We start from the raw sequence: 49,533 nt of genomic DNA on the forward strand, positions 1-49,533 counted from the left end.
CAAAAAAGTTCGTTTTGCAAAATCAACAGGCGAAGTTATTGATTAATTCGGGAAAGGAGGTCCATCGCTTTGAGTAGATTAAAAGAACAGTACCAGAATGAAATCGTAGACGCTCTGGTAAAGAAATTTGGATATAAAAACATTATGGAAGTGCCGAAGCTTGACAAAGTTGTTCTCAACATGGGTGTAGGCGAAGCAAAAGACAATGCAAAGCTTCTTGAAGCTGCTATTGCTGATATGGAAAAGATCACAGGACAGAAAGCAGTTGTGACAAGAGCTAAAAATTCTGTAGCGAACTTCAAGATCAGAGAAGGTATGCCGATCGGATGTAAAGTTACATTAAGAGGAGAAAAAATGTACGAGTTCGTTGATCGTCTGATCAACCTTGCACTTCCTCGTGTACGTGACTTCAGAGGGGTAAACCCGAACGCATTTGACGGAAGAGGTAACTACGCTCTTGGAATCAAAGAACAGTTGATTTTCCCTGAAATCGAATATGACAAAGTTGACAAAGTTCGCGGTATGGACGTAATCTTCGTTACAACAGCTAAGACAGACGAAGAAGCTCGTGAATTACTGAAACAGTTCAACATGCCATTCGCAAAGTAGTAAAGGAGGAGAATCATGGCAAAGACATCTATGAAAATCAAACAGCAGCGCAAACAGAAATTCTCTACAAGAGAATATAACCGCTGCAAAATCTGCGGTCGTCCGCATGCATATTTAAGAAAATATGGTATTTGCCGTATCTGCTTCCGTGAATTAGCATATAAAGGAGAAATCCCGGGAGTTAAGAAGGCAAGCTGGTAAGCCACAAATCGGCTTTGCAGAATCCCTTTACAGGGATTCGCGAGGCTTGGGGCTGCTCTCCGACAGATGCCGGAGAACTTCCTTGAAAAAGGATATCCGCAGTCAGTAAATTTTAGAATTAGCATTCCACAAGGAGGAAACTGAAAATGACTATGAGTGATCCAATCGCAGATATGCTTACAAGAATCCGTAATGCAAATACTGCAAAACATGATACAGTAGACGTGCCGGCTTCCAAGATGAAAGTCGCAATCGCAGACATCCTTGCAGATGAAGGATATATTGAAAAATACGATCTCGTTGAAGACGGAAACTTCAAGACGATCAGAATTACATTAAAATACGGCGCAGATAAGAACGAAAAGGTTATCACAGGATTAAAGAGAATTTCCAAACCGGGTCTGCGTGTGTACGCTGGAAAAGAAGATCTTCCGAGAGTACTTGGAGGACTTGGAACAGCAGTTATCTCTACCAACCATGGTGTTGTAACAGATAAAAAAGCAAGAGAACTCGGTGTCGGCGGAGAAGTACTCTGCTTCATTTGGTAGGCCGAAAGCAACTGAAAACAGAGCGGCAAAGACCGCTCCGAAAATTTAAGTTTAGGAGGTATACGTTATGTCACGTATCGGAAGACTTCCGGTTGCAATTCCGGAAGGAGTAACTGTTGAAATCGCAGAAAACAACAAAGTGACTGTAACAGGTCCGAAGGGAACTCTCGTGAGAGAACTTCCTGTAGAAATGGAAATCAAAAAAGAAGACAATACAATCGTGGTAACAAGACCGAACGATTTGAAAAAGATGAAATCTTTACATGGTCTTACAAGAACACTGATTTACAACATGGTGATCGGTGTTACAGAAGGATATCAGAAGGTTCTTGAAGTAAACGGTGTAGGTTACAGAGCTGCAAAAGCTGGAAAGAAACTTACATTAAACCTTGGATATTCTCATCCGGTAGAAATGGAAGATCCGGAAGGCATCGAGACAGTTCTGGAAGGACAGAACAAAATCATTGTTAAAGGTATCAGTAAAGAAAAAGTTGGCCAATACGCAGCTGAAATCAGAGATAAGAGAAGACCGGAACCGTACAAGGGCAAAGGTATCAAGTATGCTGATGAAGTAATCAGACGTAAAGTTGGTAAAACTGGTAAGAAATAAGTAAGGAGAGTGTGAAAATGGTTAGCAAAAAATCAAGAAGCGAAGTTCGTTTAAATAAACATAGAAAATTACGCAACCGTTTCAGCGGTACTGCTGAGAGACCACGTCTTGCTGTATTCAGAAGCAACAATCATATGTATGCTCAGATCATCGATGATACAGTTGGAAACACTCTGGTATCAGCTTCCACTCTTCAGAAAGACGTGAAAGCAGAACTGGAAAAGACCAACAATGTTGAAGCAGCAGCATATCTTGGTACGGTAATTGCAAAGAAAGCCCTGGAAAAAGGTATTACTACAGTTGTCTTTGACAGAGGCGGCTTCATATATCAGGGAAAGATCAAAGCATTAGCTGATGCAGCTAGAGAAGCTGGACTGGAATTCTAGAAGTTGAGGAGGAAAACACAGATGAGACGTAATCATATTGATGCTAGTCAGTTAGAATTGAATGAAAAAGTAGTGTCAATCAAACGTGTAACCAAAGTTGTTAAAGGTGGCCGTCACTTCAGATTCACAGCTTTAGTAGTTGTTGGCGACGGAAAAGGACACGTTGGAGCAGGACTGGGTAAAGCAGCAGAAATCCCGGAAGCAATCCGCAAAGGGAAAGAAGATGCAATGAAGAACCTGATCACTGTTGCTCTTAATAACGAAGAAAGCATCACTCACGATATTTATGGAAAATACGGAAGTGCTACAGTGCTTCTGAAGACAGCACCGGAAGGTACCGGAGTTATCGCCGGAGGTCCGGCGCGTGCCGTAATCGAAATGGCAGGTATCAAAAACATCCGTACAAAATCTTTAGGTTCTAACAACAAACAGAACGTTGTTCTCGCTACACTGAATGGTCTTGCAAATGTAAAGACACCGGAAGATGTGGCAAGACTTCGCGGGAAATCTATCGAAGAGATCGTAGGCTAAGGAGGACGGTTCACATGGCAAATTTGAAAATCACATTAGTGAAATCAACAATCGGTGCCATTCCGAAGCATAAAAAGACAGTTGAAGCATTAGGACTGAAGAAGATGCACAAAACAGTTGTGCTTCCGGATAATGCAGCGACAAGAGGCATGGTACAGCAGATTAGACATTTAGTAAAAGTGGAAGAAGAAGCTTAATTGAAAGATAAGGAGGTGTCATAATGGACTTATCAAATTTAAGACCAGCTGATGGTTCAAAACACAGCGATAATTTCAGAAGAGGCCGTGGTCACGGTTCAGGAAATGGTAAGACTGCCGGAAAAGGACACAAAGGTCAGAAAGCTCGTTCCGGAGCACCAAGACCGGGATTTGAAGGTGGACAGATGCCATTATACAGACGTATTCCGAAGAGAGGTTTCACTTGCAGAAACTCTAAGGAAATCGTAGCTGTTAACTTAAGTGTATTGGAAGCATTCGAAAATGATGCAGTTGTATCTGTTGCAACATTAATCGAAAACGGAATTATTAAGAATCCGAAAGACGGAGTAAAGATTCTTGGAAATGGAGAATTAACCAAAAAACTTACAGTTCAGGCTAATGCTTTCAGCGAAAGCGCAAAGGCTAAAATTGAAGCACTTGGTGGAAAAGCAGAGGTGATCTAATTGCTGCAGACAGTCCGTAGGGCATTTCAGATTGAAGAGATCAGAAAAAGACTGTTCTTCACATTTTTGATGCTGATTGTAGTAAGACTCGGCTCTGAGCTGCCTACACCAGGCGTGGATCCGACATATATCCAGGACTTCTTCGCGAGCCAGACCGGTGATGCATTTAACTTTTTTAATGCATTTACCGGCGGTTCTTTCACGCAGATGTCGGTGTTTGCGCTGAGTATTACTCCTTATATTACATCTTCCATTATTGTCCAGCTTATGACCATCGCGATTCCGAAACTGGAAGAGATGCAGAAAGAGGGAGAAGAAGGAAGAAAGAAAATGACAGCTATTACCCGTTATCTTACGGTTGTGCTGGCATTGGTAGAGTCCACAGCTATGGCAGTAGGATTTGGACGTCAGGGACTTCTGATAGAATTCAACTTTGTGAACGCAGCGGTAGTTGTTCTCACATTGACGGCAGGTTCTACTTTACTGATGTGGATCGGTGAGCGTATCACAGAAAATGGTGTCGGAAACGGTATTTCCATCGTTCTTCTTATCAACATCATTTCTCGTGTGCCAAGCGATTTTATTACCTTATATGAGCAGTTTATCAAAGGGAAAAGCCTTGCCACAGGAGGACTTGCAGCTCTGATTATTTTGGCGGTTCTTCTTGTAGTCGTCGTATTTGTCATCGTCCTTCAGGACGCTGTTAGAAAAATTCCGGTACAGTATTCACAGAAAGTGATCGGAAGAAAGACAATGGGCGGCCAGACGACCAGCATCCCTCTCAAGGTAAATACAGCCGGCGTTATCCCGGTTATCTTCGCATCTTCTCTGATGCAGTTTCCGGTTGTCATCGCTGCCTTTCTTGGAAAAGGCAACGGCGACGGAATTGGAAGCGAGATCCTGAAGGGACTGAGTTCCAACAACTGGTGCAACCCATCCCAGATCCAATATTCATGGGGGCTGCTCGTATATATTCTTTTGACAATATTCTTTGCATATTTCTACACGAGTATTACATTCAATCCGATGGAGATTGCAAACAATATGAAAAAGAGCGGCGGGTTCATCCTCGGTATTCGTCCGGGAAGACCTACTGTAGAATATTTGACAAAGATCCTGAACAACATCATTTTTATCGGTGCCTGCGGACTTGTGATCGTGCAGGTTATCCCGTTTTTCTTTAACGGCGTCTTTGGTGCCAATGTATCTTTCGGAGGAACATCCCTGATTATTATCGTGGGTGTTGTTCTTGAGACGATCAAGAAAGTGGAATCTATGATGCTTGTTCGTAATTACAAAGGATTCTTAAATACCTGATGATTTTAGCTCGCGGAAACCTTTTTCGCGAGTTAAAGTTCTATAAAGAGATATTATGGAGGGACACAAAATGAAAGTGATTATGTTAGGTGCTCCGGGTGCAGGAAAAGGCACACAGGCGAAAAAGATCGCAGCAAAGTATGAGATTCCACATATTTCCACAGGAGATATCTTCCGTGCGAATATCAAGGAAGGGACAGAACTTGGAAAGAAAGCAAAAGAGTATATGGATCAGGGCCTGCTTGTACCGGACGAACTCGTTGTAGACCTCGTAGTTGACCGTGTAAAGCAGGATGACTGCAAAAACGGATATGTTCTGGACGGATTCCCGAGAACGATCCCGCAGGCAGAAGCGCTTGATAAAGCCCTTGCTTCTTTTGGAGATAAGATGGACTATGCCATTGACGTGGAAGTACCGGATGAAAACATCGTAAATCGGATGGGCGGAAGAAGAGCCTGTGTCGGGTGCGGAGCTACATATCATCTTGTGTACGCGGCGCCGAAAGTGGAAAATGTCTGCGATACATGTGGGAAAGAGCTGATTCTCAGGGATGACGACAAACCGGAAACAGTTCAGAAACGTCTCAATGTGTACCACGAACAGACACAGCCGCTTATCGATTACTACAAGAATTCAGGTATTTTAAAAGAAGTTGACGGCACTGTAGATATCGATGATGTGTTCCAGGAAATCGTGAAGATTTTAGGAGAATAGAAATGTCCGTTAAGATCAAATCAGCAAGAGAAATTGAATTGATGACAGAAGCGGGGAGAATACTGGAAAAGGTTCATCAGGAGCTTTCCTGTGCGCTTCACGCTGGCATGACGACCGCTGATATTGATAAGCTTGGGGAGGAAGTCATAAGGAGTTACGGCTGCGTACCTTCCTTCCTGGGTTATAACGGCTATCCGGCTTCCATTTGTGTTTCCATCAATGAAGAAGTAGTCCATGGGATTCCAAGCAGAAACAGGATCATAAAAGACGGCGATATAGTCTCCCTTGATGCGGGAGTGATCTGGAAAGGTTATCATTCCGATGCGGCAAGAACCCATGCAGTGGGGGAGATCCCAAAGGAGACGCAGGAACTGATAGCAAGAACGAGAGAAAGTTTTTTTGAAGGAATCAAATATGCCAGGGAAGGAAACCATCTGTATGACATATCGAAAGCCATCGGAGAGTATGCCCGCCGCTTCGGGTATGGAGTGGTGGAAGAGCTGTGCGGACATGGCATCGGTACGAAACTCCACGAAGATCCGCAGATACCCAATTTCGAGATGCCAAGACGAGGCATAAAGCTGAAGGCAGGCATGACGCTTGCAGTTGAGCCGATGATCAATCTGGGTACGGCAAAAGTAAATTGGCTTTCTGATGGATGGACCGTAGTCACAAAAGACGGAAAGCCGTCGGCGCACTACGAAAACACGATTCTGATCACAGACGGGGAACCGAAGATCCTGACATTGTCTGAAGATTCCGATAAAAAGGAGACAACATGTTAAACTACGAGACCGGGGCACTTGTTAAGTCCCTTGCAGGCCACGATCGGGGAAGACTTTATATTATAATAGAAGAGACAGAGGATTCCCTTTTCCTTACGGACGGAAGGCTTCGCCCGATGGAAAAACCGAAAAGAAAAAAGAAAAAGCATGTGCAGGTAATCTTAAAAAAGATTGAGGATGAGGAATTTACGGATGAGAACATCCGGACATTCATAAAAAAATATCAGAGTGAAATCATGTAATTGTGAAGCAGAAGGAGGAGCAACATGTCAAAGGCTGACGTAATTGAAATTGAGGGAACAGTAGTAGAAAAATTGCCAAATGCGATGTTTCAGGTAGAGCTGGAAAATGGCCACCAGGTGCTGGCGCATATCAGCGGAAAACTTCGTATGAATTTTATCAAGATTTTGCCAGGAGACAAGGTAACACTGGAACTTTCTCCGTATGACCTCTCAAAAGGAAGAATTATTTGGAGAGATAAGTAAAAAAATAAAAAAGTTATTGACTTTCAAAGGCGACAGGGCTATAATATTAAATGCCGTTCGTGGGTGTAGTCTGCGCAGCGGCAGTATCCATTGGAAAGTATCCGGAAAAACAGAACGGTAGTGTGTTTTATCCGGGACGGTTTAGCAGGTATGAAAGGAGGATTTGACATGAAGGTTAGATCATCAGTAAAACCGATTTGCGAAAAATGCAAAGTAATTAAAAGAAAAGGCAGTATCAGAATTATCTGCGAGAATCCAAAACACAAACAGCGCCAGGGTTAATTTGGACTGAATGTAGATTGGAATTGAATTAGGCGGCTGATAGCATGACACGCCAGGAAGTGTGTAGTGCTATTTTAAATATACAAGGACACCTGAGACGAGTGCTCCATGTATATTGCTTCTAATACCGGCGGTCATTAACCGAGAGGTTGCCGGAAAGGGCATATTAGCATACCGGATATGCCTGGGCGTAAATGTATTCCGTCAGATACAGACGCCCCAGTTAAAGACAATATGAAACAGAAAACGATTGAAAATGGAGGAAAACAAGAATGGCTCGTATTGCAGGTGTTGATTTACCAAGAGACAAACGTGTTGAAATCGGTCTGACTTACATCTACGGAATCGGAAGAGTAAGCTCCAACCGTATCTTAAAAGATGCAGGAGTAAATCCGGATACAAGATGCAGAGACCTGACAGATGAAGAAGTAAAGAAGATCAGTGCAGTGATCGATGAGACACAGACAGTAGAAGGTGATCTCAGAAGAGAGATCGCTCTGAACATCAAGAGATTACAGGAAATCGGATGCTACAGAGGAATCCGTCACAGAAAAGGACTCCCGGTTCGTGGACAGAAGACAAAGACAAACGCAAGAACAAGAAAAGGTCCGAAGAGAACAGTGGCAAACAAGAAGAAGTAAGATGATAACTTTCCCCGCTTTGGGGATCAGTACAGAAAACAAGAAAGTAGGTTAGTTTAAATGGCAAAGAAAGTTGCAAAGAAAGTAACAAAAAAACGTGTCAAGAAAAACGTTGAACATGGACAGGCACATATCCAGTCATCTTTCAACAATACAATCGTTACATTGACAGATGCTCAGGGAAATGCTTTATCATGGGCAAGTGCCGGCGGTCTGGGATTTAGAGGTTCAAGGAAATCTACTCCATATGCGGCTCAGATGGCAGCAGAAACTGCAGCAAAGGCAGCATTAGTACATGGTCTGAAATCAGTAGACGTTATGGTAAAGGGACCAGGTTCAGGTAGAGAAGCAGCGATCCGTGCACTTCAGGCATGCGGAATCGATGTAACAAGCATCAAAGATGTAACTCCGGTACCGCACAATGGTTGCCGTCCACCAAAACGCAGAAGAGTCTAATTAGGAGGATAAGAGCATGGCAGTAAATAGAGTTCCAGTTCTGAAAAGATGCCGTTCCCTTGGAATGGATCCGATTTATTTAGGAATTGATAAAAAGTCTAAAAGACAGTTAAAAAGAGCAAACAGAAAGATGAGCGAGTATGGTCTTCAGTTACGTGAAAAACAGAAAGCAAAATTCATCTATGGCGTTCTGGAAAAACCATTCCGCAACTACTACAAAAAAGCAAAACAGATGAGCGGTATGACAGGTACAAACCTGATGGTTCTTCTGGAAACAAGACTTGACAATGTAGTGTTCCGTATGGGACTTGCTAGAACAAGACGTGAAGCAAGACAGATTGTAGACCACAAACATGTGCTTGTAAATGGAAAACAGGTTAATATCCCGTCTTACCTTGTAAAAGCCGGAGATGTGATCGAAATCAAAGAAAAGTGCAAAGGTTCTCAGAGATATAAAGATATCCTTGAAGTGACAGGCGGACGTCTTGTACCGGGATGGCTGGAAATCGACACAGAGAATTTAAAAGGAACAGTAAAAGAGCTTCCGACACGCGATGAAATCGATGTACCGGTTGACGAAATGCTGATCGTCGAATTATATTCTAAATAATAACCCGTAAAACGTGCTAATAGCAGGAGGGAACTTATAGTGTTTGATTTTAATAAACCGAATATCGAAATCACAGAAATGTCAGAAGATAAAAGATATGGAAGATTTGTCGTGGAACCGCTCGAAAGAGGATACGGAACGACATTGGGTAACAGCCTCAGAAGAATTATGCTGTCCTCCCTTCCGGGCGCAGCCATAAGCCAGGTAAAGATCGACGGCGTTCTTCATGAATTTAGTTCCATTCCGGGTGTGAAAGAGGATGTAACCGAGATTATCATGAATCTGAAGGCATTAGCTATTAAAAACTCTTCAGAAACAGATGAACCGAAAACAGCTTATATTGAATTTGAAGGAGAAGGTGTTGTAACAGGCGCTGATATCCAGGTTGATTCCGATATTGAGATCATGAATCCGGATCTGGTAATCGCGACACTCAACGGCGGAACAGACAGTAAGCTTTACATGGAACTGACGATCACAAAAGGCCGCGGTTATGTAAGCTCAGAGAAGAACAAGACTGAAGACCTTCCGATTGGAGTCATTCCGATTGATTCCATTTATACACCGGTAGAGCGCGTAAATCTGACTGTTCAGAACACTCGTGTCGGACAGATCACGGACTACGACAAGCTGACTCTGGATGTATACACAAATGGTACATTACTTCCGGATGAGGCGGTAAGCCTTGCTGCGAAAGTACTGAACGAACATCTGAAACTTTTCATCGACCTGTCAGAAGTAGCACAGGCTGCGGAAGTTATGATCGAAAAAGAAGACGATGAAAAAGAGAAAGTGCTTGAAATGAGCATTGATGAACTTGAACTTTCCGTTCGTTCCTACAATTGCTTGAAGAGAGCCGGAATCAATACAGTGGAAGAACTTACAAACAGAACTCCTGAAGATATGATGAAAGTACGTAACCTGGGACGCAAGTCTCTGGAAGAGGTACTTGCAAAATTGAAAGAACTCGGCCTGGAATTAAGCCAGGGCGAGGAGTAAAACGACTGGCCCTGGCGCTGCCGATTGAACTGCTAATGTTCAAGCGGCTTCCAAAATGGGCGAGGAGTAAAACGACTGGCTCTGGCGCTGCCGATTGAACTGCTAATGTTCAAGCGGCTTCCAAAATGGGCGAGGAGAAGGATGATCTGCCGATAAGACCGAAGATGCGCGGTGGAGCATTTGACTAGTAAGACCGAAGATGCATAATCAGATGTAAAAAATTTGGAGGAAACACAAAATGGCAAAATATAGAAAGCTTGGAAGAAGAAGCGATTTAAGAAAAGCTTTACTGAGAAATCAGGTAACAGCTCTTCTGAATAACGGAAGAATCAGAACAACAGAAGCAAAAGCAAAAGAAATCCGTAAAATTGCAGAAGGACTCATCGCTTTAGCTGTAAAAGAAAAAGACAACTTTGAAGAAGTGACAGTAAAAGCAAAAGTTGCTCGCAAAGACGCAGAAGGAAAGCGCGTAAAAGAAGTTGTTGATGGAAAGAAAGTAACTGTTTACGATGAAGTAGAAAAGAAGATTAAAAAAGATCTTCCATCCAGACTTCACGCACGCCGTCAGATGCTCAAAGTACTCTGCCCGGTAAAAGAAGTGACAGACGGAAAGAAGAGATCTGCAAAAGAAGTAGATCTTGTAAATAAAATGTTTACAGAAATCGCTCCGAAGTATGTTGGACGTAACGGTGGTTACACAAGAATCGTTAAGATCGGACAGCGTAAAGGCGATGCTGCAATGGAAGTATTCATTGAATTAGTATAAGAATGATCAAAAGAGATGCTGTAAGGCATCTCTTTTATTTTGCGCAAGAATGCTCATTTTATGATTCTCTGACATAGAACATGATTTTTGTAATATATTCATTCTCATCACGGGAGGTAATGTAATCGTTGATGCAGAACTCATAGGAGTCTGACAGGATTTCCAGGGAATGAGAGCTGCAGTAATCAAGCAATCTCTCATAGGAGTGGCCTATGGAAAGATAATCTCCGATATGGTAGATACTGGCGCAAAGTCCACCGGGAAGACGCCTGATATTGCTGACATGGTCAGTTTTTTCGATAGGCAAGAATGCCTGTGTGGCTTCCGTGAAACGACCTTCTCTAATGTGATCAAAAGGAACAATCACTCCGCATTGAAAAAAGATGGGGAGCTGCTTTTGAAAAGAGTCTGAAAAGCATTTTTTTGTGGCAATACTGATTTCCCTCAGTGTATATGGTTTATCGACGGCCCGAAAAAGAATATATTGTTCTTCGGTCTTTTCTACAATTACCTTGTTCTCTTTTTCTCCGCATGTTCTTGCAGCTTCCATCTGATCGCAGCGGTGCTGTACTCTGCTCCGGATCAGACGAAGTTCATGTATTTTCTGATCGATAACGGTAAGCTGTTTCCGCAAAGCAAGAAGACTGCTGTCAATGGTATAATGCTGCATATGTTCTTTGATCTCACTCAGGGAAAAGCCAATTTTTTTCATGATCAGAATGGTGTCCAGATAGTCGATTTGGCTGGAACTATAGTACCGATATCCGTTGTTGGGATCCACATAGGCAGGGCGGAACAGACCTATCTTATCATAAAAGATCAAAGTCTGTTTTGATATATTCTGATATTTGGATACTTCGCCGATCGTAAATAAATTATTCATAGTGCACCTCTTGACAATATAGTAACTATATCCTTTATTATACCCTTATAAACCAAAATTACAAGGAGGTTTTATTATGCCTGAAAAAAGGCTGACCAAACTAACACATAAACTGACAGATGGATTATCTTTAAAGAGAGTCGTTTTTATCTTGATAGGAGCCATGATCTGTACTTTTGGAATCCACAATATTCATCAGCAAAGTGGCATTACAGAAGGTGGAGTAATCGGAATGATGCTTCTGACAGAGAACTGGCTTGGTCTTTCGCCGGCTCTGATCACACCGATATTGGATATTTCCTGCTACCTTCTTGCTTTTAAGTATCTGGGCGGAAGATTTATCAAAATATCAGTTGTGTCGACGTTGAGCGTTTCTTTGTTTTACAAAATATGGGAGCTTTTCCCTCCGATGCTTCCGGATCTCTCAGATTTTCCTTTAGCTGCAGCGGTAGGAGGCGGAATTTTTGTGGGAATTGGCGTCGGAATCATCGTCCGTCAGGGAGGATCAAGCGGCGGCGACGATGCGCTGGCCCTTACAATTTCACATGTGACGCACTGGCGTCTATCCCGAGCATATCTCTTTACGGATCTCACGGTATTGGGGCTTTCACTGACGTATATTCCATTGAAAAAAATCATTTTTTCAGTTATTACGGTTACGATCTCGTCTTATCTGATTGATCATGTACAAAATTTTGTGTTTGACAAAAAAAGAAGCTCTACCTGCAAGAAGGAAAATATGGTGTCATAACAGATAGGTATAGTACTATATGGCGCTGAGCATTTCATAAAATGCAAAAGAAAAGCCAATCTATTTACACAAAAAAAAGTTAGAAAAAACATGTTCTTTGGAGAAAATGTGGAAAAAAATTATTTTGTTAAAAAATTGACAAAAAGTAATTGACAAATAATTAACGATATTATATACTTATTCCAGTGAAACAAAACGTCTAACTTTTAGGAGGAAAATGATCATGGCGACAAAGAAAAAAGAAGCACCGGCAATTATCGACAATGTCGAAGCATTAGTGGCAAAGATGAAAGCGATGAGAGAAGCTCAGCAGATTTTTGCCACATATACGCAGGAACAGGTTGACAAAATCTTTTTTGAAGCAGCTATGGCAGCAAACAAACAGCGTATTCCACTTGCAAAAATGGCAGTAGAAGAGACAGGTATGGGCGTTGTTGAAGATAAAATCATTAAGAATCACTATGCAGCAGAATATATCTACAATGCATATAAAAATACAAAGACATGTGGAGTTATCGAGGAAGACACAGCCTATGGAATCAAGAAGATCGCAGAGCCGATCGGACTGATTGCCGCAGTTATCCCGACGACAAACCCGACATCCACAGCGATTTTTAAGACGCTGATTGCTCTGAAGACAAGAAATGCGATCATCATCAGTCCGCATCCGCGTGCAAAAGCATCCACAATTGCAGCAGCGAAAGTTGTTCTCGATGCAGCAGTGAAGGCAGGAGCTCCGGAAGGAATCATCGGATGGATCGATGTACCGTCTCTTGAACTTACAAACGAAGTCATGAGAGATTCAGATATTATCCTTGCAACAGGCGGACCGGGAATGGTAAAAGCAGCTTATTCTTCAGGAAAGCCGGCCCTTGGCGTTGGAGCAGGTAATACACCGGTCATCATCGACGATACAGCAGATATCAAAATGGCGGTAAACTCCATCATCCATTCCAAAACATTTGACAATGGTATGATCTGTGCTTCCGAACAGTCCGTAACTGTTCTGGAAGGTGTGTATGAAGAAGTAAAGAAAGAATTCGCATACCGCGGATGCTATTTCTTAAAGAAAGACGAAATCGATAAAGTAAGAAAGACAATCATCATCAATGGAGCGCTGAACGCGAAGATCGTCGGACAGACAGCCTACACAATCGCAAAACTGGCTGGCGTGACAGTTCCGGAAAATACAAAGATCCTTATCGGGGAAGTAGAATCCGTAGATATTTCTGAAGAATTCGCTCACGAAAAACTTTCTCCGGTACTTGCAATGTACAAGGCAAAAACATTTGACGAAGCACTCCAGAAGGCAGAACGTCTCGTGGCAGACGGCGGATATGGACATACATCTTCTCTCTATATCCACACAGCGGAAAAAGAAAAGATGGCAAAACACGCAGAAGCGATGAAGACATGCCGTATTCTCGTAAATACTCCTTCCTCACAGGGCGGTATCGGTGACTTATACAACTTTAAGCTTGCTCCGTCACTGACACTTGGCTGTGGTTCCTGGGGCGGCAACTCTGTTTCTGAAAACGTAGGAGTGAAACACCTGATCAACATCAAGACAGTTGCCGAGAGGAGAGAAAATATGCTTTGGTTCAGAACACCTGAAAAGGTTTACTTTAAAAAAGGATGTATGCCGGTAGCACTTGACGAACTCGGCACAGAAATGCATAAGAAAAAAGCATTCATTGTTACAGACAGTTTCTTATACAAAAACGGTTATGTAAAACCAATCGAAGAAAAACTGGATGAAATGGGAATCCAGCATACATGCTTCTACGAAGTTGCTCCGGATCCGACTTTACAGTGTGCGCTGAAAGGTACAGATCAGATGAAAGCTTTCGAACCGGATACGATCATCGCTCTCGGTGGTGGTTCTGCGATGGACGCTGCAAAGATTATGTGGGTAATGTATGAACATCCGGAAGCAAACTTCGAAGATATGGCTATGGATTTCATGGATATCCGTAAGAGGGTATATAAATTCCCTAAGATGGGCGAGAAAGCTTACTTTGTAGCAATCCCGACATCTTCCGGTACAGGTTCTGAAGTGACACCGTTTGCGATCATTACAGACGCAGATACAGGTGTAAAATGGCCGCTGGCAGATTACGAATTACTTCCGAATATGGCAATCGTGGATGTGGACAACATGATGACTCAGCCAAAGGGTCTGACAAGTGCATCCGGTATCGATGTTATGACACATGCCATCGAAGCATATGTATCTATTATGGCTACAGAATATACAGACGGTCTGGCATTAAAAGCGATCAAGACAGTATTTGACTACTTGCCGGCTGCATATGACAAGGGAGCAGCAGATCCGATTGCCAGAGAAAAGATGGCAAATGCTTCCTGTATGGCAGGTATGGCTTTCGCCAATGCATTCCTGGGACTGAATCACTCCATGGCTCACAAACTGGGTGCATTCCACCATATCCCGCACGGTGTGGCAAACGCTTTGCTTTTAACGAACGTGATCCGTTACAATGCAGCAGAAGTGCCGGTTAAGATGGGAACATTCTCCCAGTATCAGTATCCGCATGCGCAGGCTAGATATGCTGAAGCAGCAAGATTTGCAGGAATCTGCGGAAAAGACGACGCTGAGACAGTAGAATTGTTCTGCGAAAAACTGGAAGAATTAAAGAAAGCAATCGGAATTCCGAAGACGATCAAAGAATGGGGAATCAAGGAAGAAGACTTCCTTGCCACTCTGGATGAGATGGTGGAACAGGCGTTTAATGACCAGTGTACTGGAGCAAACCCGAGATATCCTCTTATGAGCGAGATTAAAGAACTTTACCTGAAATCCTACTATGGAAAATAATATATTCTCAGATTAAGTGTTTTAGGGCGTGGCGGACATATGTCATGCCCTGAAACACTTTTTGTTAAATTGTTTGTTAAATAACTTACTATTGTCTGAGAAATATGGTATAATGGGTTCAAATTAAAAAACAGTTTAAAATGACAGGAGGTATTCTTATGAAGCTGGAAAATGTAATTGTGGAGCGTCCTTATAAAAAAGTATATCGCTGTGAAGAAGGAATCGCGAAAGTATTCGAACCATCTCATCCGAAAGCAGATGTATTTAATGAAGCGCTGAATCAGGCAAGAGTGGAAGCGACAGGCCTGGATATCCCGAAAGTGATAAGCGTAAGTGAGATCGATGGGAAATGGGCTCTTGTTGTTGAATATAAAGAGGGAAAGACGCTGGAAGATCTGATGAATGAACATCCGGAAAATATGGAAACATATATGGATGAGTTTGTAAATCTCCAGATCCAGGTTCAAGAAAAGACATCTCCGCTTTTGAACCAGCTGAAAGATAAGCTTGCACGTCAGATCAACGGACTGAAAGATGTCATTGATGCGACGACAAGATATGAACTCCTGACAAGACTTGACAGTATGCCGACGCATCACAAAGTATGCCACGGCGACTTTAATCCAAGCAATGTCATCGTAAGCGATGATGGAAAATTTTATATTGTTGACTGGGCGCATGTGACACAGGGAAATGCAAGTGCTGACGCGGCCATGACGTATTTGATGTTTGCACTGAAAGACAAAGCTCTGGCCGATACATATCTGGATATATTCTGTAAAAAGAGTGATACGGCCAAACAGTATGTACAGCAGTGGCTTCCGATCATTGCCGCATCTGCGCTGACAAGAAAAGATGCGATGGGAAAAGATTTCCTTATGCAGTGGATCGATATTATCGACTATCAATAAGAAGTCGGAAAGAAAAACTGCCGGGTCCGATAAGCGGATTCCGGCAGTATGTTTTTCTGTCCAGGAAAAGATTATTTCAAGAAAAGACGAGGAAAAAAGCGATGATACGGATGACCGAAGAGAAAGATATCCCTCATGTTATGGAGATTATACATATGGCGCAGGAGCAGTTTTGCAGGATGGGTATCGATCAATGGCAGGATGGATACCCCAATGAAGAAGTGATCCGGAGAGATATGGACAGGCGGGAGAGCTATGTAGCTGAGAAAGAGGAAACAGTCATCGGGACGGCCGCGATCTCTATGGAAAAAGAGGAAAATTATGAGATCATCAAAAATGGAGAATGGCTGACAGGCAACAGGAAAAACTATGCTGTGATCCATCGGATTGCGACACACAACGCATATAAAAGAAACGGGACAGCTGACGCATTTTTGCGATTTGCACAGCAGGCGGCTTTGAAGAAGGGGAAGGAAAGCATTCGTATCGACACCCACCCGGACAACCGGATTATGCAGAACTGGATACGAAAAAACGGATTTGTGTACTGCGGACATATCTTTCTGGATGATGGAGCATTGCGCTATGCATATGAAAAATGTCTATAAACAGAATATATTTATTTTAGAAAAGCTTTAGAATTCCTCCATAGTTTCGACAAATATCCCGTGTTATACTTAATCAGTAAGAACTAGGAAGGGGGACGAATCATGAAAGAAGTAAAAACGCCCAGGAAACCGTTTATCATATATGTGCTGGTCGTGGCGTTCATCATTATTGTTTTAAATGGACTGCTGTTTCCGAATATTATGAATAAACATGTTAAAGAAGTAGATTACGGTACTTTCATGACTATGATAGATGAAAAAGATATCGGTCTTGTGGAAGTAAAAGATACAGAGATCGTATTTACGGACAAGTCGGAAGAGAATGTGTATAAGACAGGGGTAATGAATGATCCTCAGCTCGTGGATCGGCTTCATGAGGCAGATGCAAAATTTCAGAGAAACGTGGAGGAGCAGATGCCGATCTGGCTGTCTCTGATTTTATCCTATGTGGTGCCGATTGCTATCTTTATACTGCTCGGAAGCTGGCTTTCTAAGAAGATGATGTCCAAGATGGGAGGCGGCGCCAACTCCATGGCATTTGGAATGGGGAAAAGCAACGCCAAAATCTATGTGCAGTCGGATTCCGGAATTCATTTTTCCGATGTGGCGGGGGAAGATGAGGCAAAAGAACTGCTGACTGAAATCGTAGACTTTCTCCACAATCCGCAGAGATACCGCGAGATCGGCGCATCCATGCCGAAAGGTGCTCTTCTTGTGGGGCCTCCGGGGACAGGAAAAACATTGCTCGCAAAGGCGGTAGCCGGCGAGGCAAACGTTCCGTTCTTTTCTATCTCCGGATCAGAGTTCGTGGAGATGTTCGTCGGAATGGGTGCCGCCAAAGTAAGAGATCTTTTCAAACAGGCAAACGAAAAAGCGCCGTGTATCGTATTTATCGATGAGATCGATACGATTGGGAAGAAGAGAGACGGACAGATTGGCGGAAATGATGAAAGAGAACAGACCCTGAATCAGCTCCTCACGGAGATGGATGGGTTCGACGGATCCAGGGGAGTCGTGATTCTGGCTGCTACCAACAGGCCTGATTCTCTTGACCCTGCACTTTTGAGACCAGGCCGGTTTGACAGGAGAATACCGGTAGAACTCCCGGATATGGCTGGTCGTGCAGCGATCCTGAGAGTGCATGCAAAGAAGATCAAGATTGCGGACAATGTGGATTTTGATGAGATCGCGAAGATGACGGCAGGTGCATCCGGTGCGGAGCTTGCCAATATTGTCAACGAAGCGGCGCTTCGCGCGGTCAGAGAAAAAAGAAAATTTGCGACGCAGGCTGATATGGAAGCCAGCGTGGAAGTTGTTATCGCCGGATATGAGAAAAAGACAAGAGTTCTGTCGAATAAAGAAAAACTCCAGGTTTCCTACCATGAAGTAGGCCATGCGCTTGTGGCTGCTATGCAGACGCATTCTGCACCGGTACAGAAGATCACGATCATACCGAGGACGAGCGGAGCGCTGGGATATACCCTTCAGGTTGAAGAAAAAGAGCATTTTCTGATGTCCAGGGAAGAGCTGGAAAACAAGATCGCGACCTTTACGGGAGGACGGGCAGCGGAAGAACTGATCTTCCATTCCATCTCAACAGGAGCATCCAACGATATTGAGCAGGCGACAAAGATCGCCAGAGCGATGATCATGCAGTATGGAATGTCGGATGAATTTGACATGGTAGCCCTCCAGAATGTCTCGAACCAGTATCTTGGGGGAGATGCCACACTTGCATGCTCCAATGAGACGGCTACACTTATCGACAGAAAGGTTATTGAGCTTGTAAAAGAACAGCACGCCAAGGCAAAGAAAATATTGGAAGACAATATTATGAAGCTTCACGAGATCGCAAAGTATCTGTATGAGCAGGAGACGATTACGGGAGAAGAGTTCATGGAGATACTGAACCGGAAGCCAGAACAGATCGAAGAAAAACCAGAAGAATAAAAGGACAAGAGAAAACTCTATGCAGAATGTATATCTGCATAGAGTTTTTTGATGAGTTGTTGTGCTGAAAAGAGCTATTTGTCAGAAAAATACATTTCCGCCTACTACGATACCATCGTGCCCTGTGGAAGCAGCCCGAAACTGGTAACAATTGCTCACAGAGGCCAGTCTTTTTCCATTCAAAGCATCTCTGGCAACCTGGTAGCAGAGAGGCTTTGGTCCACGTTCCAGCACGCGGCTCAAGCTTCCGTTCCAAGTCGGAGAAAACTGTCCGCTTTGATAAATAACACCGCTTAATGTGTTCGGATAACGAGGGCTTTCCACACGGTTCATGATGACAGTAGCTACAGCAAGCAAAGCATTGTAGTCTGTGGAGCCAGCTTCGCATTCCAGTATTGCGGCAAAGAGAACAAGATCGCTTGTGTCTGACTGCTGAGGTGGTTTTTGTGTGGTTCCATTATCAGAATTTGGTTTTTGATTGTCTTGATTTGATGTATTGTCTCCAGGATTTTGTGACTGGTTTTTGTTGGAAGAATCGGATTCCCCCGACTGACTGCCTGCCGCGTTGTAGGAGTCCTGCTTGGCTTGCAATGCCTTTTTTGCAGCTTCCTGTGCTGCCTTTGCGGCGGCAAGCTCTTTCGACGAAGCATCCAGTTTTATGCTTGTGGAAGAGATTTTTGTATTCAGTTCTTTTTCTTTGGACACCATTTCCTTTTTCAGGGCATCCAGTTCTTTTTCCTGCTTTCGCAAGGCTTTTTCTTTTTGGTCGATATCGTTTCGCGTTTCCGTGAGACGGTCGAGCATTTTACGGTCATATTCCGTGACTTTTGATACAAAATCCATCCTGTTTAGGAATTCCCCCATGCTGGAAGAAGAAAAAAGGATATCAAAAAAGGAAGTATTTCCGTTTTCGTAAATGAACTGGATTCTTTTTTTCATAGCGCGGTACTGTAACTCTTCGTTCAGCTTTGCGGCGGTAAGATCCAGTTCAGCCTGCTCGGCTGCCTTATTCGTACTTTCAATCTTTTTGGCAAGAGAAGTGATCTCTTTGCTCAGTGAAGATAACTGCTTATTCAGATCCTGCAGTTCGGATTCAAGGCCCTGGGTCTGCTGTTCCAAGTCAGACACTGTATCCTCAGCGTTTGCAAAAACTGGGGTAAGGGTAAGAACAGTGGTACAGGCAAAAGCAGTAAAAGCACGAATCAAGGGTTTGAATGTTGCTTTCATTATACCGAATCCTTTCGTAAAAAAATAAGTGCCACTTAAGTATACTATAAATTGCGCAATTAATCAAATTTTGATAAAATGTAGAAGATATGAGTATATTGGATATGGGTGGCTATAAGAAAGGAACAGATATGGCAAAGATAAAAATGATAGGGCTGGATCTGGATGGAACACTTCTGAATGAAAAGAAATGTCTGTCAGAATACTCCAGAAAAGTACTTGAGAAAGCAATCAGTAAGGGAATCATTGTGCTGGTAGCTACCGGGCGTCCGCTCTATGGCGTCCCGGAATTTATGAGAGAATTTCCCGGAATGCGCTACATTCTTACTGCAAATGGAGCGAGGATACTGAAGCGGGAAAATGGCTTTCATATGATATATGAACATCTGCTTCCCATTGAAGATGCCGAGAAGGTATTGGATGTTCTGGAAGAATATGATACACTAAGAGATGTCTATTATGACGGAATTGGTTATGCAGGCCGGGCCGAGATCGAGAGGATAGAGGAATTCTACCCGAATCCGGCGATGCAGGAGTACATACGGAACACCAGAAACAGGGTGGAAAGTGTGAGGGAGAAGATGAAAGAATTCCCGGGAGGACTGGATAAGATACAGGCAGTTTTTAAACGGATCGATGACAGAGACGAGGCGATGCGAAGACTTAAACGAGAGCCGTCGTTGGCTGTGACAGGTGCACTTTTCAATAATATTGAAGTAAACGCCAAGGGTGTAGATAAAGGAAACGGACTTTTAAAACTGGGAGAAATGCTGGGAATCAAAAGAGAAGAAATCATGGCCTGCGGAGATGGACTCAACGACCTTGCAATGATCCAAAAAGTAGGACTTGGGGTTGCGATGGCAAACGCATCGGAAGAGGTAAAAGAAGCCGCCGATTATGTGACAGCCGGAAACGAAGAAGACGGCGTGGCTAAAGCTATTGAAAAATTTGTTCTGAATGAAAAGGAGGAAAAAGAGTGGATATTATTATAGCGGTTATTTTGGGAATCATCCAGGGAATCACGGAATGGCTCCCGATCAGCAGCACGGGACATCTGCTTTTGGCGGATGAATTCCTGCATATGAATGTGAGCACAGAATTTATGAATATGTTTAAAGTCGTGATTCAGCTGGCATCAGTCATTGCAGTCATTGTACTTTATTTCCATAAGCTGAATCCGTTTTCGCCGAAGAAGACACGAGCTCAGAAGATCCATACAGTTGAGCTGTGGATGAAAGTGGCAGTTGCCTGCATCCCATCGGCGGTGGGGCTTTTTATCGATGATATCGTGGATGAAAAGTTGTCCAATTATATTGTAATTTCTTTGATGCTGATCATCTACGGTATTCTCTTCATCGTCATTGAAAAGCGGAATGCACATATGCAGCCTAGGATTACAAAACTAAAAGAATTGACTTATCTTACGGCATTTGCCATCGGCTGGTTCCAGGTGTTGGCTATGATTCCGGGGACATCCCGTTCCGGTGCAACCATTGTAGGGGCATTGCTGATCGGTGTGGCACGTCCGGTGGCAGCGGAATTTACGTTTTTTCTGGCCATTCCGACGATGTTTGCCGCAAGCGGACTGAAACTGTTCAAGTTTGGCTTCCACTATACATCTATGGAAGTGCTGATCCTCTTGGTAGGATGCGTGGTATCGTTCCTTGTTTCTGTATTTGCCATCAAATTCCTGATGGGATATATCAAGAAACACGATTTTACCGTGTTCGGCTACTACCGGATCATACTCGGTATCGTAGTACTTGGTTATTTCCTGATTTTTGCATAGTAAATATACACAAAGCAGGCGGTTTTTATACAATATAAATGTATAAAAATGCGCTTGCTTTTTTTGCGAAATGTGCTAAAATAGAGAAAGTACAGTTGAATATCACAGAAAAGAAAACGTATTTTTATTCAATCAAAGGTATGGAGGAGAGAATTATGAAGTTGAAAAAAGTGTTAGCAGCTGCTCTTGCAGCGGTATGTGTCATGTCTATGGCGGCATGTGGGTCCAAAGAAGAAAAAGAAGTTTCTGTTGCAAGTCAGGATGACCTGAAAAACCTTACGATCGGGGTGCAGCAGGGAACCACAGGAGATTTGTTATGTTCTGAAATCGTAGAAAAGGACAGCCAGATGAAGCGTTATCCGAAGGGCGCAGCAGCAGTTCAGGCCCTGAAGACGGGAAAATTGGACTGTGTTGTGATTGATACACAGCCGGCCGAAAAATTTGTGGAGAAGAATGATGATCTGAAAATCATAAGCGACTTGTTTGAGGATGAGCAGTATGCGATATGCCTGAAAAAGGGAAATACAGAGCTTCAGGAATCCATGAATCAAGCTTTGGCAGAACTGAAAGAAGAAGGAACTCTGGATAAGATCATCAGCAATTATATCGGGGACGTAGGATCCTACCAGTATGAAAGTCCGGCAGATGCAGATCATTCCAAGGGAGAACTTGTCATGGCAACCAACGCCGAATTTGAACCGTATGAATATCACGATGGAGACAAGATTGTCGGGATTGACGTGGACATTGCGACAGCAATCTGTGACAAGATGGGTTACAGCTTAAAGATCGAAGATATGGAATTTGATTCCATCCTTCCGGCTATCGAAGCTGGAAAAGCTGATTTTGGTGCAGCAGGGATGACAGTGACAGAAGAAAGAAAGAAAAATGTAGACTTTACGGACACTTATGCAAATGCAAGTCAGGTCGTTATCGTAAGAAAATAAACAGCAAAGAAGACAGGACTGCTGATAGAAACCAACAGTCCTGTTTTTTCGGAAGAAAGGTGGAAATATGGAGGGATTCACAAAAGTTTACGGGGCTCTTCTGGCCTCCAATTCGTTTGCGGACCGGTTTTACCAGAACTTTATAGAGGACAACCGATGGCTTACACTTTTGAACGGTCTGAAAGTGACGGTAATTGTCACGCTGGAGGCTCTGCTGATTGGTATTATCATCGGTTTTATTGTAGCGATCATCCGATCCTATCACGATAAGACAGGGAAATTTAAAATACTGAATGTGATTTGTAAAATCTATCTGACGATTATCCGGGGGACTCCGTCCATGATCCAGATCCTTATCATGTATTTGGTCGTATTCGGATCTTCCTCTCTCAATTCGATCATTATCGGTGGAATTGCCTTTGGTATCAATTCCGGTGCATACGTGGCGGAGATCGTACGGTCAGGGATCATGTCTATACCGGAAGGACAGACAGAGGCCGGAAGAAGTTTGGGATTAAGCTATGCGCAGACAATGCGGCTGATCATCATGCCGCAGGCATTTAAAAATGTACTTCCGGCTCTTGTAAACGAAATGATCGTGCTGATCAAGGAGACAGCCATTATCGGATATATCGGAGAACAGGATTTGACGAAGGCAGCCATGATCATCCAGAGTCGTACATTCGATGCTCTGATGCCTCTGGTTGCAGCAGCGGTAATTTATCTTGCCCTGATCAGTTTGCTGACATTCTTTATGAATAAGCTGGAAAGGAGGCTTAGGACTAATGAACGTTAAAGGAGAGACATTGCTCCAGGTAGAAAATCTGGAAAAAGCATTTGGGAAAAACAAAGTCCTCAGAGGAATCACAACAGAGATTCATAAAGGGGAGGTAGTGGTAATTATCGGCCCATCTGGTTCCGGGAAGTCTACATTTCTGCGCTCCTTGAATCTTCTGGAAAAACCGACAGGTGGAAAGATCCGCTTTGAGGGGACGGATATCACAGATCCAAAAGTCAACATTGATATCCACAGACAGAAGATTGGTATGGTATTCCAGCATTTCAATCTGTTCCCGCATAAGACCATCCTGGAAAATATTACCCTTGCTCCGGTAACATTGGGGAAACTAAGTCCGGAGGAGGCAAACAGCAGGGCAAAAGAACTGCTTGAGCGGGTTGGACTTCTCGAGAAAGCGAATACATATCCGGAGCAGCTTTCCGGAGGACAGAAACAGAGGATTGCTATTGTACGGGCACTTGCCATGGATCCGGATGTACTTCTGTTTGATGAGCCGACTTCCGCGCTGGACCCGGAGATGGTGGGGGAAGTTCTTGATTTGATGAAGGAGCTTGCCAAGGATGGAATGACAATGGTTGTCGTTACACATGAAATGGGATTTGCGAGGGAAGTTGGAACGAGAGTCCTGTTTGTAGACGAGGGGGTCATCAAAGAGGAAAACGCTCCAAAACAGTTTTTTGCGGAGCCGAAAGATCCAAGACTGCAGGAATTTTTGAGAAAGGTATTGTAAAATGCAACGTGTTCTCCCTTCCTCTCCGGAAGGGGCTTGAACACGTTGCTTTTTTGTTGCTATACTATAGGACAGAAAGACAAAAAGGAGGAGCTAAATGGGGTTTGAACATGAATTGATCATTCCAAATGAAGGTTTTCCATTTAAGATTTTCCGGTTTGAAGGGATGCACGGTCATTATGTGCGCGAAAAGCATTGGCATCGTTCGATTGAAATTTTCGCTGTATTTGAAGGGAATCTCACTTTTTTTATCAATGAAGAGCAGCACTTGCTGCATCCAGGGGAGTTTATTTTGCTGAATTCCAATGAGGTACACTCTGTCTTGGCACCAAATCCCAACTGTACGATCGTGCTTCAGATCCCACTCAATATGTTCTCCGATTACTGTGAGGAAGATGGATTTTTGCTTTTTACGCACAGCCCGAGGACGCAGGACAAAAAGATCATGGAGCTGATCAGGGAGATGTACAGAGGGATTTCAGAGAGAGATACCGGATATGAGTGGAAAGTAAGAAGCGACTTTTTTTTGCTGATCTATCTTCTTGTGACAAAATACAAAAAAACAGAGATTGGATCGGAGGAGATCCGGCATTATCGGAAATTAAACAGGCTCTCCAGTATTACTGCGTATATTAGGGAAAATTACCAGAAAGAACTGTCGCTGGAAACGGTGGCGGAACATTTTGGCTACTCGCCCTCTTATTTATCCCGAATGTTTCAAAAGTATGCGCTGACCAACTACAAAACATTTCTCCAGAGTGTACGCACAGAGTATGCGTTTCAGGAGCTGGCAAACACAGAGCATACGATATCGGATATCGCCATGAACAGTGGATTTCCAAACAGCAAGTCGCTTTCCAGAGAGTTTCGGAAAAAGTATGGGATTTTGCCGAGTGAATACAGGAAAAGGCAAAAAAGTGCCATAAATTAGCTAAAAAATGGGTCGAAAAGGACAAAAAAGTGATGCTATAATGACCACAAAGATACAGGAGGGCGAAAAGATGAGTTTGGAGAACAATATGCCAAAAGTAAAACTGGGAATTGTGGCAGTAAGCAGAGACTGCTTCCCGGAGAGTTTGTCTGTCACAAGAAGGGAAGCACTTGTGAAAGCATACAAAGAGAAGTATGACATACAGGATATCTATGAATGTCCGGTCTGCATTGTAGAAAGTGAGATCCACATGATGCAGGCGTTGGAAGATATTAAGAAAGCGGGGTGCAATGCGCTTTGTGTCTATCTTGGAAATTTTGGACCGGAGATTTCTGAGACACTTCTGGCAAAACATTTTGATGGCCCGAAGATGTTTATCGCGGCAGCGGAGGAGTCCGGAGACCATCTGCGCCAGGGAAGAGGCGATGCTTACTGCGGCATGTTAAATGCCAGCTACAATCTGGCGCTTCGCAATATCAGAGCTTATATTCCGGAGTATCCCGTGGGAGATGCAGAAGACTGTGCAGATATGATCCATGAGTTTCTGCCGATCGCAAGGGCGGTCATTGCACTTCAGAATCTGAAGATCATAAGTTTTGGCCCAAGACCGCTCAATTTCCTTGCGTGCAATGCACCTGTCAAGCAGCTTTATAATCTCGGTGTAGAAATCGAGGAAAATTCTGAGCTGGATCTTTTTGAGGCATTCAATCGTCATGAAGGAGACGAACGAATTCCGGATATTGTCAAAGAGATGGAAGAAGAATTGGGAAAAGGAAATAAAAAGCCGGAAATTCTTCCTAAACTTGCACAGTATGAGCTGACACTAAAAGACTGGATCCGGGATCATAAAGGGTATCGGGAATATGTGGCCATCGCAGGCAAGTGCTGGCCGGCATTCCAGACACAGTTTGGATTTGTACCGTGCTATGTGAACAGCCGTCTGACAGCACAAGGGATACCTGTATCATGTGAAGTGGATATTTACGGAGCACTGAGCGAGTTTATCGGGACAGTTGTAAGCCAGGATACAGTGACACTTCTGGACATCAACAACACGGTTCCGAAAGATATGTACGAAGCGGAAATCAAAGGGAAATACGATTACACACTGAAAGATACATTCATGGGGTTCCACTGCGGAAATACTGCTTCCGGGAAACTTTCCTTCTGCGAAATGAAATATCAGATGATTATGGCAAGAACACTTCCGGAAGAAGTGACACAAGGGACACTGGAAGGAGATATCGCACCGGGAGATATTACGTTCTACCGACTTCAGAGTACCGCTGACAATAAACTGCGCGCATACATTGCACAAGGAGAAGTCCTTCCGGTAGCTACAAGATCCTTCGGCTCCATCGGCATTTTTGCAATCCCGGAAATGGGACGCTTCTACCGTCACGTACTTATTGAAGGGAACTACCCACACCACGGGGCAGTGGCATTCGGACATTTCGGAAAAGAACTCTACGAAGTATTCCGGTACATCGGAGTTGATACAGAAGAAATAGGATACAACCATCCGAAAGGAGTACGGTATAAAACCGAAAATCCGTTTGCATACTAAACAAATATGTGAAAGAGGGACGGGTTCCTGGAAGCAGGTACACGTCCCCGTTTTATCAGGAGGTAACAATATGTTGTATATTGGAGTGGATCTTGGCACTTCATCTGTCAAACTGCTTTTGATGGACAGCGATGGGCGGATCAGAAATATTGTATCGAGGGAATATCCGATTTCGTTCCCGCATCCAGGCTGGTCGGAGCAGAATCCTGAGGATTGGTACAGAGAAACTCTGGAGGGGATTCGTATTCTGACAGAGGGATTTGACAAAACCCAAATTTCAGGAATCAGTTTTGGCGGGCAGATGCACGGTCTTGTGACGCTGGATGTGGAGGACCATGTTATACGTCCTGCTATTCTCTGGAATGACAGTCGTTCTGTTCAGGAGACAGCGTATCTTAACGAAGTGATCGGGAAAGAAAAACTTTCAGCTTATACGGCCAATATTGCTTTTGCTGGGTTTACGGCGCCGAAGATTCTCTGGATGAGAAATCATGAGCCGGAACTTTTCGGAAGGATCAAAAAGATCATGCTCCCAAAAGATTATCTGTCCTACCGGCTCACAGGAGTATTTGCCAGTGATTACTCGGATGCATCGGGGATGCTTCTGATGGATGTGGAGAACAAATGCTGGTCTGAGGAAATGATGAAAATCTGCGGGATTGAGCGGGGACAGCTGCCGGATCTGTTTGAAAGTTACGATACCATCGGTACGGTAAAAAGCGATGTGGCCAGAGAAATCGGCCTTCCTGAAAATGTCAAGGTAATTGCCGGAGCAGGGGACAATGCGGCGGCAGCCATCGGTACGGGGACAGTCGGAGAGGGACGCTGCAATATCTCTCTTGGAACAAGCGGTACCATCTTTATCTCCAGCCATACGTTCCGCAAGGATACAAACAATGCGCTACATGCCTTTGCGCATGCAGACGGTCATTACCATTTGATGGGGTGCATGTTAAGCGCCGCATCCTGCAATAAATGGTGGATGGAGGACATACTGGATACAAAGGAGTTTTCAAAAGAGCAGGAAGAAATTTTTACACTTGGCGAGAATAGAGTTTTTTACCTTCCATACTTAATGGGGGAGCGTTCTCCGCATAATGATCCTTATGCAAGGGGGACATTTATCGGAATGACGATGGATACAACGCGGAAGGATATGACACAGGCAGTATTGGAAGGGGTGCTTTACGGTCTGCGGGATTCCCTGGAAGTGGCCAGGAGCCTGGGACTTTCCATCGAAAAGACAAAAATCTGCGGCGGTGGAGCAAAAAGCCTGCTGTGGAAAAAAATGGCAGCCAATATTTTGAATGTTAAGGTAGAGATTGCAAAAAACGAGGAGGGACCGGCTCTTGGCGGAGCGATTCTGGCAGCAGTAGGCTGCGGAGAATTTGAAAACGTAGAGCAGGCAGTGAGTAAAATCGTGAAAGTTGTCGAGACGATTGAACCGGAAAAAGAACTCGTGGAAAAATATGAAAAAGGATATCAGAAGTTCCGAAAGATCTATCCGGCTCTTCGCCCGGTATTTCAGGAGCTTGCGAGTTAAAACGAGAAAAGAAGCAATGGTTTCCGCAAAAGGAAGTTGTTGCTTCTTGTTTCTTTTGTACTTTCGTGTTACTGTAAGGAAGGAAAATGGAACAAAAACGAAAAGGAGAAAACGATGAGAGAATCCCTATTATTATTTAATTTTAAAGATAAAAAACAGCTCAAAGGTATCCAGATGACTGCCTTCCTCCTAAAGATGAAAGTGCGTATGATCGAGGAAAAAGATTTTCTCATGCCGCTTGGGTATCTGGCCGGTGTGGAGGGAATAGAGCCTTCCGATACAGTATTTACAGGAATTGCCCCGGAAAAAGAGGTTATGGTATTTGCAGGTGTCTCGGATGCAAAACTTCAGAGAATGCTTGCGGAGATGAGGAAAAACGGGATACGGAAAGTGGACTATAAAGCGGTGCTCACACCGACGAATATCCATTGGAATGTGATGGAACTTTACGAGGAGCTGGCAAAAGAACATACAGCTATGCAAAGAAGAGAAAATGTCCATGAAGACGGACAGCCGGAGGCGTAAAGATGAAGTTTGAAAGAGTTCATAAGGCTTCCTTCCTGAGCCGCCCAAACAGGTTTATTGCCTACGTAAAAGGACTCTGTGAAGATCCGGAACAAACGGAGACCGTCCATGTGAAAAATACTGGCAGATGTGCGGAACTCCTCATACCAGGAGCTGAGGTGTACGTACAAAAGACGGATAATCCGTCCAGAAAAACAAAATGGGATCTGATTGCGGTAAAAAAGGATGGACAGATCATCAATATGGACTCCCAGGTTCCGAACAAGGCAGTCAAAGAATGGCTTGAGGAAGGAAATTTTATTCCTGGCATCACAAAGATACGCCCAGAATACACGTATGGAAGTTCCCGTATCGATCTCTATGTCGAGGCAGAAGAACGCAGGATTTTGATGGAAATAAAAGGAGTCACGCTGAAAGAAGGAAGACTTGCCAAATTTCCCGACGCACCGAGCGAGCGCGCTGTCCGTCATATGGAAGAGCTCATGCATGCTGTGGAAGAAGGATATGAAGCATATGCCTTTTTTGTTATCCAGATGAAAGGTGTGGATCAGATGATGCCCAATGTGGAAACACATCCGGAATTTGCCGATGTGCTGTGCAAAGCAAGGGAAAAGGGCGTGCATCTGGCTGCTTATGATTGTATTGTCTTTGAGGATGAGATACGTATAGACAAGGAAATCCCGGTCGTCCTTCCGGGGGATGAGAAGGGGGGAGAAAAAAATAATGGGGAGGATCCGATCTCGATCCTCAGCAAACTTCCGGATCCGCTGATCCGTTGGTTCCGTGGACATAAGAGAGACCTTCCGTGGAGAAATGAGCCAAGTGCATATCATGTGTGGGTGTCGGAGATCATGCTTCAGCAGACACGGGTTGAGGCAGTAAAGCCATTCTATGCCCGTTTTCTGGAAGCCTTTCCGACAATCCGCGACCTTGCTGAGGCACAGGAGGAAAAGCTGTTGAAATTGTGGGAAGGACTTGGCTATTACAACCGTGTGCGGAACATGCAGAAGGCGGCAAGACAGATCATGGAAATGTACGGCGGGGAGATCCCGGCAGATTATGAAAAAATCATTTCTCTTACCGGGATCGGCAGCTACACGGCCGGAGCCATCAGCTCCTTTGCCTTTGGTATTCCAAAGCCGGCGGTGGACGGAAACGTTCTGAGAGTTTTATCCCGCATTTTGGCCGATGACGCTGACATTGCCAAAGCATCAGTAAAGAAGAGAGCAGAGGAATGGATTGAAGCTGTGATACCGGAAGGAGAAGCCAATGACTTTAACCAGGGTCTTATTGAGCTGGGGGCCATCGTGTGCGTCCCAAACGGGGAGCCAAAGTGCAGCGAGTGTCCGGCAAGAGATTTTTGTCTTGCCCATCAGCATGGTATGGAAATGTCTCTCCCGGTCAAGAAAAAAGCAAAGGCCCGCAGAATCGAGGAAAAGACAATTCTGATCTTTAAGGATGGGGACAATATTGCTCTTTGTAAACGCCCGAAAAAAGGACTGTTGGCAGGACTTTTTGAATTTCCAAATCTGGAAGGATTTAAAACGATGGAAGAAGTGGCGCAGTACAGCCGTCAGATTGGGCTTTCGCCCCTTCGGATCGAGTCTCTGCCGGAGGCAAAACATATTTTCAGTCATGTGGAATGGCATATGAAAGGGTTTGCAGTGAGAGTGGATGAACTGGAAAAGTCTTGTACGGAGGATATGCTTTTTGTACATCCGGAGGAAATTCAGAGGACATACGCTATTCCAGCCGCCTTTGAGACTTACACAAGGGCCGTAAATGTTCTTTTGGGACAGGAAAAATATGAAAAAATAGAGAATACAAATAAATGAGAGAATACATGCCAATTATCAATTAGTCCATTTTGGCCGGAAATGTTACGATAGTAGACAGAGATTTATGATAAGTATACGTGACAACAGGAGGAAGAAAATGGAACTGATAAAAGAGCTGCCGGAAGTATTTGAAGAATTTGCCGAACAGAGGCAGAAAGCATTTCTCGATATCAAAAAACTGAAAGATGCAGGGATCCCGATTGTCGGAGTATTTTGTACCTATTTCCCTCAGGAGATCGCGATGGCTATGGGAGCTGCGACTGTCAGCCTGTGCTCCACATCGGACGAGACGATTCCTGCAGCGGAAAAAGATCTGCCGAAGAATCTTTGCCCTCTGATCAAATCCAGCTATGGATTTGCATCCACCCAGAAATGCCCGTTCTTTTACTTTTCTGATCTCGTAGTTGGGGAGACGACTTGTGACGGAAAGAAAAAAATGTATGAGTATCTGAAGCAGTTTAAAGATGTATTTACGATGGAGCTGCCGAATAGACAGACGGAAGAGGGACTCCGCCTCTGGAAAAAGGAAATTGTGCGTTTTAAAGAGTATCTGGAAGAGAAATTCGATGTGACGATCACAGAAGAGCAGGTAAGGAACGCGGTTCATATCCAGAATGAAGGCAGAAAAGCACTGAAACGTCTCTATGAGACAATGAAGCTTGATCCGGCGCCGATAACAGGAATGGAATTATTCAAAGTATTGTATGGAAGTACATTTAAGGTAGACCGTTCTGTAATTCCGGGCGAGGTAAATGAAATCGTAGACAAGATCGAGAAAGAATATGCAGAAGGAAAGATGCAGGAGAGAAAGCCGCGTATCCTTGTGACAGGATGTCCGATCGGAGGAGCAACAGAGAAAGTGATCAAGGCTATCGAGGATAACGGTGGTATTGTTGTGACATATGAAAACTGTTCCGGTGCAAAATCTATTGATAAGCTGGTGGATGAAGATACGGACGATATCTATGAAGCGATCGCAAAAAGATATCTGAATATCGGGTGCTCCATTATGACACCGAACCCGAATAGGCTTGAGCTTCTCGGAAGGCTGATAGATGAATATCAGGTGGACGGTGTCGTGGAGATGATCCTTCAGGCATGCCATACATACAATGTGGAGACGCTTGGAATCAGAAGATTCGTAAATGAAGAAAAAGGTAAACCGTATATCAGTGTCGAGACAGATTACTCACAGGGAGACATCGGACAGCTCAACACAAGAATCGCAGCTTTTATTGAAATGCTTTAAGCCTATATACAGGAAGAACGAAAAAGGATGAAATCCAGATCACGGATTTCATCCTTTTATTGGCTGACTTGAAAGATCAGCAGCTTTTCGGCTTTCTCTCATATAAACGACCGGATAAAGAATGGTGGCCATACATCCCGCCGCAAGCACATCAACTACGGAATGCTGTTTCAGGAACATAGTAGCCAGAATGATGAATATGCCAAGAGCCAGTGACCCATAGCGAATCCACTTTTTGCTGTAAAGCTGGCTGTTGTGACAGATGGCGACGCAGACTCCGATAGAATTAAACACGTGGATACTCGGAAGTACATTTGTCGGGGTATCGGTCTTGTACAGTGCTTTTACCATATCGACAAAAATATTATCTCTGGCAAAATGTGTCGGGCGGAGATCCTGACCATTTGGAAAAATGGTTGATATGATAAGGAAAATGGTCATCCCCGTAAAAAGAAAAGCCGCCATCTTGTAAAAACCAGATGTATCGTACAAAAAGAACCACAAAAAGGTTACGGCAATGAAAGCAAACCATAAAAGATAAGGAATGATGAAATATTCACAGAATGGAATATAGTCATCCAAAGCAGTATGGATCACATGGTAGTCTTTCGTCACATGCTTTTCAAGATAAAGAAACCATGGCATATAAATAAGAATATAGGAAAGTACCCATATGTGTTTGTATCGATGTAAAAATTGTTTCCAGTTGTTCTTTGCAGTCATGTAAGTCTCCTCAATTACCATTGTAACTTTGTTTTAGTCAATGCTGATCGTTGTCTCAGCCTGTTTCCCGTCGGAGGCAAAAGACTCGGATACTTGCAGTGTGATATCTGATCTGTCGATCAGACGAAAAGAGGTACAGACACGGACGCTGTCCCCTTTCTTGATTTCTTTGGATTCATTTTCCGTCAGCTTTTCATGCGGAACAAGCGTAGATTCCAAAGTAGTGCTGTCCTGCATTGCCTTGAAAGTAACTGCCACCGATGGCACGAGAGGTTCCTCCCCCTTGTTTGTAATAGTATAGTAGACAAGCAGGGAATCCATACCTTCGTAATCTTCCGCGATGTCTGTTTTTTCATAGATGGCAGTAAAATTGTCGGTCACAAGACGCAGCGTATTTTTAGAGCCAAATGTCTCTTTCACTACAAATTTTTGAGCTGCAAATACCCCACCGCCTGCGAGGGCAAGCAGGAGAACAAGGATCAGGATCCGCAGTGCGACGTGGATCTTCTTTGCACAGCAGAGGCAGAAGATCATGAAAACGCCGAAAGCTGCGGTTGCGTAGATCAATATTTTAACGATCAGAGAAGACCCTGGAAGGAATGCACTTCCGGCTGAACCTCCGATAAAAAACAGCGCAGGAAGTAAAAAGGCTGTGATGCTGTTTTTGGCCTGCATGCCAAGAGTGATGATTCCGCCGATAAGCAGGCATACAGCAAGCAGCATAGAGGCGGTTCCGGTCAGATCCTGTGTATGAATAAATGTGACCACATTTCCAGAAGAAAAGGCAACATAGCCAAGGTAAACAGCTCCGAGGAGCGAAAGAATACCTATGAGCAGGCGGAAACCGCGGCAGGACGCTTCTTCGTCATCAAAACTTCCAGGGCCTTCCGTATCGTTTTCTTCTTTTGGCAGTGGAGTGTGATCCTCTTTTATATTCAGCAATGCTTCGTAATTTTCCCGCATTTCTTTCTCGCGTTTTTGACGTATATGTTCCGGAGGAATGTTGGAGTAGACGGTTCCTCCTGGTTCCTTGTCCGCAATAGGTTGTTCCAATGTTTCCGGAATCTCCTGTTCGTCGGAGGATTCGTTATTTTTTGCGGAGGATTTTGCATATTCAAACCTTGCAAGGGTTTCCTGGCTAAATTTTTTTTTGCAGGAATCGCAAAGATAGTAGCCAGGCGTCTTCTTGCTTTCCCGTAGTTCACTGTTGCATTTTGGACACTTCATTTCTATTCTCCCCTTTTCATTCGTATGTCCTTTAAATGACGAAGTTTTGCTGCATGTTTTCGTCATATTAAGATGTGGGGGCAAAAGCAGCTGTAACTGTCGTCATATTTTTTGCTCCTCATATCATCTTAACAGTATATCACATTTCCGTTAAAAGAAATGAAAGATTTTATGAATATTTCAAGATATTATGATTTTCAGCCTCTTTTTTTCCATAGAAACACAAAGATGTCGCTGGAGGAAGATTGGTTCTCCGTCGGTATGTACGGGAAGAGTACGGGTCGTGGTAATTTCTGCCGTCTTACAGCGAAACGTCCGAATTCCACGAAAACGTGTGTGGAGGCCTGCGAAGGCAAAAGGAAGGACAGACAGTAATCTTAAAGGAGAAAATCCGGAGACTACAATAATGTCCAGATATCCATCATTCGGCTTTGCTGCCGGACAGAACTTCAGTCCTCCTCCTTCAAAAGGATGGTTCATGACGGTCACAAACCAACCTTTTCGGAAAACCACGGGATTCTGTCTATCCAGCCGCAGGGTAATATCGGCGGGAATGGTAAGGAAAAGCCGGTGGAGTGCGATGAGAGAGTAGGTAAATTTCCCAAGCCGGATTTTGTTAAGCCATATCTTGAAACGGGATACGACTGCCTCATGACAGATGCCGGCATCAAACCCGATGCCCGAGCTCACAGCAAATCTTCGTTTTTTATTCTGGTAGGAAATACAGCCCACATCCATGTAGGAGTAGTCAGAAGGAGAAAGGATGATTTCAAGTGCCTTGAGCGGATCGGAGGGAATCTTAAAACTCCTTGCAAAGTCATTGCTGGAACCAGTAGGAATATATCCGAGCGTGACTTTGGAGAGATCCCGGATTCCGTTTATCACTTCATTGACAGTTCCATCTCCGCCGAGGACGACAAGGGTATGGTAAGTGTGATCAGAAGTAAGCTTTTCGGTATACTCCCAGGCATGTTTCTGATATTGCGTAAAGAAAACAGTATAGTCAATCTTGCGTTTTTGGAGCTCCGGTTCGATTTGCGCCCAAAGGGAGAGACCTAGACCAGAGCGGGAGTTTGGGTTGACGATGAAATGGTACATAATCCGATCTCCTTTGTTGGTTTCTATCCATCATTATATGAAAAAAGGAGCCGGATATCAAGATTCGATATCCGGCTCCAAAGAGGAAAATTATCTGTCTTGTTTTGGCATTTCCCAAGCATTGTGATCTGTATGGAGGAGCATGTGGGCTTTGTGTGAGAGCGGACGCTCCATGTAATCCGCATACAGTTTCAATACGTCTTGATTTTCATGGGAGAACCGAAGCGGCATATTTCTGTCCAGGAAGTACAGATTCTGTCCGCGTTCGTAAGCCAGCTCTTCTCCATCGTGGATGATCTGGCCTCCGCCTCCGACACATCCGCCAGGGCAAGCCATGACTTCTACAAAGTCATAATGCACTTCTCCGCGTTCGATCTGGGAGATGAGCCGTCTTGTATTTCCAAGGCCACTTACAACAGCCGCTTTTACGACAGCATCGCCAATCTGGATCTCAGCGGATTTCACGCCTTTTCCGTCGTTTCGGACTGCCTGGAATGCATTTGGATCCGGATTTTTTCCGGTTACCAGATAGTAGGCGGAACGAAGTGCAGCCTCCATTACCCCGCCTGTTACGCCGAAAATAACTCCGGCTCCGGTGTATTCTTTCATCAGACGGTCAAATTCGCGGTCTTCCAATGAAGATGCCGGGATATGTGCAGAGCGGATCATACGGGTCAGTTCCCTTGTTGTAAGCACCACATCTGTGTCGTGACCGGCATATTCTTCATAGAACAGCTCCATATTGCTTTCGCCTTTTTTGGCCACACAAGGCATGATAGATACCGTGAAAATATTTTCCGGATCCACACCGATAGACTCTGCGAAATAAGTCTTCATGACAGCGCCAAACATCTGCTGAGGTGATTTGGCGGTCGAAAGCTGAGGCACAAGGTGCGGATACTGGGATTTGATAAAACGGATCCAGCCCGGGCAGCAGGAAGTAAACATCGGGCGTACCTTTGTCTCGCCCTTTGTAAAGCGTTCCAAAAATTCGTTTCCTTCCTCCATGATGGTAAGGTCGGCGGAAAAGCTTGTGTCAAACACATAGTCCACACCAAGTCTGTGGAGTGCGTCTGCGATTTTTCCAACCGTGGCTTCTTCCCTGGAAAGACCAAGTGCCTCGCCCCATGCGGTACGGACTGCCGGAGCGATCTGCGCTACCGTCACTTTTTTCTTGTCTGCGATGGCTTCCCAGACTTTTTCTGTATCGTCCCGTTCACGCAGGGCGCCTACCGGACAGTGAGTAATACACTGGCCACAGAGAGAGCAGTCGGACTGTTCGATCTTGCGTCCTCTGGAGACATTGACGGTGGAGCGTGCCCCTGTTCCCTCGAGATCCCAGATATTCAGACTCTGTACTTTGTCACAGATCTGGATGCAGCGCATACATTTGATACATTTTGCGGAATCCCGGATCAGCGGGAAATCTTTATTCCAAGGCTGGCGTTCAAGCCGTTCCTGGAACGGAAGTTCAAGGATATTCAGATCATTGGCGATTTTCTGAAGAGAACAGTTTCCGCTTCTCACACACGTCGCACATTTGCAGTCGTGCTGGGAGAGGATGAGCTGTACTGTGTTTCTTCTGTCAGCACGCACTTTCGGACTGTTTGTATAGAGGACCATACCTTCCTGCACCGTATTGTTGCAGGATGTTATGAGCTTTTCTTTGCCCTCCATTTCCACCACGCAGACACGGCAGGCAGCAATCTCGTTGATCCCTTTCAGATAACATAATTTAGGAATGGCGATCCCGTTTTGGGATGCCGCCTCCATGATCGTCGTACCTTCCGGCACGGAAATTGGTTTATTGTCAATTGTAAGATTTACCATACTTTTTCGCGACCTCCTTTAAATATTCCAAAACCAAAGTGGTCGCAGCGCAGACAGCGGTTTGCTTCCTGCTTTGCTTCCGGGCATGTCATACAGTTTTCGATACCATCAAAATCGTGGATTCGTTCACATGCCTCGCGTTCAGTAAGCTCGACACGTCCGCAAGGCATACGGTCATCCAGATTCGGTTCCGGAATCTCCACATCACATGCGATTTCATGGTGGAATCCAAGATATTCATCAATATTGGCGGCTACAACTTTGGCAGCAGCAATCGCACGGATCACAGTAGCAGGACCTGTCGCACAGTCTCCGCCTGCAAATACGCCTGGAATGTTGTTGAATCCTCCGAATTTTTCGGCCATGATCTTGCCGCGCTCTACAGGAACGCCGGCCTTTTCAAAATGCTCTGTTTCGATATTCTGCCCAATGGCAACGATCAGCGTAGTACATGGAACAAATTCATCCGGGAGTCCAGATGGTTTTACGCTGGCACGCCCGCCTTTGATGCTGCTGATCATCTGAGGAGTGACATAGATTCCTTTAATATGTCCGTTTTCGTCTGTCTCAATGCGGGATGGCGCTCTCAGAGTGCGGATTTCCACACCTTCGGCTGCTGCGCCCTCAATTTCTGCCGGAAGAGCTGTCATATCAGCGACGCGCCGACGGTACAGAATGCTTACCTTTTTTGCACCAAGGCGGATAGCAGAACGAACTGCATCCATGGATACATTTCCGCCGCCGATGATGGCCACTTCCTGACCCGTCAGATCAGGGTTGATTCCTTTTCCGACATCTCTCAGGAAATGGACAGCGGACATGACACCATCTGCATCTTCGCCTTCGATGCCGAGTTTTTTGTCTGTGCTTGCACCGATAGTGATCAGCACAGCGTCATACTGTGCGCGCAGTTCCTGGATCGTGATGTCTTTTCCGATGCGGAGGCCGTATTTAACTTCCACTCCGGTGGCGAGAATTGCCTCGATATCCTGGTCGAGACGTTCTTTCGGAAGACGGTAATTTGGGATACCATAACGAAGCATACCGCCAAGTCCAGGCAGCATCTCGTATACGGTTACCTGATGACCCATCAGCTGCAGGTAATATGCTGCACTCAGACCGCCCGGACCGCCGCCTACAACGGCAACTTTTTTTCCGGTAGACGGCGCGCAAGGCGGAGGAGGTACTTTCCCCGCATAGTCGGCTGCCATACGTTTTAATCCGCGGATATTGACAGCGTCATCTACCATATTGCGGCGGCATCTGGCCTCGCAAGGATGTTCGCAGATAAATCCGCATGTTGTCGGGAATGGGTTATCCTTTCGGATCAGGCGGATGGCATCCGCATACCTTCCCTCGCGTACAAGGGCGATATATCCCGGGATATCTACGTGTGCAGGACACAGAGCGACACAAGGAACAGGCTGGTTATATGTACAGGTACAACGTCCGTTTTTGATATGTTCCTCATAATCTTCCCGATATCCGATCAATCCCTTATACACCATATTAGCGGCTTCGTATCCAATAGCGCAGTCGGCCGTTTCCATAATAGATAAGGCAGTGCGTTCCATCAGATCCAGAGTTTCCATTGTCGCCTTTCCGTTGAGAACATCTGTAATAAGATGTTTTAACTGAAGCAGGCCAATACGGCATGGCACACATTTTCCGCATGTCTGTGCATGACAAAGTTCAAGAAATGCCCGTGAAATATCAACAGGGCAAAGTCCCGGCGGGCTTGCTTCAATTCTACGCTCCAAGTCTTTGTAAAGCCCCTCGACGACCAGCTGAGCCTTGCTTGGGGTAGGAAGTTCAAGTCTGCTCATATTCTTTTCACCTCACAAATGAATTTACGAACTCGTAGTAAACTAATTGTAACGCATTCGGACACAATACACAACAAAAGTTAAAAAATAAACGATGAAATTGTCGAGTATGTATAAAGGGGTGGGCAAAAAAACAAGTAGAAAAAGATTCAAATACATAGAAAATAATGATAAGTAAAATGATATATCACGATTACTGATTTGCAGAAAGAAGAGAGAAGAGATATAATAAAAACACAAAAGGCAGCGAGCTGTCAATAATAGACAAAAACCTTCTAAAATGCAAAAGCCTTTCAGCGTTCGCTCACTGAAAGGTTTTTTCATGTCTTCATTAATTAAGATATATTATTGGATGACACTGTCCAGGTATTTTCCAAGAGAACGCTCCATATTTCCGGCAAAATCTGTTTTTCCGTTTCTTAAACACCATTCAAACACATTTCCGATGACAAGCATACGGATATCGGTCGAGATTTCTTCCAGTGTAAGAGAGATCTTTATTGTTCCAGCTTTTAATGCTTTTTCGAGGTAAGTAGTTACGGTTACGATCGGATAAGGGCGTTTTGTACGGCTTACCGGATTCAGAGCCTGGTTTTTTGGAGTGTAGTAGTTCGCCATAAATGGGACCCCGAGCTCTTCACAGTATTTAACATAGTTGAGATAAACAAGAATCACGGTGCGTTTTGCATCATCTGCATTTTGGGGTATTTCAGAATAATCAGTGGAAACAGAAGGCTGCTCTTCTATATAGTAAGAAAGAAGATCGTCTTTCGTTTTAAAATGATGGTAAAAACTTCCATTTGAGACACCGGCTTCTTCGCAGATATTTTTGATGGAAAGTGCATCATATCCTTTTTTTTTCAAAATTTCTTTTGCAGCGCGGAAAATACGTTCTTTCGTTTCCTGAGACTTTTGCTGTTGTTTGGACAGTTTCTGCTGTGTGTGTTCAGACATTTCCATACACCCTCCTTTTTCAAAAAACTATAACACAGAAAAACAAGGATTTCAAGAAAAAACAGAGCAAACTCTGTTTTTCGTTGATTGCACGGATACTGCCTATCGATTATAATAAGACAAGAAGTTACCGAGGAAAGGAAATGCAAGATGGATATCATACAAAAAATTACAGACGAACTGCAGGTAAAAAAATGGCAGGTAGATGCTGCTGTAAAACTGATCGATGAAGGCAACACGATACCGTTTATTGCGAGATACAGAAAAGAAGCGACAGGAACGTTAAACGATGAACAGCTGAGAAAGCTTAGCGAGCGACTTGTCTATCTTAGAAATCTGGAAGAGAAGAAAGCGCAGGTTATCGCAAGCATAGAAGAACAAGGCAAGATGACCGAAGAATTGAAAGCACAGATTCTGGCGGCACAGACACAGGTGCTGGTAGATGATCTGTACCGTCCATACAGACCAAAGAGGAGGACAAGGGCTACCATTGCCAAAGAAAAGGGACTGGAGCCTCTCGCATCCATTTTGATGCTTCAGAAATTGAGAGAGCCGGCCGAGAAAGCGGCGGAAGTCTATGTTTCGGATGAAAAAGGGGTTGGGTCTGCGAAGGAAGCTTTGGATGGAGCCAAGGACATTATTGCGGAGATGATTTCCGACGAGGCGGACTACCGAACTCACATCCGAAATCTGACATACAAAAAAGGAAAAGTGATCTCTGCCGCAAAGGATGAAAAGCAGGAATCCGTATACGAAATGTACTATGAGTTTGAGGAACCGGTCTCAAAACTTGCAGGCCACAGAATTCTTGCACTGAACAGAGGGGAAAAAGAAAAGTTTTTGACAGTAAAGATAGAAGCTCCGGAAGAAGAAATCATCCGGTATCTGGAGAAAAAAATACTTCGCGGGGAGAACGAGTTTATAAATCCTCTTTTAAAGGAGACTATTGCAGATAGTTATGGAAGGCTGATCGCTCCGGCCATCGAGCGGGAGATCCGGAATGAACTGACGGAGAAGGCGGAAGACGGAGCTATACAGGTGTTTGGGAAAAATCTTACACAGCTTCTCATGCAGCCGCCTATAGCCGGGCATGTCGTTCTTGGATGGGATCCGGCATTTCGAACGGGATGTAAGCTTGCGGTGGTAGATCCTACCGGAAAAGTGCTTGGGACGACCGTCATCTATCCGACGGCTCCGACGACACCGGCTAAGATCAAGGCGTCAAAAGATCTTCTGAAAAAGATCATCCCGAAATACCATATTACGCTGATTTCCCTTGGAAACGGAACCGCATCCAGAGAGTCAGAACAGTTCATAGTGGAACTTCTGAAGGAAATACCGGAAGAGCATGTCCAGTACGTCATTGTAAATGAAGCCGGCGCATCTGTATATTCCGCAAGTAAACTGGCGGCTGAGGAGTTTCCGAAATTTGATGTAGGTCAAAGAAGTGCCGCTTCCATTGCAAGAAGACTTCAGGATCCGCTGGCCGAACTTGTAAAGATCGATCCGAAATCCATCGGTGTGGGACAATACCAGCATGATATGAATCAGAAGAAGCTGAGCGAAGCTCTTTCCGGCGTCGTGGAGGACTGCGTAAACAGGGTGGGAGTTGACCTGAATACAGCCTCTGCACCGCTTCTTTCCTACATATCCGGAATTTCGGCTTCCATTGCAAAGAACATTGTTGCATACCGCGAAGAAAATGGCCGCTTTACCAACAGAAGACAGCTTTTGAAAGTGCCGAAACTGGGGCCGAAAGCTTTTGAGCAATGTGCCGGATTTATGAGGATCCAGGGAGGAGACGATCCACTGGATGCCACAAGCGTTCATCCGGAATCTTATGAGGTGGCTAAAAAGCTGTTGAAGAGCCAGGGGTTTGCACCGGAAGATCTCAAGACAGGGAAACTTACCGCTCTTTCCGGGCACATCACGGATTACAAGAAAATGGCGCAGGAGCTCGGCACAGGGGAGATCACGCTGCGGGATATCGTAAATGAGCTGGAAAAACCGGGAAGAGACCCGAGAGAGGAAATGCCAAAACCAATCCTAAGGACGGACGTTTTGGAAATGAAAGATCTCAAAGAAGGGATGGTACTAAAAGGAACCGTTCGAAACGTCATTGATTTCGGCGTTTTTGTGGACATTGGCGTGCATCAGGATGGGCTTGTTCACATCTCAGAGATAACAGATAAGAAGTTTATCAAACATCCTCTGGAGGCAGTAAGTGTGGGGGATATTGTGGATGTGAAAGTTTTGAGTGTGGATATGAAAAGAAAGCGGATACAGCTTACCATGAAAGGTATCTGAGAAGTGAATTTTAGAAAAGGTCTTGAAAATATGAACAGCTGGTTTTATAATAGAAGGCAGGAAAAAATTCTTCGGGGTAGGGTGTAAGTCCCAACCGGCGGTAAAAGTCCGCGACCCGCTTCGGCGGCTGATCCGGTGTGATTCCGGAACCGACAGTACAGTCTGGATGAGAGAAGAAAATATGTGAAAGAAGGACGAAAGTGTCTTAATGTTTACAGCCCCGGATATGTTTTGTATCCGGGGTCTTTTGCATGTTTCCCATTCCCTTGCAGGGAGAGAAGAGTTTCTTTTCCAAGAAAGCAATAAAAGGAGAGAAGAAACAATGGACAACACAAGTATGAATGGCACAAGAAATGAAGGAGTCAAAAGAAACAACACTGTAAAAGTAAAGTTTATGGTCGTATCGGCCATGTTGGGGGCGGTATCGGTCATACTGATGCTGTTTGAGTTCCCGCTTCCGTTCGCGCCGGGTTTTTATAAGCTGGACATAAGCGAAGTGCCGGTGCTGATCGGGACGTTTGCTATGGGGCCGTTGGCGGGTGCGGTAACGGAGCTTATCAAGATCCTTCTGAATTTTGTCATCAACGGAACAACGACAGGTGGAGTGGGTGAGTTTGCCAACTTTTTGATCGGATGCAGTTTCTGTGTTCCGGCCGGAATCATCTATCAGAGGATGCGGACGAAAAAGGGGGCGTGCATCGCGCTGGCTTCAGGGACAGTGATCATGACGGTGATCGGCTGTGTGATCAATGCATATATCCTTCTCCCGACTTACGCGGCAGTCTTCGGAATGCCGATAGACTCCCTGATTGCTATGGGAAGCGCAGTAAATCCGGCGATTGACGGGATTTGGACATTTATCCTTTTGGCAGTGATGCCGTTCAATCTTCTGAAAGGAGTAATTGTCTCTGTAATCCTTCTTCTGGTGTATAAGAAGATCAGCCCTATCCTTCACAAAAAGATTGGCTAGAAAAAAGCAGGCCTTCGGCGTCTTTTCCAGATGCCGGAGGCCTGTTCTGGTCTGCCTATTATTTCAAACTGTGTATTGTAACAATTCCCAGGATGCGTTATAATTTCAATATTCGGAAAGATGGAGGTATAGATTGAAAAATGAAAGTTGGATTTGAAGTAAAGATGAGTAAAGAGATTCTCTTTGAATTTCTGATCTATCATACTTATCGGGGAATAAAAGGAATTCTGCTTCTTGCAGTTGGGGTTATCTGTTGGATTGCAGCCATTGTAAGCTTTATCCTCGGACAGACAACGTGGGGCTTGGTTCTTGTATTTATCTTCGTATTCTGTCTTCTGATCATCCCGATCATTTTGTGGTTTAGTGCAAGAGAGCAGATGCAGATGAGCAGCGTTTATCGGATGCCGATACAGTATAGTCTTGAAAAAGATGGTCTGGAAGTAGTAAGCGGCGAAAAGAAGAAACTGTTCTCCTGGAAAGATATGAGCAATGTTTTGATCACACCAAATCTGATCGTTTTGTACAGAGGATCGCAGACAGCATTTATTTTCCCGAAGGAAGACATCGGTATCCAGAAAGATTCTTTTATGAAAATCGTGACGAATGTACTCGGGGAACAAAGAATTGAAGATGCTTCAAAAAGGATTTTGCCATTTCGCTTTTCCAGAAAAAATAAGTAGGAAGGAGACAGTATGGTAAAGGAAACCTTGTCTGAAAAAGAAACATATGAACTTGGGGAAATGCTCGGTAAATCTGCCAAACAAGGCGATGTTTTCACGTTGGAAGGAGACCTTGGCGTTGGAAAGACCGTGTTTACGAAAGGGTTGGCAAAAGGGCTTGGAGTCAAAGAAGATGTGAGCAGCCCGACGTTTACGATTGTCCAGGAATACGAGGATGGACGGCTGCCGTTTTACCATTTTGACGTATATCGGATCGGAGACATTGAAGAGATGGATGAGATCGGATATGAGGATTATATTTACGGGGATGGCGTGTGTCTGATCGAGTGGGCCAATCTGATAGAAGAAATCCTGCCAAAGAAGAGAACGGAAGTACGGATCGAGAAAGATCTGGATAAAGGGTTTGATTACAGGAAAATCACGATAAATAAATTGGAGGAATAGACATGTCAAAAATTATTTTAACAGGCGACAGACCGACAGGACGGCTGCACGTAGGGCATTATGTCGGTTCGCTGAAGAGGAGAGTAGAGCTTCAGAATTCTGGGGAATACGATGATATTTTTATCATGATCGCGGATGCGCAGGCGCTGACAGACAATGCAGACAATCCGGAAAAGGTACGGCAGAATATCATAGAGGTCGCGCTGGATTATCTGGCGTGCGGTCTTGATCCGGAAAAATCCACACTGCTGATCCAGTCTCAGATACCTGAATTGTGCGAGCTTTCTTTTTACTATATGAATCTGGTCACAGTTTCCAGACTCCAGAGAAATCCTACCGTGAAATCGGAAATCCAGATGAGAAATTTCGAGGCAAGTATTCCGGTTGGATTTTTTACCTACCCGATCAGCCAGGCGGCAGATATCACTGCATTTAAGGCTACAACGGTCCCGGTAGGGGAAGATCAGCTCCCGATGCTGGAACAGACAAAGGAGATCGTACGGAAATTTAATTCCGTGTACGGGGACACACTTGTAGAACCAGAGATCCTTCTGCCGAAAAATCAGGCATGTCTAAGGCTCCCTGGAACGGATGGAAAGGCGAAGATGAGCAAATCACTGAATAACTGTATTTATCTTTCCGACAGTGCGGATGAAGTAAAGAAGAAGGTTATGAGCATGTTTACGGATCCGAATCATCTGAAAGTGTCTGATCCTGGACGGGTGGAAGGAAATCCGGTGTTTACTTATCTCGATGCATTCTGTCAGGAACATCATTTTGAGGAATTCCTCCCGGAATATGCAAACCTCGACGAACTGAAAGCGCACTATACAAGAGGCGGACTTGGAGATGTGAAAGTAAAACGCTTCCTGAACGAAGTGATCCAGCAAGAATTGGAACCGATCCGTACAAGAAGAAAAGAGTTTGCAAAAGATATTCCGGCCATCTATGACATCCTCAGAAAGGGAAGCGAGAAGGCTGAGGAAGTGGCAGCCAGAACACTGGCGGAAGTAAAGGCTTCCATGAAGATCAATTATTTTGACGATGAAGAACTGATCCGTTCTCAGTCAGAGCGGTTTAGATAAGAGAGGGACGAAGAAGATGCGTATTTTAGCAATGGATAGTTCCGGACTTACCGCAAGTATCGCGGTGGTGGAGGAAGAACAGATACTCTGTGAGTATACAATGAATTACAAAAAAACGCATTCCCAGACCCTCCTTCCGATGCTGGATGATGCGGTCAGGATGACGGGACTCTCCCTGGATTCCATCGACGCCATTGCGGTGGCAGGAGGACCGGGCTCTTTTACAGGGCTTCGGATCGGGTCTGCCACAGCAAAAGGGCTTGGACTTGCGCTTGATAAGCCGCTTATCCATATCCCGACTGTGGATGCCATGGCATACCGGCTTTACGGTTTCGGCGGATTGATCTGCCCTATTATGGATGCCAGAAGAAACCAGGTGTACACAGGAGTGTACCGTTTCGAGAATTCCTTTGAGATTGTCGAGCGCCAGATGGCAGAAGATATCGTAAAACTTGCCGAACTTTTAAATTCGTATGGGGAAAAGGTTGTATTCCTCGGAGATGGAGTGCCGGTATACAAAGAGAAGATCCGGGAGTGTGTGACAGTCCCGTTTTCTTTTGCGCCGCCTCATTTGAACAGGCAGAGCGCTGCTGCAGTAGGAGCTTTGGGGCTCGTCTACGCAAAAGAAGGAAAACTGGAAAATGCAAGAGACCACCAGCCGGACTACCTGAGAGTATCGCAGGCTGAAAGAGAGCGGATGGAAAGGGAAAAGGGGCGCGAAGAATGATCGTGCGCAGAGCAAGAGAAGAGGACGCAGCGTATATTGCGGAGCTGGAAAAAGAAATCTTTTCAGATGCGTGGAGCGAGGAAGGGATCCTTGAGAGTATGACAAAGGGAAATGCGTGGATTTATGTCGCACATGCAGAAGAAAATTCCCGACTGCTGGCATACGTGATTTTCTATCCGGTGTTGGACGAAGGAGAGATTGCGCGGATTGCCTGCGCGGAAAAAGCGCGGAGACAAGGGGTTTCCAGCCGGATCCTTCAGGTGCTTGAGAAGGAAAGTGCGGAAAAAGGGATTTGGCTTTGGCATTTGGATGTGCGCGAGAGCAACGAAGGCGCGAGGGCCTTTTACATAAGGCACGGGTTTGTGCAGGACGGAATTCGAAAAGCATACTATGATCATCCAAGAGAGGATGCCGTGCTCATGACGCGTAAACTGGAAACCCTTTCCGCTGTACATGGCAAAAATCAGTAGATATAATAAAGGCGTAACAAAGGAAAAAACTCATCGGAGGAGATTGTATGCGCCAGTATCAGTATCATTTGAAAGAAGAAAGAAAAACAGAAAAAATTTTTTGCAACCAGTGCGGAAAAGAAATTATCGTAAAAAATGAAATGCCGCAGGAAGATATCCTTACCGTTGAAAAACGATGGGGATATTTTTCCGAGAAAGACAACGAGGTGCATCGGTTTGATCTGTGCGAATCATGTTATGACAAGCTGATTGCACAGTTTGTGATACCTGTAGAGAAAGAGAACGGGTAATGTCGGTGTAACAGGGCGGCATTTTTTGAAATCTGAAAGTTAGGAGAAGAGAAATGCTGGATGTATGTTTACTGGGTACAGGCGGCATGATGCCGCTTCCGTACAGATGGCTCACATCGCTGATGATGCGGTACAATGGGAGCAGCATCCTGATCGACTGCGGCGAAGGCACACAGATTGCCATTAAGGAAAAAGGATGGAGCTTCAAACCGATTGACGTCATCTGTTTTACCCACTATCACGGGGATCATATAAGCGGACTTCCGGGGCTTTTGCTCACAATGGGAAATGCCGACAGGAAGGAGCCCCTCACTTTGATCGGGCCGAAAGGACTCGAAAGAGTAGTCAATGCTCTGCGTGTTATCGCGCAGGAGCTTCCGTTTGAATTGAAATTTATGGAGATCACAGAGCCGGTACAGACATTCGAGATGGATGGATACCGGCTAAGAGCATTTAAAGTCAATCACAACGTAATCTGCTACGGGTATACTATCGAGATCGACCGAGCAGGAAAATTCGACGTGGAGCGCGCAAGGCAGCAGGAAATACCGCAGCGTCTCTGGAGATTTCTGCAAAAAGGAGAAACCATGGAAGAAGACGGAAAAATTTATACACCGGACATGGTGCTTGGCCCCCCGCGCAAGGGAATCAAGCTTACGTACTGCACAGATACAAGGCCGACGAAATCTATTGCAGAAAATGCAGTCGGATCCGACCTCTTCATCTGCGAAGGCATGTACGGGGAGCCGGATAAAGCAAAAAAAGCGGTAGAATACAAACACATGACATTTTACGAAGCTGCCAGACTTGCGAAAGAGGCAGATGTCCAGGAAATGTGGCTTACACATTACAGCCCGTCTCTGACAAGACCGGAAGAATATATGGATGAGGTGCGGAAGATCTTTCCGGGGGCGAAGGCCGGCAAAGATAGAATGAGTGTAGAACTGTATTTCCCGGAATCATGATCGGAGGTAAAGGTTGAAAATGAATGAAGCAAAAGATATAACGATACTGGCGATAGAAAGTTCCTGTGATGAGACGTCCGCTGCAGTAGTAAGAAACGGAAGGGAAGTCCTGTCAAATGTGATTTCATCCCAGATCGATCTCCATAAACTGTATGGAGGAGTTGTGCCGGAGATTGCATCAAGAAAACATATCGAGAAGATCAATCAAGTCATTGAGGAGGCACTAAAAGAGGCAAAATATACACTGGATGACATCGATGCCATCGCCGTCACTTATGGGCCGGGACTTGTTGGGGCCCTTCTTGTCGGGGTAGCTGAGGCCAAAGCCATCGCCTACGCAAAAAAACTCCCGCTGATCGGTGTACATCATATTGAAGGGCATATTTCAGCCAATTACATTGAAAATAAAGAGCTGGAGCCTCCGTTCTTATGTCTGGTTGTGTCCGGTGGGCATACCCATTTGGTATGTGTGGAAGATTATGGGAAATATCAGATCCTTGGCAAAACAAAAGATGATGCGGCTGGAGAAGCATTCGACAAAGTGGCAAGAGCTATCGGTCTTGGATACCCGGGAGGACCAAAGATTGACAAACTTTCAAAAGAGGGGAATTCGGATGCGATTGCTTTTCCACGCGCGCATGTGGGAGATTCCGTGTACGATTTTAGTTTCAGCGGAGTTAAATCTGCAGTTTTGAATTATATCAATGGATGCAAAATGAAGGGGCAAGAGTATAATACGGCTGATATAGCAGCATCCTTCCAGAAGGCAGTGACAGATGTTCTCGTGGATCATGCCATGAAGGGCGTGGAGAATTATGGACTTAAAAAACTTGCGATTGCAGGAGGTGTGGCATCCAATTCGAGTCTGCGCATGGCGATGAAGCAGGCGTGTGAGGAACGTGAGATCGAATTCTACTACCCATCGCCAATTCTCTGTACAGATAATGCGGCAATGATCGGAGCAGCGGCGTACTATGACTATCTAAACGGGATCAGAAGCGGATGGGATCTGAATGCAGTACCTAATCTGAAACTGGGAGAACGGTAAAGAACAGAGATATCTGGAGAAAAAGGCGGAACAGTCATGAAGAAAAAATGTATAGCGATTATCCTGGCAGCGGGCCAAGGGACAAGGATGGGGACAAAGACAAGAAAGCAATATCTGAAAATCGCAGGAAAACCGATCCTTTATTATGCGGTGGAAGTGTTTGATAAGTCAGAACTGATCGATGAAATCATTCTTGTGACAGGGGCAGGAGAGATAGAGTATGTCCGCGAGACGATTGTGCAGGAGTATGGATTTGAGAAAATATCCAGGATTGTGGAAGGCGGAAAGGAACGCTACGATTCGGTATGGAATGCTTTGAAAACGATAGAACAGTCGGAGGAAGATGACGCGATCGTCTTCATCCATGATGGAGCACGCCCGTTTCCGGATGAGCAGATTTTGGAACGTACATACGAAGAGGCTGTCAAAAAAGGGGCTTGCGTGGCCGGGATGCCTGTAAAAGATACGATTAAGATAGTAGATAAGAACAGAGCGGCAACGGAAACACCGGACAGAAGGACGCTGTGGATCGTGCAGACTCCCCAAGTGTTCCAAAGCAGACTCATTATCGAAGCGTACAGAAAAATGATGAGATCTCCTCATGAAAATGTGACAGATGACGCCATGGCAGTGGAACGGATGACAGGCAATCCTGTATTTCTTGTGGAAGGTTCCTACGAGAATATCAAAGTCACAACACCGGAAGACTTAAAAATTGCCGAAATCTTTGCGGCTTCCCGAAACAAAATCTCAAGGTAGCGACCAAAAAAGAGCGACAGTTTTAGGACATTTGAAAAAAAAAGAAAAAAATCAAAAAAATGTTGACAAGCACATGTGGTTCTGTTAAAATACATATTGTTCGCTGCGCGGACGAAATGAATAGAGTGTATGGAGAGGTATCGAAGTGGTCATAACGAGGCGGTCTTGAAAACCGTTTGTCCGAGAGGGCGCGTGGGTTCGAATCCCACCCTCTCCGTTTTGCTCAAACAAACAGGCTTTGGAGAAATACCCAAGAGGCTGAAGGGGCTCCCCTGGAAAGGGAGTAGGTCGTTAATAGCGGCGCGAGGGTTCAAATCCCTCTTTCTCCGTTTGTTGTTTCGGAAAAGTCGAAAAAACTTGAAAAAGTTCTTGACAAAACGAAATAACAATGATAAAATAACAAAGCTTCAACAAGGAGCGACATCACAAAGCTTGAAAAAAGTC

At 44.7% G+C, this 49,533-nt stretch carries 55 protein-coding genes, 2 tRNA genes and 1 riboswitch (1 of these 58 cut by a window edge); of the genes, 49 read left to right on the forward strand and 8 right to left on the reverse strand.

What is annotated here, in order from left to right; genetic code table 11:
• The 20 genes from rplX to FLB61_RS07210 all read left to right on the forward strand — a co-directional run.
• Positions 1-46, forward strand: partial view of a 50S ribosomal protein L24 gene (gene rplX / locus FLB61_RS07115; protein WP_087201583.1) — the end only. Its footprint begins 266 nt before the window's first position; the window shows 46 of its 312 coding nt (coding positions 267-312); the start codon falls outside the window, past its left edge; the stop codon is at positions 44-46.
• Positions 47-69: 23 nt separating this feature from the next.
• On the forward strand, positions 70-609 hold the full coding sequence (gene rplE, locus FLB61_RS07120) for a 50S ribosomal protein L5 (protein ID WP_221919768.1): 540 nt from the start codon (positions 70-72) through the stop codon (positions 607-609).
• Positions 610-624: 15 nt separating this feature from the next.
• Positions 625-810 carry a type Z 30S ribosomal protein S14 gene (locus FLB61_RS07125; RefSeq protein WP_087201587.1) on the forward strand — a complete coding sequence of 62 codons (186 nt, stop codon included), beginning with the start codon at positions 625-627 and terminating at the stop codon, positions 808-810.
• A gap of 146 nt (positions 811-956) precedes the next feature.
• Positions 957-1,358 (forward strand): 30S ribosomal protein S8, encoded by a 402-nt coding sequence (gene rpsH / locus FLB61_RS07130; protein WP_087201590.1) that lies wholly within the window; start codon positions 957-959, stop codon positions 1,356-1,358.
• 67 nt (positions 1,359-1,425) lie between these two features.
• On the forward strand, positions 1,426-1,968 hold the full coding sequence (rplF, locus tag FLB61_RS07135; RefSeq protein WP_087201592.1) for a 50S ribosomal protein L6: 543 nt from the start codon (positions 1,426-1,428) through the stop codon (positions 1,966-1,968).
• Between the two features lie 17 nt (positions 1,969-1,985).
• A complete protein-coding gene (rplR, locus tag FLB61_RS07140; RefSeq protein ID WP_087201595.1) occupies positions 1,986-2,354 on the forward strand; it encodes a 50S ribosomal protein L18 in 369 nt (122 codons plus the stop codon).
• A 21-nt stretch (positions 2,355-2,375) separates the two neighbouring features.
• The gene (rpsE, locus tag FLB61_RS07145; RefSeq protein WP_087201596.1) at positions 2,376-2,885 is read left to right on the forward strand and encodes a 30S ribosomal protein S5; all 510 of its coding nucleotides are present in this window, start codon (positions 2,376-2,378) and stop codon (positions 2,883-2,885) included.
• Between the two features lie 14 nt (positions 2,886-2,899).
• Positions 2,900-3,082: a 50S ribosomal protein L30 gene (gene rpmD, locus FLB61_RS07150; RefSeq protein ID WP_087201597.1), complete on the forward strand. Its 183-nt coding sequence runs from the start codon at positions 2,900-2,902 to the stop codon at positions 3,080-3,082.
• Positions 3,083-3,105: 23 nt separating this feature from the next.
• Positions 3,106-3,546: a 50S ribosomal protein L15 gene (gene rplO / locus FLB61_RS07155; protein ID WP_087201598.1), complete on the forward strand. Its 441-nt coding sequence runs from the start codon at positions 3,106-3,108 to the stop codon at positions 3,544-3,546.
• Positions 3,547-4,863 (forward strand): preprotein translocase subunit SecY, encoded by a 1,317-nt coding sequence (gene secY / locus FLB61_RS07160; protein ID WP_221919769.1) that lies wholly within the window; start codon positions 3,547-3,549, stop codon positions 4,861-4,863.
• Positions 4,864-4,933: 70 nt separating this feature from the next.
• Entirely contained in the window at positions 4,934-5,578 is a 645-nt protein-coding gene (locus tag FLB61_RS07165) for an adenylate kinase (protein ID WP_087201601.1), read from the forward strand.
• A 2-nt stretch (positions 5,579-5,580) separates the two neighbouring features.
• Entirely contained in the window at positions 5,581-6,363 is a 783-nt protein-coding gene (gene map / locus FLB61_RS07170; RefSeq protein ID WP_087201603.1) for a type I methionyl aminopeptidase, read from the forward strand.
• A complete protein-coding gene (locus FLB61_RS07175; protein ID WP_087209810.1) occupies positions 6,357-6,605 on the forward strand; it encodes a KOW domain-containing RNA-binding protein in 249 nt (82 codons plus the stop codon). Before map ends, FLB61_RS07175 begins: the two co-directional genes overlap by 7 nt.
• A gap of 24 nt (positions 6,606-6,629) precedes the next feature.
• Complete coding sequence (infA, locus tag FLB61_RS07180) at positions 6,630-6,848, forward strand: translation initiation factor IF-1 (protein WP_004607275.1); 219 nt, start codon at positions 6,630-6,632, stop codon at positions 6,846-6,848.
• Positions 6,849-7,016: 168 nt separating this feature from the next.
• The gene (gene rpmJ / locus FLB61_RS07185; RefSeq protein WP_003022746.1) at positions 7,017-7,130 is read left to right on the forward strand and encodes a 50S ribosomal protein L36; all 114 of its coding nucleotides are present in this window, start codon (positions 7,017-7,019) and stop codon (positions 7,128-7,130) included.
• 272 nt (positions 7,131-7,402) lie between these two features.
• Positions 7,403-7,771 carry a 30S ribosomal protein S13 gene (gene rpsM, locus FLB61_RS07190; protein ID WP_087201608.1) on the forward strand — a complete coding sequence of 123 codons (369 nt, stop codon included), beginning with the start codon at positions 7,403-7,405 and terminating at the stop codon, positions 7,769-7,771.
• Between the two features lie 60 nt (positions 7,772-7,831).
• Positions 7,832-8,227: a 30S ribosomal protein S11 gene (rpsK, locus tag FLB61_RS07195; RefSeq protein ID WP_024731877.1), complete on the forward strand. Its 396-nt coding sequence runs from the start codon at positions 7,832-7,834 to the stop codon at positions 8,225-8,227.
• Between the two features lie 16 nt (positions 8,228-8,243).
• Complete coding sequence (gene rpsD, locus FLB61_RS07200; protein ID WP_087201611.1) at positions 8,244-8,837, forward strand: 30S ribosomal protein S4; 594 nt, start codon at positions 8,244-8,246, stop codon at positions 8,835-8,837.
• Between the two features lie 39 nt (positions 8,838-8,876).
• A complete protein-coding gene (locus FLB61_RS07205) occupies positions 8,877-9,836 on the forward strand; it encodes a DNA-directed RNA polymerase subunit alpha (protein WP_087201614.1) in 960 nt (319 codons plus the stop codon).
• A gap of 238 nt (positions 9,837-10,074) precedes the next feature.
• Positions 10,075-10,602 carry a bL17 family ribosomal protein gene (locus FLB61_RS07210; protein ID WP_087201616.1) on the forward strand — a complete coding sequence of 176 codons (528 nt, stop codon included), beginning with the start codon at positions 10,075-10,077 and terminating at the stop codon, positions 10,600-10,602.
• A 58-nt stretch (positions 10,603-10,660) separates the two neighbouring features.
• Here the strand turns inward: FLB61_RS07210 and FLB61_RS07215 are convergent, their stop codons facing one another.
• Positions 10,661-11,485, reverse strand: coding sequence for a MerR family transcriptional regulator (locus FLB61_RS07215; RefSeq protein ID WP_221919770.1), 825 nt, complete (start codon positions 11,483-11,485; stop codon positions 10,661-10,663).
• A gap of 76 nt (positions 11,486-11,561) precedes the next feature.
• On the opposite strand from FLB61_RS07215, the gene FLB61_RS07220 reads away from it, so the two are divergent.
• The 5 genes from FLB61_RS07220 to ftsH all read left to right on the forward strand — a co-directional run bounded on the left by FLB61_RS07220 (position 11,562) and on the right by ftsH (position 18,541).
• A complete protein-coding gene (locus FLB61_RS07220) occupies positions 11,562-12,236 on the forward strand; it encodes a YitT family protein (RefSeq protein WP_087201620.1) in 675 nt (224 codons plus the stop codon).
• 223 nt (positions 12,237-12,459) lie between these two features.
• Positions 12,460-15,072 (forward strand): bifunctional acetaldehyde-CoA/alcohol dehydrogenase, encoded by a 2,613-nt coding sequence (gene adhE / locus FLB61_RS07225; RefSeq protein WP_221919771.1) that lies wholly within the window; start codon positions 12,460-12,462, stop codon positions 15,070-15,072.
• A 158-nt stretch (positions 15,073-15,230) separates the two neighbouring features.
• Positions 15,231-15,983 (forward strand): aminoglycoside phosphotransferase family protein, encoded by a 753-nt coding sequence (locus FLB61_RS07230; protein ID WP_087201624.1) that lies wholly within the window; start codon positions 15,231-15,233, stop codon positions 15,981-15,983.
• A 101-nt stretch (positions 15,984-16,084) separates the two neighbouring features.
• Positions 16,085-16,591, forward strand: a complete 507-nt coding sequence (locus tag FLB61_RS07235; protein ID WP_087201626.1) for a GNAT family N-acetyltransferase — start codon at positions 16,085-16,087, stop codon at positions 16,589-16,591.
• 102 nt (positions 16,592-16,693) lie between these two features.
• Positions 16,694-18,541, forward strand: a complete 1,848-nt coding sequence (gene ftsH / locus FLB61_RS07240; RefSeq protein WP_087209795.1) for an ATP-dependent zinc metalloprotease FtsH — start codon at positions 16,694-16,696, stop codon at positions 18,539-18,541.
• Between the two features lie 81 nt (positions 18,542-18,622).
• Here ftsH and FLB61_RS07245 read toward each other — a convergent pair whose 3' ends face one another.
• Complete coding sequence (locus tag FLB61_RS07245) at positions 18,623-19,768, reverse strand: cell wall hydrolase (RefSeq protein ID WP_087209792.1); 1,146 nt, start codon at positions 19,766-19,768, stop codon at positions 18,623-18,625.
• Positions 19,769-19,899: 131 nt separating this feature from the next.
• Here FLB61_RS07245 and FLB61_RS07250 point away from each other — a divergent pair, with 131 nt between their 5' ends.
• From FLB61_RS07250 to FLB61_RS07300, 11 genes are all read left to right on the forward strand, one after another.
• Positions 19,900-20,760, forward strand: a complete 861-nt coding sequence (locus FLB61_RS07250) for a Cof-type HAD-IIB family hydrolase (RefSeq protein ID WP_087201631.1) — start codon at positions 19,900-19,902, stop codon at positions 20,758-20,760.
• Positions 20,745-21,557, forward strand: coding sequence for an undecaprenyl-diphosphate phosphatase (locus FLB61_RS07255; RefSeq protein ID WP_087201633.1), 813 nt, complete (start codon positions 20,745-20,747; stop codon positions 21,555-21,557). The genes FLB61_RS07250 and FLB61_RS07255 overlap by 16 nt, the downstream gene beginning before the upstream one ends.
• 155 nt (positions 21,558-21,712) lie before the next feature.
• Positions 21,713-22,504, forward strand: coding sequence for a transporter substrate-binding domain-containing protein (locus FLB61_RS07260; protein WP_087201651.1), 792 nt, complete (start codon positions 21,713-21,715; stop codon positions 22,502-22,504).
• A gap of 67 nt (positions 22,505-22,571) precedes the next feature.
• Complete coding sequence (locus tag FLB61_RS07265) at positions 22,572-23,300, forward strand: amino acid ABC transporter permease (protein ID WP_087201635.1); 729 nt, start codon at positions 22,572-22,574, stop codon at positions 23,298-23,300.
• The gene (locus FLB61_RS07270; protein ID WP_087201638.1) at positions 23,290-24,033 is read left to right on the forward strand and encodes an amino acid ABC transporter ATP-binding protein; all 744 of its coding nucleotides are present in this window, start codon (positions 23,290-23,292) and stop codon (positions 24,031-24,033) included. The genes FLB61_RS07265 and FLB61_RS07270 overlap by 11 nt, the downstream gene beginning before the upstream one ends.
• 97 nt (positions 24,034-24,130) lie before the next feature.
• Complete coding sequence (locus FLB61_RS07275) at positions 24,131-24,964, forward strand: helix-turn-helix transcriptional regulator (protein WP_087201640.1); 834 nt, start codon at positions 24,131-24,133, stop codon at positions 24,962-24,964.
• Positions 24,965-25,034: 70 nt separating this feature from the next.
• On the forward strand, positions 25,035-26,531 hold the full coding sequence (locus FLB61_RS07280) for an L-fucose/L-arabinose isomerase family protein (RefSeq protein ID WP_221919772.1): 1,497 nt from the start codon (positions 25,035-25,037) through the stop codon (positions 26,529-26,531).
• A gap of 70 nt (positions 26,532-26,601) precedes the next feature.
• Entirely contained in the window at positions 26,602-28,074 is a 1,473-nt protein-coding gene (gene xylB, locus FLB61_RS07285; RefSeq protein ID WP_087203295.1) for a xylulokinase, read from the forward strand.
• 114 nt (positions 28,075-28,188) lie between these two features.
• Complete coding sequence (locus tag FLB61_RS07290) at positions 28,189-28,599, forward strand: DUF3783 domain-containing protein (protein ID WP_221919773.1); 411 nt, start codon at positions 28,189-28,191, stop codon at positions 28,597-28,599.
• A 2-nt stretch (positions 28,600-28,601) separates the two neighbouring features.
• Complete coding sequence (gene mutY / locus FLB61_RS07295) at positions 28,602-30,434, forward strand: A/G-specific adenine glycosylase (RefSeq protein WP_221919774.1); 1,833 nt, start codon at positions 28,602-28,604, stop codon at positions 30,432-30,434.
• 100 nt (positions 30,435-30,534) lie between these two features.
• Positions 30,535-31,686 (forward strand): double-cubane-cluster-containing anaerobic reductase, encoded by a 1,152-nt coding sequence (locus FLB61_RS07300; protein ID WP_087203298.1) that lies wholly within the window; start codon positions 30,535-30,537, stop codon positions 31,684-31,686.
• A gap of 48 nt (positions 31,687-31,734) precedes the next feature.
• Here the strand turns inward: FLB61_RS07300 and FLB61_RS07305 are convergent, their stop codons facing one another.
• The 6 genes from FLB61_RS07305 to FLB61_RS07330 all read right to left on the reverse strand — a co-directional run bounded on the left by FLB61_RS07305 (position 31,735) and on the right by FLB61_RS07330 (position 39,344).
• Positions 31,735-32,409 carry a phosphatase PAP2 family protein gene (locus FLB61_RS07305; RefSeq protein ID WP_221919775.1) on the reverse strand — a complete coding sequence of 225 codons (675 nt, stop codon included), beginning with the start codon at positions 32,407-32,409 and terminating at the stop codon, positions 31,735-31,737.
• 33 nt (positions 32,410-32,442) lie between these two features.
• Complete coding sequence (locus FLB61_RS07310) at positions 32,443-33,636, reverse strand: DUF5067 domain-containing protein (protein WP_221919776.1); 1,194 nt, start codon at positions 33,634-33,636, stop codon at positions 32,443-32,445.
• Positions 33,637-33,816: 180 nt separating this feature from the next.
• A complete protein-coding gene (locus FLB61_RS07315) occupies positions 33,817-34,734 on the reverse strand; it encodes a diacylglycerol/lipid kinase family protein (RefSeq protein ID WP_221919777.1) in 918 nt (305 codons plus the stop codon).
• Positions 34,735-34,824: 90 nt separating this feature from the next.
• Entirely contained in the window at positions 34,825-36,564 is a 1,740-nt protein-coding gene (locus FLB61_RS07320; protein ID WP_221919778.1) for a [FeFe] hydrogenase, group A, read from the reverse strand.
• Positions 36,558-38,390, reverse strand: a complete 1,833-nt coding sequence (locus FLB61_RS07325; protein WP_221919779.1) for an NAD(P)-binding protein — start codon at positions 38,388-38,390, stop codon at positions 36,558-36,560. The genes FLB61_RS07320 and FLB61_RS07325 overlap by 7 nt, the downstream gene beginning before the upstream one ends.
• Before the next feature lie 345 nt (positions 38,391-38,735).
• Complete coding sequence (locus FLB61_RS07330) at positions 38,736-39,344, reverse strand: TetR/AcrR family transcriptional regulator (RefSeq protein ID WP_087209972.1); 609 nt, start codon at positions 39,342-39,344, stop codon at positions 38,736-38,738.
• A 150-nt stretch (positions 39,345-39,494) separates the two neighbouring features.
• Here FLB61_RS07330 and FLB61_RS07335 point away from each other — a divergent pair, with 150 nt between their 5' ends.
• From FLB61_RS07335 to FLB61_RS07395, 13 genes are all read left to right on the forward strand, one after another.
• The gene (locus tag FLB61_RS07335; protein ID WP_087203304.1) at positions 39,495-41,651 is read left to right on the forward strand and encodes a Tex family protein; all 2,157 of its coding nucleotides are present in this window, start codon (positions 39,495-39,497) and stop codon (positions 41,649-41,651) included.
• A gap of 63 nt (positions 41,652-41,714) precedes the next feature.
• A riboswitch (FMN riboswitch) is annotated at positions 41,715-41,833 on the forward strand.
• A gap of 140 nt (positions 41,834-41,973) precedes the next feature.
• Complete coding sequence (locus tag FLB61_RS07340; protein ID WP_330625525.1) at positions 41,974-42,621, forward strand: ECF transporter S component; 648 nt, start codon at positions 41,974-41,976, stop codon at positions 42,619-42,621.
• A 140-nt stretch (positions 42,622-42,761) separates the two neighbouring features.
• Entirely contained in the window at positions 42,762-43,301 is a 540-nt protein-coding gene (locus FLB61_RS07345) for a YcxB family protein (RefSeq protein ID WP_087203305.1), read from the forward strand.
• A gap of 12 nt (positions 43,302-43,313) precedes the next feature.
• Positions 43,314-43,745: a tRNA (adenosine(37)-N6)-threonylcarbamoyltransferase complex ATPase subunit type 1 TsaE gene (gene tsaE / locus FLB61_RS07350; protein ID WP_087203306.1), complete on the forward strand. Its 432-nt coding sequence runs from the start codon at positions 43,314-43,316 to the stop codon at positions 43,743-43,745.
• 2 nt (positions 43,746-43,747) lie between these two features.
• A complete protein-coding gene (gene trpS, locus FLB61_RS07355) occupies positions 43,748-44,830 on the forward strand; it encodes a tryptophan--tRNA ligase (protein ID WP_087209767.1) in 1,083 nt (360 codons plus the stop codon).
• A gap of 16 nt (positions 44,831-44,846) precedes the next feature.
• The gene (gene tsaB, locus FLB61_RS07360) at positions 44,847-45,557 is read left to right on the forward strand and encodes a tRNA (adenosine(37)-N6)-threonylcarbamoyltransferase complex dimerization subunit type 1 TsaB (protein WP_087209764.1); all 711 of its coding nucleotides are present in this window, start codon (positions 44,847-44,849) and stop codon (positions 45,555-45,557) included.
• Positions 45,554-46,027 (forward strand): ribosomal protein S18-alanine N-acetyltransferase, encoded by a 474-nt coding sequence (gene rimI / locus FLB61_RS07365; RefSeq protein WP_087203309.1) that lies wholly within the window; start codon positions 45,554-45,556, stop codon positions 46,025-46,027. The genes tsaB and rimI overlap by 4 nt, the downstream gene beginning before the upstream one ends.
• A 47-nt stretch (positions 46,028-46,074) precedes the next feature.
• A complete protein-coding gene (locus tag FLB61_RS07370) occupies positions 46,075-46,317 on the forward strand; it encodes a hypothetical protein (protein WP_087203310.1) in 243 nt (80 codons plus the stop codon).
• A gap of 53 nt (positions 46,318-46,370) precedes the next feature.
• Positions 46,371-47,282 carry a ribonuclease Z gene (locus tag FLB61_RS07375; protein WP_087203311.1) on the forward strand — a complete coding sequence of 304 codons (912 nt, stop codon included), beginning with the start codon at positions 46,371-46,373 and terminating at the stop codon, positions 47,280-47,282.
• Between the two features lie 19 nt (positions 47,283-47,301).
• The gene (gene tsaD, locus FLB61_RS07380) at positions 47,302-48,330 is read left to right on the forward strand and encodes a tRNA (adenosine(37)-N6)-threonylcarbamoyltransferase complex transferase subunit TsaD (RefSeq protein ID WP_221919780.1); all 1,029 of its coding nucleotides are present in this window, start codon (positions 47,302-47,304) and stop codon (positions 48,328-48,330) included.
• A 36-nt stretch (positions 48,331-48,366) separates the two neighbouring features.
• Complete coding sequence (gene ispD, locus FLB61_RS07385) at positions 48,367-49,089, forward strand: 2-C-methyl-D-erythritol 4-phosphate cytidylyltransferase (protein WP_087203313.1); 723 nt, start codon at positions 48,367-48,369, stop codon at positions 49,087-49,089.
• Positions 49,090-49,220: 131 nt separating this feature from the next.
• Positions 49,221-49,306, forward strand: a tRNA-Ser gene (locus FLB61_RS07390).
• 23 nt (positions 49,307-49,329) lie between these two features.
• Positions 49,330-49,418 (forward strand) — tRNA-Ser (locus FLB61_RS07395).
• Positions 49,419-49,533 lie beyond the last annotated feature (115 nt).

Source organism: Sellimonas caecigallum, from assembly GCF_019754295.1.
GTDB classification, from domain to species: domain Bacteria; phylum Bacillota; class Clostridia; order Lachnospirales; family Lachnospiraceae; genus Sellimonas; species Sellimonas caecigallum.

What these genes read in the sequence shown, in the direction of transcription:
- FLB61_RS07125 (WP_087201587.1), top strand. Translation starts at nt 625, where the DNA reads ATGGCAAAGACATCTATGAAAATCAAACAGCAGCGCAAACAGAAATTC.
- rpsH (WP_087201590.1), top strand. Translation starts at nt 957, where the DNA reads ATGACTATGAGTGATCCAATCGCAGATATGCTTACAAGAATCCGTAAT.
- rplF (WP_087201592.1), top strand. Translation starts at nt 1,426, where the DNA reads ATGTCACGTATCGGAAGACTTCCGGTTGCAATTCCGGAAGGAGTAACT.
- rplR (WP_087201595.1), top strand. Translation starts at nt 1,986, where the DNA reads ATGGTTAGCAAAAAATCAAGAAGCGAAGTTCGTTTAAATAAACATAGA.
- rpsE (WP_087201596.1), top strand. Translation starts at nt 2,376, where the DNA reads ATGAGACGTAATCATATTGATGCTAGTCAGTTAGAATTGAATGAAAAA.
- rpmD (WP_087201597.1), top strand. Translation starts at nt 2,900, where the DNA reads ATGGCAAATTTGAAAATCACATTAGTGAAATCAACAATCGGTGCCATT.
- rplO (WP_087201598.1), top strand. Translation starts at nt 3,106, where the DNA reads ATGGACTTATCAAATTTAAGACCAGCTGATGGTTCAAAACACAGCGAT.
- FLB61_RS07165 (WP_087201601.1), top strand. Translation starts at nt 4,934, where the DNA reads ATGAAAGTGATTATGTTAGGTGCTCCGGGTGCAGGAAAAGGCACACAG.
- map (WP_087201603.1), top strand. Translation starts at nt 5,581, where the DNA reads ATGTCCGTTAAGATCAAATCAGCAAGAGAAATTGAATTGATGACAGAA.
- FLB61_RS07175 (WP_087209810.1), top strand. Translation starts at nt 6,357, where the DNA reads ATGTTAAACTACGAGACCGGGGCACTTGTTAAGTCCCTTGCAGGCCAC.
- infA (WP_004607275.1), top strand. Translation starts at nt 6,630, where the DNA reads ATGTCAAAGGCTGACGTAATTGAAATTGAGGGAACAGTAGTAGAAAAA.
- rpmJ (WP_003022746.1), top strand. Translation starts at nt 7,017, where the DNA reads ATGAAGGTTAGATCATCAGTAAAACCGATTTGCGAAAAATGCAAAGTA.
- rpsM (WP_087201608.1), top strand. Translation starts at nt 7,403, where the DNA reads ATGGCTCGTATTGCAGGTGTTGATTTACCAAGAGACAAACGTGTTGAA.
- rpsK (WP_024731877.1), top strand. Translation starts at nt 7,832, where the DNA reads ATGGCAAAGAAAGTTGCAAAGAAAGTAACAAAAAAACGTGTCAAGAAA.
- rpsD (WP_087201611.1), top strand. Translation starts at nt 8,244, where the DNA reads ATGGCAGTAAATAGAGTTCCAGTTCTGAAAAGATGCCGTTCCCTTGGA.
- FLB61_RS07210 (WP_087201616.1), top strand. Translation starts at nt 10,075, where the DNA reads ATGGCAAAATATAGAAAGCTTGGAAGAAGAAGCGATTTAAGAAAAGCT.
- FLB61_RS07215 (WP_221919770.1), bottom strand. Translation starts at nt 11,485, where the DNA reads ATGAATAATTTATTTACGATCGGCGAAGTATCCAAATATCAGAATATA.
- FLB61_RS07220 (WP_087201620.1), top strand. Translation starts at nt 11,562, where the DNA reads ATGCCTGAAAAAAGGCTGACCAAACTAACACATAAACTGACAGATGGA.
- adhE (WP_221919771.1), top strand. Translation starts at nt 12,460, where the DNA reads ATGGCGACAAAGAAAAAAGAAGCACCGGCAATTATCGACAATGTCGAA.
- FLB61_RS07230 (WP_087201624.1), top strand. Translation starts at nt 15,231, where the DNA reads ATGAAGCTGGAAAATGTAATTGTGGAGCGTCCTTATAAAAAAGTATAT.
- FLB61_RS07235 (WP_087201626.1), top strand. Translation starts at nt 16,085, where the DNA reads ATGATACGGATGACCGAAGAGAAAGATATCCCTCATGTTATGGAGATT.
- ftsH (WP_087209795.1), top strand. Translation starts at nt 16,694, where the DNA reads ATGAAAGAAGTAAAAACGCCCAGGAAACCGTTTATCATATATGTGCTG.
- FLB61_RS07245 (WP_087209792.1), bottom strand. Translation starts at nt 19,768, where the DNA reads ATGAAAGCAACATTCAAACCCTTGATTCGTGCTTTTACTGCTTTTGCC.
- FLB61_RS07250 (WP_087201631.1), top strand. Translation starts at nt 19,900, where the DNA reads ATGGCAAAGATAAAAATGATAGGGCTGGATCTGGATGGAACACTTCTG.
- FLB61_RS07260 (WP_087201651.1), top strand. Translation starts at nt 21,713, where the DNA reads ATGAAGTTGAAAAAAGTGTTAGCAGCTGCTCTTGCAGCGGTATGTGTC.
- FLB61_RS07265 (WP_087201635.1), top strand. Translation starts at nt 22,572, where the DNA reads ATGGAGGGATTCACAAAAGTTTACGGGGCTCTTCTGGCCTCCAATTCG.
- FLB61_RS07270 (WP_087201638.1), top strand. Translation starts at nt 23,290, where the DNA reads ATGAACGTTAAAGGAGAGACATTGCTCCAGGTAGAAAATCTGGAAAAA.
- FLB61_RS07275 (WP_087201640.1), top strand. Translation starts at nt 24,131, where the DNA reads ATGGGGTTTGAACATGAATTGATCATTCCAAATGAAGGTTTTCCATTT.
- FLB61_RS07280 (WP_221919772.1), top strand. Translation starts at nt 25,035, where the DNA reads ATGAGTTTGGAGAACAATATGCCAAAAGTAAAACTGGGAATTGTGGCA.
- xylB (WP_087203295.1), top strand. Translation starts at nt 26,602, where the DNA reads ATGTTGTATATTGGAGTGGATCTTGGCACTTCATCTGTCAAACTGCTT.
- FLB61_RS07290 (WP_221919773.1), top strand. Translation starts at nt 28,189, where the DNA reads ATGAGAGAATCCCTATTATTATTTAATTTTAAAGATAAAAAACAGCTC.
- mutY (WP_221919774.1), top strand. Translation starts at nt 28,602, where the DNA reads ATGAAGTTTGAAAGAGTTCATAAGGCTTCCTTCCTGAGCCGCCCAAAC.
- FLB61_RS07300 (WP_087203298.1), top strand. Translation starts at nt 30,535, where the DNA reads ATGGAACTGATAAAAGAGCTGCCGGAAGTATTTGAAGAATTTGCCGAA.
- FLB61_RS07305 (WP_221919775.1), bottom strand. Translation starts at nt 32,409, where the DNA reads ATGACTGCAAAGAACAACTGGAAACAATTTTTACATCGATACAAACAC.
- FLB61_RS07310 (WP_221919776.1), bottom strand. Translation starts at nt 33,636, where the DNA reads ATGAAGTGTCCAAAATGCAACAGTGAACTACGGGAAAGCAAGAAGACG.
- FLB61_RS07315 (WP_221919777.1), bottom strand. Translation starts at nt 34,734, where the DNA reads ATGTACCATTTCATCGTCAACCCAAACTCCCGCTCTGGTCTAGGTCTC.
- FLB61_RS07320 (WP_221919778.1), bottom strand. Translation starts at nt 36,564, where the DNA reads ATGGTAAATCTTACAATTGACAATAAACCAATTTCCGTGCCGGAAGGT.
- FLB61_RS07325 (WP_221919779.1), bottom strand. Translation starts at nt 38,390, where the DNA reads ATGAGCAGACTTGAACTTCCTACCCCAAGCAAGGCTCAGCTGGTCGTC.
- FLB61_RS07330 (WP_087209972.1), bottom strand. Translation starts at nt 39,344, where the DNA reads ATGTCTGAACACACACAGCAGAAACTGTCCAAACAACAGCAAAAGTCT.
- FLB61_RS07335 (WP_087203304.1), top strand. Translation starts at nt 39,495, where the DNA reads ATGGATATCATACAAAAAATTACAGACGAACTGCAGGTAAAAAAATGG.
- FLB61_RS07340 (WP_330625525.1), top strand. Translation starts at nt 41,974, where the DNA reads ATGGACAACACAAGTATGAATGGCACAAGAAATGAAGGAGTCAAAAGA.
- FLB61_RS07345 (WP_087203305.1), top strand. Translation starts at nt 42,762, where the DNA reads ATGAAAGTTGGATTTGAAGTAAAGATGAGTAAAGAGATTCTCTTTGAA.
- tsaE (WP_087203306.1), top strand. Translation starts at nt 43,314, where the DNA reads ATGGTAAAGGAAACCTTGTCTGAAAAAGAAACATATGAACTTGGGGAA.
- trpS (WP_087209767.1), top strand. Translation starts at nt 43,748, where the DNA reads ATGTCAAAAATTATTTTAACAGGCGACAGACCGACAGGACGGCTGCAC.
- tsaB (WP_087209764.1), top strand. Translation starts at nt 44,847, where the DNA reads ATGCGTATTTTAGCAATGGATAGTTCCGGACTTACCGCAAGTATCGCG.
- rimI (WP_087203309.1), top strand. Translation starts at nt 45,554, where the DNA reads ATGATCGTGCGCAGAGCAAGAGAAGAGGACGCAGCGTATATTGCGGAG.
- FLB61_RS07370 (WP_087203310.1), top strand. Translation starts at nt 46,075, where the DNA reads ATGCGCCAGTATCAGTATCATTTGAAAGAAGAAAGAAAAACAGAAAAA.
- FLB61_RS07375 (WP_087203311.1), top strand. Translation starts at nt 46,371, where the DNA reads ATGCTGGATGTATGTTTACTGGGTACAGGCGGCATGATGCCGCTTCCG.
- tsaD (WP_221919780.1), top strand. Translation starts at nt 47,302, where the DNA reads ATGAATGAAGCAAAAGATATAACGATACTGGCGATAGAAAGTTCCTGT.
- ispD (WP_087203313.1), top strand. Translation starts at nt 48,367, where the DNA reads ATGAAGAAAAAATGTATAGCGATTATCCTGGCAGCGGGCCAAGGGACA.